This window comes from Cyclobacterium qasimii M12-11B (genome assembly GCF_000427295.1).
GTDB lineage: Bacteria > Bacteroidota > Bacteroidia > Cytophagales > Cyclobacteriaceae > Cyclobacterium > Cyclobacterium qasimii.
Genome location: NZ_ATNM01000052.1, coordinates 1 through 54,186, shown reverse-complemented (window position 1 = coordinate 54,186; position 54,186 = coordinate 1). Strand labels below are relative to the sequence as shown.

At 38.4% G+C, this 54,186-nt stretch carries 48 protein-coding genes and 2 tRNA genes; 45 read left to right on the top strand and 5 right to left on the bottom strand.

The annotated features are described in order from the left end of the window. The first annotated feature begins 29 nt into the window (after positions 1 to 29). From ADICYQ_RS29275 to ADICYQ_RS04845, 21 genes are all read left to right on the top strand, one after another. Positions 30 to 554 (top strand): CatB-related O-acetyltransferase, encoded by a 525-nt coding sequence (locus ADICYQ_RS29275; protein ID WP_020893058.1) that lies wholly within the window; start codon positions 30 to 32, stop codon positions 552 to 554. Positions 555 to 587: 33 nt separating this feature from the next. After that, positions 588 to 1,775 carry a glycosyltransferase gene (locus tag ADICYQ_RS04935; protein WP_020893057.1) on the top strand — a complete coding sequence of 396 codons (1,188 nt, stop codon included), beginning with the start codon at positions 588 to 590 and terminating at the stop codon, positions 1,773 to 1,775. Between the two features lie 80 nt (positions 1,776 to 1,855). Next, positions 1,856 to 2,605 carry a glycosyltransferase family 2 protein gene (locus ADICYQ_RS04930; protein WP_020893056.1) on the top strand — a complete coding sequence of 250 codons (750 nt, stop codon included), beginning with the start codon at positions 1,856 to 1,858 and terminating at the stop codon, positions 2,603 to 2,605. Positions 2,606 to 2,713: 108 nt separating this feature from the next. Continuing rightward, a complete protein-coding gene (locus tag ADICYQ_RS04925; RefSeq protein WP_040414630.1) occupies positions 2,714 to 3,652 on the top strand; it encodes an NAD-dependent epimerase/dehydratase family protein in 939 nt (312 codons plus the stop codon). 134 nt (positions 3,653 to 3,786) lie between these two features. Further along, a complete protein-coding gene (locus tag ADICYQ_RS04920) occupies positions 3,787 to 4,743 on the top strand; it encodes an MraY family glycosyltransferase (protein WP_020893054.1) in 957 nt (318 codons plus the stop codon). A gap of 204 nt (positions 4,744 to 4,947) precedes the next feature. Continuing rightward, complete coding sequence (locus ADICYQ_RS04915; protein WP_020893053.1) at positions 4,948 to 6,114, top strand: aminotransferase class I/II-fold pyridoxal phosphate-dependent enzyme; 1,167 nt, start codon at positions 4,948 to 4,950, stop codon at positions 6,112 to 6,114. Between the two features lie 10 nt (positions 6,115 to 6,124). Then, complete coding sequence (locus tag ADICYQ_RS04910; RefSeq protein WP_020893052.1) at positions 6,125 to 6,715, top strand: sugar transferase; 591 nt, start codon at positions 6,125 to 6,127, stop codon at positions 6,713 to 6,715. Then, positions 6,712 to 7,320, top strand: coding sequence for an acetyltransferase (locus tag ADICYQ_RS04905; protein ID WP_316929263.1), 609 nt, complete (start codon positions 6,712 to 6,714; stop codon positions 7,318 to 7,320). The genes ADICYQ_RS04910 and ADICYQ_RS04905 overlap by 4 nt, the downstream gene beginning before the upstream one ends. An 821-nt stretch (positions 7,321 to 8,141) precedes the next feature. Continuing rightward, positions 8,142 to 9,341: an SDR family NAD(P)-dependent oxidoreductase gene (locus tag ADICYQ_RS29270; RefSeq protein ID WP_262485361.1), complete on the top strand. Its 1,200-nt coding sequence runs from the start codon at positions 8,142 to 8,144 to the stop codon at positions 9,339 to 9,341. Beyond that, entirely contained in the window at positions 9,341 to 10,000 is a 660-nt protein-coding gene (locus ADICYQ_RS29265) for a polysaccharide biosynthesis protein (RefSeq protein WP_020893047.1), read from the top strand. Before ADICYQ_RS29270 ends, ADICYQ_RS29265 begins: the two co-directional genes overlap by 1 nt. Positions 10,001 to 11,011: 1,011 nt before the next feature. Further along, positions 11,012 to 11,260 (top strand): hypothetical protein, encoded by a 249-nt coding sequence (locus ADICYQ_RS28210; RefSeq protein ID WP_020893046.1) that lies wholly within the window; start codon positions 11,012 to 11,014, stop codon positions 11,258 to 11,260. A gap of 29 nt (positions 11,261 to 11,289) precedes the next feature. Then, positions 11,290 to 12,879 carry a polysaccharide biosynthesis protein gene (locus ADICYQ_RS04890; protein WP_020893045.1) on the top strand — a complete coding sequence of 530 codons (1,590 nt, stop codon included), beginning with the start codon at positions 11,290 to 11,292 and terminating at the stop codon, positions 12,877 to 12,879. A 418-nt stretch (positions 12,880 to 13,297) separates the two neighbouring features. After that, positions 13,298 to 13,588 carry a hypothetical protein gene (locus ADICYQ_RS04885; RefSeq protein ID WP_146947380.1) on the top strand — a complete coding sequence of 97 codons (291 nt, stop codon included), beginning with the start codon at positions 13,298 to 13,300 and terminating at the stop codon, positions 13,586 to 13,588. 239 nt (positions 13,589 to 13,827) lie between these two features. Further along, positions 13,828 to 15,237 (top strand): anthranilate synthase component I family protein, encoded by a 1,410-nt coding sequence (locus ADICYQ_RS04880; protein ID WP_020893044.1) that lies wholly within the window; start codon positions 13,828 to 13,830, stop codon positions 15,235 to 15,237. A 24-nt stretch (positions 15,238 to 15,261) separates the two neighbouring features. Further along, positions 15,262 to 15,846, top strand: coding sequence for an anthranilate synthase component II (locus tag ADICYQ_RS04875; RefSeq protein WP_020893043.1), 585 nt, complete (start codon positions 15,262 to 15,264; stop codon positions 15,844 to 15,846). After that, positions 15,843 to 16,853, top strand: a complete 1,011-nt coding sequence (gene trpD, locus ADICYQ_RS04870) for an anthranilate phosphoribosyltransferase (RefSeq protein ID WP_020893042.1) — start codon at positions 15,843 to 15,845, stop codon at positions 16,851 to 16,853. Before ADICYQ_RS04875 ends, trpD begins: the two co-directional genes overlap by 4 nt. Positions 16,854 to 16,855: 2 nt before the next feature. Further along, a complete protein-coding gene (gene trpC, locus ADICYQ_RS04865; RefSeq protein ID WP_020893041.1) occupies positions 16,856 to 17,677 on the top strand; it encodes an indole-3-glycerol phosphate synthase TrpC in 822 nt (273 codons plus the stop codon). Beyond that, positions 17,674 to 18,348, top strand: a complete 675-nt coding sequence (locus ADICYQ_RS04860) for a phosphoribosylanthranilate isomerase (RefSeq protein WP_235114386.1) — start codon at positions 17,674 to 17,676, stop codon at positions 18,346 to 18,348. The genes trpC and ADICYQ_RS04860 overlap by 4 nt, the downstream gene beginning before the upstream one ends. Continuing rightward, positions 18,335 to 19,513 carry a tryptophan synthase subunit beta gene (gene trpB / locus ADICYQ_RS04855; RefSeq protein ID WP_020893039.1) on the top strand — a complete coding sequence of 393 codons (1,179 nt, stop codon included), beginning with the start codon at positions 18,335 to 18,337 and terminating at the stop codon, positions 19,511 to 19,513. Before ADICYQ_RS04860 ends, trpB begins: the two co-directional genes overlap by 14 nt. 5 nt (positions 19,514 to 19,518) lie before the next feature. Beyond that, complete coding sequence (gene trpA, locus ADICYQ_RS04850; protein WP_020893038.1) at positions 19,519 to 20,292, top strand: tryptophan synthase subunit alpha; 774 nt, start codon at positions 19,519 to 19,521, stop codon at positions 20,290 to 20,292. Beyond that, on the top strand, positions 20,289 to 21,308 hold the full coding sequence (locus tag ADICYQ_RS04845; RefSeq protein ID WP_020893037.1) for a bifunctional 3-deoxy-7-phosphoheptulonate synthase/chorismate mutase: 1,020 nt from the start codon (positions 20,289 to 20,291) through the stop codon (positions 21,306 to 21,308). Before trpA ends, ADICYQ_RS04845 begins: the two co-directional genes overlap by 4 nt. A gap of 193 nt (positions 21,309 to 21,501) precedes the next feature. Here ADICYQ_RS04845 and ADICYQ_RS04840 read toward each other — a convergent pair whose 3' ends face one another. Continuing rightward, positions 21,502 to 21,954 carry a DoxX family protein gene (locus tag ADICYQ_RS04840; protein WP_040414615.1) on the bottom strand — a complete coding sequence of 151 codons (453 nt, stop codon included), beginning with the start codon at positions 21,952 to 21,954 and terminating at the stop codon, positions 21,502 to 21,504. 51 nt (positions 21,955 to 22,005) lie between these two features. After that, on the bottom strand, positions 22,006 to 22,572 hold the full coding sequence (locus ADICYQ_RS04835; protein ID WP_020893034.1) for a Crp/Fnr family transcriptional regulator: 567 nt from the start codon (positions 22,570 to 22,572) through the stop codon (positions 22,006 to 22,008). Between the two features lie 234 nt (positions 22,573 to 22,806). On the opposite strand from ADICYQ_RS04835, the gene ADICYQ_RS04830 reads away from it, so the two are divergent. The 6 genes from ADICYQ_RS04830 to ADICYQ_RS04805 all read left to right on the top strand — a co-directional run bounded on the left by ADICYQ_RS04830 (position 22,807) and on the right by ADICYQ_RS04805 (position 31,402). Continuing rightward, positions 22,807 to 23,610, top strand: a complete 804-nt coding sequence (locus ADICYQ_RS04830; protein WP_020893032.1) for a phenylalanine 4-monooxygenase — start codon at positions 22,807 to 22,809, stop codon at positions 23,608 to 23,610. A gap of 70 nt (positions 23,611 to 23,680) precedes the next feature. Beyond that, positions 23,681 to 25,273 carry a sialate O-acetylesterase gene (locus ADICYQ_RS04825; RefSeq protein ID WP_020893031.1) on the top strand — a complete coding sequence of 531 codons (1,593 nt, stop codon included), beginning with the start codon at positions 23,681 to 23,683 and terminating at the stop codon, positions 25,271 to 25,273. A gap of 96 nt (positions 25,274 to 25,369) precedes the next feature. Next, positions 25,370 to 25,867: a hypothetical protein gene (locus ADICYQ_RS04820; RefSeq protein WP_040414612.1), complete on the top strand. Its 498-nt coding sequence runs from the start codon at positions 25,370 to 25,372 to the stop codon at positions 25,865 to 25,867. Positions 25,868 to 25,886: 19 nt separating this feature from the next. Beyond that, positions 25,887 to 27,791 (top strand): DNA topoisomerase IV subunit B, encoded by a 1,905-nt coding sequence (locus ADICYQ_RS04815; RefSeq protein WP_020893029.1) that lies wholly within the window; start codon positions 25,887 to 25,889, stop codon positions 27,789 to 27,791. Positions 27,792 to 28,108: 317 nt separating this feature from the next. Continuing rightward, positions 28,109 to 30,703: a DNA gyrase/topoisomerase IV subunit A gene (locus ADICYQ_RS04810; RefSeq protein ID WP_020893028.1), complete on the top strand. Its 2,595-nt coding sequence runs from the start codon at positions 28,109 to 28,111 to the stop codon at positions 30,701 to 30,703. Between the two features lie 12 nt (positions 30,704 to 30,715). Beyond that, positions 30,716 to 31,402 carry a TrmH family RNA methyltransferase gene (locus ADICYQ_RS04805; protein ID WP_020893027.1) on the top strand — a complete coding sequence of 229 codons (687 nt, stop codon included), beginning with the start codon at positions 30,716 to 30,718 and terminating at the stop codon, positions 31,400 to 31,402. 43 nt (positions 31,403 to 31,445) lie between these two features. Here the strand turns inward: ADICYQ_RS04805 and ADICYQ_RS04800 are convergent, their stop codons facing one another. Continuing rightward, positions 31,446 to 31,862, bottom strand: a complete 417-nt coding sequence (locus ADICYQ_RS04800; protein WP_020893026.1) for a DUF6157 family protein — start codon at positions 31,860 to 31,862, stop codon at positions 31,446 to 31,448. A gap of 624 nt (positions 31,863 to 32,486) precedes the next feature. Here ADICYQ_RS04800 and thrS point away from each other — a divergent pair. The 4 genes from thrS (at position 32,487) to rplT (ending at position 35,738) form a co-directional block, all read left to right on the top strand. After that, entirely contained in the window at positions 32,487 to 34,442 is a 1,956-nt protein-coding gene (thrS, locus tag ADICYQ_RS04795) for a threonine--tRNA ligase (RefSeq protein WP_020893024.1), read from the top strand. A gap of 85 nt (positions 34,443 to 34,527) precedes the next feature. Then, positions 34,528 to 35,079, top strand: coding sequence for a translation initiation factor IF-3 (gene infC, locus ADICYQ_RS04790; protein WP_020893023.1), 552 nt, complete (start codon positions 34,528 to 34,530; stop codon positions 35,077 to 35,079). A gap of 22 nt (positions 35,080 to 35,101) precedes the next feature. Continuing rightward, entirely contained in the window at positions 35,102 to 35,296 is a 195-nt protein-coding gene (gene rpmI, locus ADICYQ_RS04785; RefSeq protein WP_020893022.1) for a 50S ribosomal protein L35, read from the top strand. Between the two features lie 97 nt (positions 35,297 to 35,393). After that, the gene (gene rplT / locus ADICYQ_RS04780) at positions 35,394 to 35,738 is read left to right on the top strand and encodes a 50S ribosomal protein L20 (RefSeq protein WP_020893021.1); all 345 of its coding nucleotides are present in this window, start codon (positions 35,394 to 35,396) and stop codon (positions 35,736 to 35,738) included. A 277-nt stretch (positions 35,739 to 36,015) separates the two neighbouring features. Here the strand turns inward: rplT and ADICYQ_RS04775 are convergent. Continuing rightward, positions 36,016 to 36,092, bottom strand: a tRNA-Met gene (locus ADICYQ_RS04775). A 91-nt stretch (positions 36,093 to 36,183) separates the two neighbouring features. Here ADICYQ_RS04775 and ADICYQ_RS04770 point away from each other — a divergent pair. From ADICYQ_RS04770 to bshB1, 8 genes are all read left to right on the top strand, one after another. Beyond that, on the top strand, positions 36,184 to 36,585 hold the full coding sequence (locus ADICYQ_RS04770; RefSeq protein ID WP_020893020.1) for an START-like domain-containing protein: 402 nt from the start codon (positions 36,184 to 36,186) through the stop codon (positions 36,583 to 36,585). 248 nt (positions 36,586 to 36,833) lie between these two features. Further along, complete coding sequence (locus tag ADICYQ_RS04765; RefSeq protein WP_020893018.1) at positions 36,834 to 38,657, top strand: LptF/LptG family permease; 1,824 nt, start codon at positions 36,834 to 36,836, stop codon at positions 38,655 to 38,657. A gap of 63 nt (positions 38,658 to 38,720) precedes the next feature. Continuing rightward, positions 38,721 to 38,996, top strand: coding sequence for a 30S ribosomal protein S15 (gene rpsO / locus ADICYQ_RS04760; protein ID WP_020893017.1), 276 nt, complete (start codon positions 38,721 to 38,723; stop codon positions 38,994 to 38,996). Positions 38,997 to 39,097: 101 nt separating this feature from the next. Next, positions 39,098 to 41,230 (top strand): polyribonucleotide nucleotidyltransferase, encoded by a 2,133-nt coding sequence (gene pnp / locus ADICYQ_RS04755; RefSeq protein WP_020893016.1) that lies wholly within the window; start codon positions 39,098 to 39,100, stop codon positions 41,228 to 41,230. Between the two features lie 102 nt (positions 41,231 to 41,332). Further along, a complete protein-coding gene (locus tag ADICYQ_RS04750; protein WP_010853621.1) occupies positions 41,333 to 42,196 on the top strand; it encodes a sigma-70 family RNA polymerase sigma factor in 864 nt (287 codons plus the stop codon). A 153-nt stretch (positions 42,197 to 42,349) separates the two neighbouring features. Then, positions 42,350 to 43,288: a thioredoxin-disulfide reductase gene (trxB, locus tag ADICYQ_RS04745; protein ID WP_020893015.1), complete on the top strand. Its 939-nt coding sequence runs from the start codon at positions 42,350 to 42,352 to the stop codon at positions 43,286 to 43,288. Between the two features lie 12 nt (positions 43,289 to 43,300). Then, positions 43,301 to 44,332, top strand: coding sequence for a M23 family metallopeptidase (locus tag ADICYQ_RS04740; RefSeq protein ID WP_040414608.1), 1,032 nt, complete (start codon positions 43,301 to 43,303; stop codon positions 44,330 to 44,332). 32 nt (positions 44,333 to 44,364) lie between these two features. Further along, on the top strand, positions 44,365 to 45,081 hold the full coding sequence (gene bshB1, locus ADICYQ_RS04735) for a bacillithiol biosynthesis deacetylase BshB1 (RefSeq protein WP_020893013.1): 717 nt from the start codon (positions 44,365 to 44,367) through the stop codon (positions 45,079 to 45,081). Between the two features lie 169 nt (positions 45,082 to 45,250). Here bshB1 and pdxH read toward each other — a convergent pair whose 3' ends face one another. Continuing rightward, complete coding sequence (pdxH, locus tag ADICYQ_RS04730) at positions 45,251 to 45,889, bottom strand: pyridoxamine 5'-phosphate oxidase (RefSeq protein ID WP_020893012.1); 639 nt, start codon at positions 45,887 to 45,889, stop codon at positions 45,251 to 45,253. Positions 45,890 to 45,987: 98 nt separating this feature from the next. Here pdxH and ADICYQ_RS04725 point away from each other — a divergent pair, with 98 nt between their 5' ends. The 6 genes from ADICYQ_RS04725 to ADICYQ_RS04700 all read left to right on the top strand — a co-directional run. Beyond that, a complete protein-coding gene (locus tag ADICYQ_RS04725) occupies positions 45,988 to 46,554 on the top strand; it encodes a YqgE/AlgH family protein (RefSeq protein WP_020893011.1) in 567 nt (188 codons plus the stop codon). 59 nt (positions 46,555 to 46,613) lie between these two features. Then, positions 46,614 to 48,674, top strand: a complete 2,061-nt coding sequence (locus ADICYQ_RS04720) for a DUF349 domain-containing protein (protein WP_020893010.1) — start codon at positions 46,614 to 46,616, stop codon at positions 48,672 to 48,674. A gap of 147 nt (positions 48,675 to 48,821) precedes the next feature. Next, a tRNA-Thr gene (locus ADICYQ_RS04715) sits at positions 48,822 to 48,894 on the top strand. 652 nt (positions 48,895 to 49,546) lie between these two features. After that, positions 49,547 to 50,140: an RNA polymerase sigma-70 factor gene (locus ADICYQ_RS04710; protein WP_020893008.1), complete on the top strand. Its 594-nt coding sequence runs from the start codon at positions 49,547 to 49,549 to the stop codon at positions 50,138 to 50,140. Positions 50,141 to 50,277: 137 nt separating this feature from the next. After that, positions 50,278 to 51,300: a FecR family protein gene (locus ADICYQ_RS04705; protein ID WP_020893007.1), complete on the top strand. Its 1,023-nt coding sequence runs from the start codon at positions 50,278 to 50,280 to the stop codon at positions 51,298 to 51,300. A gap of 126 nt (positions 51,301 to 51,426) precedes the next feature. Further along, a partial coding sequence (locus ADICYQ_RS04700; RefSeq protein WP_040414605.1) for a SusC/RagA family TonB-linked outer membrane protein occupies positions 51,427 to 54,186 on the top strand: 2,760 nt, incomplete at its 3' end.

Here is a 54,186-nt window from a genome sequence, read left to right as displayed (position 1 = left end):
GTATTATTCTCAAATGCGAGAATTGAAGGATGGTTATCCTTAGAGATACTAAGGTTCAGGATTATTCCTATATAGGACATAGTTCTAATTTTTTACGAACTAACATAGGAAAATTTTGTTCCATTTCTAGAAATGTTAACTGTGGTTTGCCATCTCATCCTACTCATTTTATTTCTACTTCACCTATTTTTTTTAGTCCAAATAATTCTACTGGAACTAATTGGGTTAAAGGGGATAAACTATATGATGATTTACCATCTCCAATTAATATAGGAAATGATGTTTGGATAGGTATGAATGTCAGTATCACTAGTGGTATAAACATAGGTGATGGTGCTGTTATCGCTGCTCATTCTGTAGTAACCAAAGATGTCCCTCCTTATTCTATTGTGGGTGGAGTTCCTGCTAAAATTTTAAAATATAGATTTTCTTCTGATATAATAAACCAACTTCAAAAATCAGAATGGTGGAATAAACCTGATCAATATTTAAAAGATAATTTAAGTAATTTTCAACATAATATTGATCACTTAGACGATATGAAAATTTCGTAAATTTGATTTTTTTTCTTTTAATTAATCAGCCCTATGAATATTTTAGTTCTTACTTCTGTTTTCTATGTACCCGGAAAAAGTAAGGAGTATAACACGAAAATTGTTAATTATTTTATTAGTGAATGGGTTGACCAGGGTCACTCTGTAATAGTTGTTTATAATAAAACAATATTCCCTAAGCTTTACTATCTTTTTCCTGAAAAAGTTTATGATTTCATTGAAGGGCATTTAGGTTTAGTGATAGATAATAAAGATGCCATTGACGGGGATATTAATATTTATAAGGGTGCGACAGTTATAACATTACCTATGATTAAATATTTTCCACATGGTGTTTTTTCTAAGAGTACCTTAGATAATCAGATTTCTAAAATTAATTTTTTTTTAGAGGAAAATAATTTTATTCCGGATGTTATTTTGGGACATTGGGATAAACCCCAACTTAATCTTATTCCTGAATTGAAGAAAAAGTATAAATGTAAGTCTTCATTGGTTTTTCATAGTCCCTTAAAGGATTTTTCTACTTTAATGGAAAGGAAATTAAATAGTTTTAATTCTATTGGATTTAGAAATGCTTCCATTCTGGAACAAACAAAATCTAAATTTGACTCCCTCAATAATACATTTATTTGTTATTCTGGTATTCCAGATTCATTATTTATAGATAATGAATCTAATCCAAAGTCTTTTTCAAACAAGATTTCTAAACATATTTTTGTCGGAGGTTTAATTAAAAGAAAATTCCCACTTCAAACATTACAAGCACTTATAGATTTAAATAAAGATTTCACTTTTGATATAATTGGTCAGGGATCTGAATTTAAAAAAATTCAAGATTTAATTCAAATTAATGAGTTAGAGAAAACAGTGATTTTACATGGAAGGATTTCCAGAAAGGAAATTATTTCTAAATTTAATATCGCAGAATGTTTTACCATGATAAGTAAAGATGAAGCTTTTGGTCTTGTTTATTTAGAAGCAATGTCTTGTGGTTGTATTGTAATAGGCGCAAAAAATGAAGGAATAGATGGTATTATCATTCATGGAATTAATGGTTTTCTCTGCGAAGCTGGTAATGTCGAAGAACTTGTAGGTATATACCGTTATATTGATTCTTTAAGTATTAATGAGCTCCAAAAGATATCAGATGCAGCCTTTACAACTTCTAAAAATTTTACCGATTCAGAAGTAGCAAAACGTTATCTTCAGATTTTTAATTAATACTAGTATTAAAAGTTAAACTTCGATACTATTTTTATAAAATATTTAAGCTCAATATTAACTATTAAATTTATTTTAAATTGAAAATCAGCTTAATTACCGTCACCTATAATTCAGCGAAGACTTTACAGGATACGATTTCTTCTGTAGCCAAACAAGTTCATCCTGATGTCGAATACATAATTGTAGATGGCAATTCAAAAGATGGCACGGTGGCTATTATAAAAGAAAATGAATCTACCATTAGTAAATGGGTTTCTGAACCGGATAAGGGTATGTACGATGCCATGAACAAGGGTATAAAAATGGCTACTGGAGATGTGGTAGGTATTTTAAATTCGGATGATTTCTTTTTTGATGCCAATGTTCTTTCTAAAATTGCCGCGGCTTTTAATTCCCCTGCCACTGATGCCATAATTGGAGACATTGTTTTTGTAGATGACAAAGATGCGGATAAAATTATCAGGAGGTATTCGGCAAAAAAATGGAAACCCTCTAAATTTGCCTGGGGATATATGCCTCCTCACCCTTCTTTCTTTGTAAGGAAAGCGTTTTTTGAAAAGTTGGGACCGTATAAAACGGACTATAAAATTGCTGCCGATTATGAACTGCTCATTCGCTTTTTTCTTAAGGGAGGCTTGCGATGGAAATACTTGCCTATCGTTACTACCAAGATGCGTATGGGGGGGCTTAGTACTCAAGGTTTACAAAGCCTGATCACCCTGAACAAAGAGATTGCACGAGGATGCAGAGAAAACCAGGTGTATACCAACCTTGCCATGATCTATTCTAAATACCTTTTCAAACCTTTTGAATTTATTTTTAAGTAGGGGGTACCTTTAATAATCAAAGGGCCTAAATCTTTGCATTTTGTTGCCTTAATTACAATTTTAAAAAGTTTAGAATAATATCAGTTGGAGAACAAAGCTACAATTAAAATGGATAAAAATTCATCCTTCCTCATTACCGGTGCCAGTGGGTTTGTGGGACAAAATCTTTTGAGATTTCTACAATCTAACGGAATTGAAGACATTCTCTCCCTTTCCAGAGCTGAAAATTCGGAGAATGGTAAGAGCTTGTCTTATGTTGGTTTTTTTGAAGAGGCCAACACTTCAGCTACTCATTATGTTCACCTGGCAGGGAAAGCACATGATTTGCAAAAAACAAGTAATGATCAAGCCTATTTTGATGTCAATTATGGCCTGACGAAAAAACTGTACGATAAATTTTTGGCAGATCCAGGCGCTAAAAATTTTGTTTTTATTAGCTCTGTCAAAGCTTGCGCAGATGAAGTAGAGGGTTGGTTAACAGAAGAAAGTACATGTGATCCTGTTACGCCTTATGGTAAATCCAAGCTTCAGGCAGAAGATTATATTTTAAAGCATCTTCCTTCTGACAAACAAGTCTATATCCTTCGACCATGTATGATTCATGGCCCTGGAAATAAGGGTAATCTTAACTTACTCTTTGCATTTGCTAAAAAAGGCTTGCCATTTCCCTTAGCGGCATTTGACAACCAACGTTCTTTCTTGTCAGTGGACAACCTTTGTTGGGTAATATTAAAATTGCTTTCAAAAGATATCCCATCAGGAGTTTATCAGGTAGCAGACGATGGCACTTTTGCCACCAATGATTTGATTCGATTGATGGCCGTATCCCTTGGTAAGAAAGCAAGGTTATGGGCAATACCAGCCTCATTAATAACTGCCGCTGCAAAAGTAGGAGACAAGCTTCATTTACCCCTTACTTCTGAACGGCTTAAAAAGTTGACGGAAAGCTATAGGGTTAGTAATACTAAATTAATAACTACTATCGGTGAGGCTTTACCAGTTACAGCCGAGGATGGCTTAAAAAAGACTTTTAAGGCCTTCAAATAAATACAATGCCTTGAGATTTCATTATCGCCACAGATTTCGTTTGGACTGATCTGTGGCTTTTTTATTTGTCAGTATTTCTAATGCCGATTTTTTTTAAAGTTTCCTTATATTTGCCCTTCCAAAACCAAATTTTTATGTACTATTTCATTGTTTTTCTATTGCTTTTAGTTGCCCAGCTGCTTTATTTTTTTATCGCCAAAAAATTCAGCATTATTGACAAACCCAATGAACGCTCATCACATACCAAACCTACCATACGTGGGGGAGGAGTCGTTTTTGTGTTGGCAGTTATTTTGGCCTGGATACTGGGCGTAGCCACCTGGCCGTTGGCCTTGGGTATTTTGCTGGTAGGTATTGTTAGTATGGTGGATGACATTCGGCCACTGCATCAATTGCCAAGAATTTCGGTGCATCTATTGGCTACGGGATTGTTGATTTATGACATCAGTCAGGGTACATCACTGGGCCTTTGGATTCCGGTATTGTTTTTCCTATTGATAGGCTGGACCAATTTGTTCAATTTCATGGATGGGATCAATGGCATTACCGTCTTATATGCCCTGGTTACTTTGCTTACCTTTTACCAACTTCCTGCTTTGGCATCGGACCAAGAACTGATCGTTCTTGTTGGTATATCTTGCTTGATTTTTGCCTGGTTTAATGTTCGGAAAAAAGCCAAGTCCTTTGCTGGTGATGTAGGCAGTATAAGCATGGCTATGATCCTTGGATACTTGATGATCAAGCTGGTTTTCATTACCCAAAATCCTTTTTATTTGTTCTTCTTTAGTCTTTATGGGATTGATGCTTGCATGACCATTTTTATCAGGCTTTCTAAGAAAGAAAATATTTTTAAGCCTCACCGAACACACCTTTACCAGTACCTGGTAAACGAAAAGGGTTATTCGCATTTGTCGGTCTCAATTTCCTATGCGGTTCTTCAACTGATGATTAATATTATTTGGTTATACGGCATAGGGATGGAAGAGATTCAATGGCTAGCAGGATTGATTTTTGTAGGCATTTTAATCCCAGTTTATTTCTTTTTACGTAGATATGCTCATCCTGCGAAAATAAATTTGGATCCCTCTTAATTTTTCCAATTAATAAAATATTTCGAAAAATTATTTTAAATTAGGAAAAATGTAGGTTCAATAATCAAAAGTGTAATTAAATTTTGACGGTTTAAAATAGGATATTTAAGTCCTTTAAGTTGGAAAAAAACCTTTTGGTATTGTTTATGATTCGCTTAGATTTGTCTTCTACTCTATTGTGAAGGCTGCAGCAAACATTTAAAAATGACTAAAGAAAAAGGGAACATTTATTTATCTTCTCCTCAATTTACTGGGGAAGAAATTGAGTTTGTACAGCGTGCTTTAGATCAAGAAAATATTGCTACAAATGGGGTTTTTATCAGGCAGTTTGAAAAAGCCATACAAGAACGATTTGATTCCCCCCATACGGTAGCCCTCAATTCAGGAACATCTTCCATTCATCTGTCCCTTCACCTATTAGGGGTGGGCGCAGGAGACGAAGTGATTTGCCAAACTTTCACCTATATAGCTTCTACCAATCCGATTTTGTATTTAGGGGCTAAGCCTGTTTTTGTTGACAGCGAAGAAAGTACTTGGAATATGTGTCCTGAGAAATTGGAACAAACCATAAAAGACCGATTGGCTAAAGGGATAAAGCCCAAAGCCATTGTCGTTGTCAACCTATTTGGAATGCCAGCGAATTGGCCTGAACTCATAAAAGTTGCCCAGTTGTATGACATACCTTTGGTCGAGGATGCCGCAGAATCTGTTGGCTCTAAAATAGGGGATAAGTTTACTGGCACTTTTGGTGACCTTGGCATTTACTCCTTTAATGGAAATAAAATCATTACCACAGGAGGTGGTGGCGCCCTATTGACCAACAATAGGTTTTGGGACAAAAAGTCACGCTACCTTTCCACCCAAGCAAAATTAGATTTCCCTTATTTTGAGCACATAGAGATGGGCTTTAACTACAAAATGAACAATATTTCTGCGGGTATTGGTCTGGCCCAATTGGGGGTGCTGGAGGATAGAATCCAGAAAAGAAGAGATATTTTTGCTTATTATAAAAAGAATTTAGAGTTGCTTCCTGGAATTTCGTTTTTGAAAGAACCGGAAGGTTATTTCTCCAACAGGTGGTTGACTACTATGATAATTGAGCCTGATACAACAGGTTTTAAAGCTAGTGAATTGAGGGAATTCCTTCTAAAGGATGGAGTAGAATCCAGGTTTCTATGGAAACCCATGCATTTGCAACCTATGTATAAAAACGCCCCTTACTCGGGAGGCAACATAGCCGAAGATTTATTTTTAAATGGCATATGCTTGCCAAGTGGCTCGGCATTGACCGAGCAAGAACTTGATAGAATTATCAACGCGGTTTTTATTTTGCACAAAGAGGTGGTTCTGAAATCAGAGAAAACAGTTTAACTGTGAAATCATGGGCAAGCGCTTTTTTGATATCGTTGTTTCCTTCGCTTTGCTTCTCGTTTTCATCCCGGTAATGTTGGTCATTGCTGTATTACTTTTTTGGAAGTATAAAGGCCAGGTATTTTTTATTCAACCTAGAACAGGCAAAAATGGAGTGATTTTTAACCTGCTTAAATTCAAAACCATGTCTGATGGTCGTATGGCCGATGGTACCCTGTTGGCAGATGAACACCGATTGACCCCTATGGGTGCTAGCCTAAGAAAAACATCTTTAGATGAGCTGCCTCAATTAATTAATGTGTTGAAAGGGGAGATGAGTCTTGTAGGACCCAGACCCTTGCTTCCTGAATACTTGCCCTTGTATTCACTTGAACAGAAAAACAGGCACAATGTATTGCCTGGAATCACTGGCCTTGCTCAGGTAAAAGGTAGAAACAATATCGATTGGAAAACAAAATTTAAATATGATGTTTGGTATGTCAGAAACAGGAATTTTTTCCTGGACCTGAAAATAATGGTTTTGACAATCAAGCCTATCCTTAAAAGAGAGAACGTAGACTTTCAAAATGCTGTTAGCACAGCGAAGTTTACAGGACAATAACTGCAACCATAAATTTTAATTTTACATGTATATTTTTTGGCGCTTCAGGGCAAGCTAGAGCAATAATAGATATTTTAGATCCAGCTGTGAAAATAGCTGGTGTTTTTGATGATGATGCTACCATCAAGGAAATTCTTGGTTTCGAAGTAAGTGGACCTGTTCCTGATTCCTTTGTATTTGATCAACCCCTGTTTATAGCCATTGGTAATAACAAGCGCAGAGAACAGTTGTTTCTTAAATTTCAGGAGAGAACAAGCTTTGGAACAATTGTCCATGAATCCGCAATCGTTAGTAAGCGCTCTTTTATAGATGAGGGCACTGTAGTGATGGAAGGGGCTATCGTGAAAGTGAATGCTACCATAGGTAAGCAGGTAATAGTGAATACCAGTTCTTCCATTGACCATGATTGTGTAGTTGGAGATTTTGTGCACATTGCCCCACAGGCCACTTTATGTGGCGGTGCTCAAATTGGTGAAGGCACTTTGGTAGGCGCAAATAGTACAGTGCTACCAGGTGTTAAGATCGGGAAATGGTGCACTGTAGCCGCTGGTGCTGTAGTAAGTAAAAACTTAGCAGATGGAGCTACTCAAATTGGTTACAGTTAATTTCATTTTTTCCCTCTTATAAATGGCCTATTCTATCCAAGAATTGGTAATTAGGTGAGAAACTATTCGCCTGTTTTAACTTGCAAAGATTTCAAGGCCTACCAAGAACATTTGTTTTAATCCAATTCAGTGAATTGAAAAACGCTTCAATTAAATACCTTATATTTGCAAGGAATCATTATAGGATAAATAAATTAAAAGTTTGGTTTGTCCTATCTATTTAGTGAATAGTTTTAATTAACAGCTTAATATATTTCTTGAAATTTTATTGTTCTGTTCAGCGCCAAACCCCGTTGAATAGACGGTATTCTTTCTTTAATAATAGTAACTATTGACTGGTGGTCTTTATGCAAACTCATAACACTTCCGTCAATAATAGGTAAAGCCTTTTCATTATCAGGTGGTTTGTTTGAAAAAGGTTTGATCCTTCCCTCTGGATCCAAGCCTAAACCAGCACCCTTGTTAATATAGCTGAAAATGCCTGGTCCTGGCCAGGGAAAATGTAAGCAGTTCATTTGCAATTATAAAGGCAAAGAATAAAAGGTGGCTTCAGTATGTTTTTCTTGAAAATAGTGGAATTGGTTGTGGCGTAGCCATGCCTTTTTTGCTAAATTACTTTGTTGATTTATAGATTATCGCTATTAAGTGTTGGTTATAAAAGGATTTATAGGCTGCATGTAATTAATTTTTACTTATAGCTTAATTTCGGTATATTTATTGCTAATTGTTTTGTTAAAATTTTAATTGTTTTGGAAAAAGTGCTGAATTCAAAATTAAACCCACTCAAAAATTTCCTAAAGAATGATAAACATATCCACCCTTTGTTAATTCTATCGGTGGATATTTTTATTGTTTTTATTTCTTTCACCTTCGCTTTCCTCATCATTGGGGGATTTGGATTCGACCAAATGGAGTTTGTTCAATACATTCTAGCGACGGGTTGCTTTTGTGCCATTGCCCTGCCTGTGATTTATTTCTCCAAATTGCATACAGGACTCCTAAGGTATTCCAATTCAACAGATCTATTCCATATTTTTATTGCGGCATTGGGTTTCTCATTGCTATTTGTAGGTTTTTACTATGGCATTGGGCATCGATGGATTTCCTTAAATTCCAGTTTCCTGATGCTGGTCTTGTTGGTTAATTTCTTCATTGTTTCTACTTTACTGATTGCTTTCAGGCTTTTGGCCAAAGCCACTTTTTTGGTACTCATTAGTAAAATGTCCAATAGGTCTGTTCATAGAGTGCTGATTTTTGGATCCGACCAAAATGCCGTTTTGGTAAAACAGGCGCTGAGCAATGACCCTAACATCAATTACATAGTTGAAGGCTTTATAAGTACCGATAGGAGCATGCTTAATAATTACCTGGTACAAAAGAAGGTATATCATATAAAGGAGCTTTCCAGACTGAAAAAACAAAAAGACATACAGGAGTTATTAATTACCAATGAAAATCTTAATGGGAGAGACAAACGAGTAGTAATCGAACGTTGTATCCGTCTTGGTATTAAAGTATTTACCATACCACCTGCTAAAAATTGGCTTTCAGGTGAATTACCAAGTAAGCAAATTAAAAAGTTACGTATAGAAGATCTTTTGCAGCGGAAACCAATTGTCATTGACCAAAGCAAAGTTAAAAGTGATCTTGAAGGCAAAAAGGTTTTGGTGACCGGTGCTGCGGGGTCCATTGGTTCGGAAATTGTTCGGCAGGTGCTTTCTTATAAACCTTCTTTGTTAATCATGTGCGATCATGCTGAATCACCATTGCATGAGATTCAATTGTCCATGGAGGATGAATTCCCAGGTGCCAAAATGGAGGTGGTATTGGCAGATGTCAGTAATTATGAAAGGATGCACAAACTTTTCAATATTTGCCGCCCCCAAATTGTCTATCATGCTGCCGCTTACAAGCATGTACCAATGATAGAAAATAACCCATTTGAAGCCATATCTGTGAATGTAGGAGGTACCAGAAACATTGCTGACCTATCGGTGTTTTTAAGGTTGATAAGTTTGTGATGGTTTCTACGGATAAAGCGGTAAACCCTACGAATGTAATGGGTGCTTCTAAGCGATTGGCAGAAATTTATACCCAATCCTTAAATGGTCAGGAATCATGTGAAACCCGGTTCATAACGACACGTTTTGGGAATGTGTTGGGATCCAATGGTTCAGTGATACCTCGATTTCGGTCCCAGATTAAGAATGGTGGACCAATTACGGTTACCCATCCAGAAATCACAAGGTATTTTATGACCATACCTGAAGCGGTACAATTGGTTTTGGAAGCAGGGACCATGGGAAAAGGGGGCGAGATTTTCGTATTTGACATGGGTAAGCCTATCAAAATTGTAGACCTTGCCAAGAAAATGATTCAACTTGCAGGTTTGGAGGAAGGCAAAGACATTGATATTGTTTTCTCGGGGCTGCGACCTGGAGAAAAACTATATGAAGAGTTACTTTCGTCTGCTGAACTAACGCAACCTACCCATCATCATAAGATAAGCATTGCTAAAGTACTCGAATATCCTTATTCAGAAGCAAACGTCGCTATTAGTGAGTTGTTGGTGATAAACAAACATCATGACAATTTGGCGGTGGTACAAAAAATGAAACAAATAATTCCAGAGTTTCTTAGCAAAAACTCCATTTATGAGGACTTAGATAAGACCATCTAAGGGGAATCAATAAGACCGGTTTTTTTCCAGTTAAAATCTAATTAAGGATTTAAATATTGATAGTGGTTATATTGACATAAGGGTCATTCTTCCTACTTCACTAGTCCAAAAGAAAAACAGTATCCTACTCATGTTCGACCATTACTCAATGGTTAGACTTCAATTGATTTGTTGATTATAGTTGCTGATTTTCCTAGAACCATGCTGACCAAATCTTAAAGTAGACTTGAATTTGTTTTTTCAATTCGTTAAATTATTGATTAATTTTTTAACGAATTGAAAAGTTTTCAAGGGATCAATTTTGTTTATGTAAAGTCAAATTAAGGTTAACTGTTTTTTTAAGGGGATAATTCTGAACTTAAAAAGAGATTTTTTTACCCCAAATCATATTTTTTTGCTTAAAACGTATTTTTTATTTTGTCATTTTCCCATTGAGAAGTGCAATAATTGATGTTTGAAAAGGAGAAATTGGTATAAAAGTGAAAATTCGGTTCAAATTGAACGATAAAAACTAAGAATTGTCTGGATTCAATTTAAACTGGTAATAGTGCTTTTTAAGGAATTTTACTATATTTGAGGACTTTATAAGAGGGCTTAAAATTTCTTAAATTTTTCTAAGTGGACATTTTATAAGGTATGAATTAAGCAGATTGTTTTTCAACTCATTTTAATGAATATATCCCAAAATTACCTTTTTAATTAATAGATAGCTTTTATATACCAATGGATAAAATTCATCAATATTAATATAAATCTGTACCTCAAACCATTTTACTAAATGATAATTGTATTGAAATCAGTGCTTTATAACTAAAATTTTGAAAAGTCAAGTTTTTTGTCGTTTCAAAATTTCGTTGAAATTGAAGTAATCTTTAACACAATCGATTTTCAAGAATATCAGTAAGGACCGTTGAATCGAGTCATTTTAACCAACCTTTTTTATGATCAACTTTAGCAAAAAAAATCAACATTCTTCCCAGATGGATTATAGCTTTCCTGGATGGTTTTATCATGTTCCAATGTGTTGTTTTGGCATTTTGGCTAAGAGCAAATTTTGACTGGGTAGCTTTGGCTGATTACCCGGTGGGTAGAGCCGCTGCCGCCTATTTATTGATAGGATCTTTGGTTATGTTTTTTACTAAAAGTTATGTCGGAATAGTTAGACATACATCGTTAAGTGATGGATTGTTACTAATGCGTACTACAGCAGCCACTGGTGTTATTGCATTCTTATGTGATATGGGATACAGTGTTTTTTAGTACCAGGAAAACACTTCCTTCCTTTATCAGTGCTTGTCATTGCTTCAGTCCTTACCTTGTCCCTATTGATGGTTTACCGTCTCTTCGTCAAAGAAGTATTTAGATTTATCAAGAACAACGGTGAGCCTAACCTGCCTGAAAAGGATGTTTTAATCTTTGGTGCTGGAGAAGCAGGGATTCTTATCCATAACGCCATTTTAAAGAACAGTCATTATAAATTCAATGTCCACGGCTTCCTGGATGATGATGCTTCAAAAAGAAAGAAGAAAATTGAAGGCATGAGGGTTCACGGAGGACTGGAAATGTTGGATACTTTGGTGAAGGAAAAAGGTGTTAAAGAGTTGATAATATCAGTACTGGAACTTTCTCCAGCCAGAAAAAGAGAAATAATTGATAGGTGTATTACACTTAATATTCATGCCCTTACCATTACACCTGTAAATGAGTGGGTAGATGGTGGTGCTAAGCAAGGGAGTATTCGGGAAGTAAATATTGAAGATTTACTTAGCCGGGATGCTATCATGTTAAAAAATAAAAATGTAGCAAGTTATTTCAGTGGTAAGACCATATTGGTAACAGGAGCTGCAGGATCTATAGGAAGTGAGATATGTAAGCAAGTGGCCCGTGCCAATCCTGGCTTTCTGATCATGCTTGATAAAGCGGAGTCTCCTTTACACGATCAAGAGATTCGCTTAGAAAGTGAGTTTGAAGATTTGGCCATGCAAACGGTTTTGGCTGATGTGACTGACGAGGATACCCTTGATCATTTGATGAAAACGTATCGTCCGGAAGTGATATTCCACGCAGCTGCCTACAAGCATGTTCCAATGATGGAAAGGTATCCTGCACAGGCAGTAAGATGTAATGTACTTGGAACCAAGACAGTTGCGGATTTAGCTGTTAAATATGGCGTAGAGAAATTTGTTTTGGTAAGTACCGATAAAGCAGTAAACCCTACTAATGTGATGGGGGCTAGTAAGCGAATTGCTGAAATGTACATTCAGAGCCTTGATAAAAAACTCAGGGAATCCAACCAAGGTGGAACCCGTTTTATCACTACTCGATTTGGAAACGTTTTGGGTTCCAATGGCTCTGTAATCCCTTTGTTTAAAGAACAAATTAAAAAAGGTGGCCCACTTACAGTTACGGATGCAGCAGTTACCCGTTACTTTATGACCATTCCTGAAGCCTGTGACCTTGTTTTGGAAGCTGGTGTGATGGGAAATGGTGGAGAGATTTTTGTCTTCGATATGGGTGAACCGGTTAAAATTATTGACTTGGCAAGAAAAATGATTCACCTGAGTGGTAAGAAGCCTGATGTGGACATTATGATTAGGATTACAGGATTGAGACCAGGTGAGAAATTGTATGAGGAAGTTCTAAACGACCAGGAAAAAACAATAGAAACCCATCATGCAAAAATTCAAATTGCGCAGGTAAGGCCTGGGGTTTATAAGGATGTCAACCTTGAAGTAGCTTTATTGTTGGACATGGAAGGCAATGAAGGAGAAATGACATTGGTAGGGCAAATGAAGAAACTGGTACCAGAATTCTTAAGTCACAAATCACGATTTGAAGCAATTGATCAAAAAGCGATTGCAGAAGAGATAAAACCTTAAACAGAGAATCTTCCTTAGTGGAAACTGACCCACTTTGATTAGCAACTCCTCCTTCTTTGAAGGGGGAGTTTGTCATTTCCAAGAAGGACGAGGGCTGTTTTAGACCTTAAAATTATTCAACCCGTTTCAATTCAACAATTTCAGCATTAAATTCCCATTTCCGCAACTCCCCCTTCAAGGGGGAAAAAGGGGATTTCTACGGGATTGTAAACCTATACTAGTATTTAAATAATAAACTGTAAACTTTTTTTGGACGAGTCAGAAACGTCATGCTATTTCAAAGCTTATATTTTAGAATGTTTACGAAAAAATCCCCCTTGGTCCCCCTTTAAGAGAAAGGGGGATTTTGTGCTTTCAGGATTAGTGATTTCATTACTGATTTTACATTTTCTCAGGCTTTTTTAATGCCACAAGATGAGTGCTGTCATTCAAGTTACTGGATACTGAGCGGATTCTATGGGGTAGGTATTTCGGACACGTTACCCTATGGCTTCGACTCCGCTCAGCCACCGGAAATCGACTCCGCTCAGCCGCCGGGGATTGCCTCCACTCAGGCACCGGGGATTGCCTCCACTCAGGCACCGGGGATAGACTCCACTCAGCAACTGGGAATCGACTCCGCTCAGCCGCAGGGCTTGCAGTATTTGGTTTAAAAACTACATTGCTTTTACAGTTTATGATAAAAAACCCTCCTTATTCCCTTCCTTAATTAGTTGGCTAGGGAGATTTCTAAGAGCCAATTGAAAATTAAATTAAAATACCTTTTTAAAATGGACACCCTTTTCTATATTTGGTGATCGTTATGAAAAAACAAAATCAAAATTGGTGGTGGCTTACTTACTTCTTCTAAAGGGGAAACAGCTAACTATTGCCAAATTTTGATCAATCAGATATACTTAGGCTTGCTGGACTCCCGGCAAGCCTTTTTTTTATTTAAATACCCAAAAAATGAATAAAATAAGAATCAAAACCCGGTATAAAAAACTATTGGCAGATACCATCACTCCAGTGAGTGTGTATCTTCAGATTCGTGACAGGTACAACAATACGATATTGTTAGAAAGTTCTGATTATCACGGGAATGAAAACAGTTATTCTTATATCTGCTGTGAGCCCATGGCAACATTTTCATTAATCAATGATGAAGTTCACCAGTCTTTCCCCGGGCAGCCCACTTCTGTGAAGAAGTTCGACAAGAAGGACAATATAATGGATGAGATCAGGCAGTTTGGCAATACCTTTCAGGAAGAGAAACTTGATTTCAAATTTATCACCAATGGCTTATTTGGGTATATCCAATACGATGGGGTCAGTTATTTTGAAGACATCACTATCAACAACCCACAGCCTTCTTCAACCCCTTTGATTCACTATGCGGTTTATAAAAACATGATCGTAGTGGATCACTTTAAAAATGAACTGTATATTTTTGAACACTACCTGGAAGGAGAAGAGGAGGAGAGTTCAGGAATCCCAAAAATTGAAGTGATCCTCAACAACAAAAATATCCCGAGCTATTCTTTTAGTCTGGATGGGGAAGAAAGTTCCAATTATACCGATGGTGAGTTTCTTGACATCTTAGCAAAAGGAAGGGAACACTGTTTTAGAGGAGATGTTTTTCAAATTGTATTGTCCCGTTCTTTTTCTACCGGATTCAAAGGGGATGAATTCAATGTTTACAGGGCATTGCGCTCCATAAATCCTTCTCCCTATTTGTTTTATTTCGATTATGGTTCCTATAAAATATTTGGAAGCAGTCCCGAAGCCCAAATTGTGGTTAAAGGAAGAAAAGCCACCATTTATCCTATTGCAGGCACTTTCAAACGAACAGGAAATGACAAATCAGATGCTGAATTGGCAGTAAAACTGTTTGATGATCCCAAAGAAAATTCTGAGCATGTTATGCTGGTTGATCTGGCTAGGAATGACCTTAGCAGGTCTTCTGAGAAGGTAAATGTAGAAGTGTTTAAAGAAATTCAATACTATTCACACGTTATCCATTTGGTTTCAAAAGTTACTGGAGAGCTTGCAAAGGGAGCAAATCCTCTTCAATTGGTAGCGGACACTTTTCCGGCAGGAACCTTGTCTGGAGCACCCAAATACAGGGCGATGGAACTTATAGATGGATTGGAAAATAGCGCTAGAAAATTTTATGGGGGAGCCATAGGTTTCCTGGGGTTTAATGGAGATTTTAATCATGCCATTCTGATTCGGTCATTTGTATCAGAAAACAACCAACTGCGATTTCAAGCAGGCGCAGGTGTAGTGGCGAAGTCCTCTATAGAAAGTGAGCTTCAGGAAGTAAGCAATAAGCTTGAGGCCTTGCGGGTAGCACTAAAATCCGCAGAGACAATTTAAATTTTACTAGAAAAGGATTTACAGATGAAAATACTGGTACTAGACAATTACGATTCTTTCACCTATAATTTGGTGTACATTATCCGTGAGTTGGGATATGGAGAATCGATGGATATCATAAGAAATGATAAAATAAGCCTTGAAGAGGTGGATGCTTACGACAAAATCTTGCTTTCACCTGGTCCAGGAGTTCCTTCAGAAGCAGGAATAATGCCTGAATTGATCAAGAAATATGCCCCTACTAAAGACATACTTGGGATTTGCCTTGGAAACCAAGCCATAGGTGAGGCATTTGGCGGAGGGCTTATTAACCTTACTGAAGTGGTTCATGGGGTAGCTAGCAAGATAAAAATTAAACCTGATCCATTGTTTGCAGGACTTCCTGAATATTTTACCGTAGGAAGGTACCACAGTTGGGTGATTGATGCCACGATGCTTCCAGCCGAACTTGAGGTAATCTCCAAAACCCCAGATGGGCAAATTATGGCCATAAAACACAAAGAATTCGCAGTAAAAGGCTTACAATTTCACCCTGAAAGTATCCTTACAGAACATGGCGTAAAAATAATTAAAAACTGGATTGAAGGCATAAAAACTACAAATCAATGAAAGAAATACTTAACCACCTGATAGAACATAAAACCCTAAGCAAAGAACAGGCTAAGGGGGTACTTAAAGAAATGACATCAGGAGAAGTAAATACCAGCCAGATGGCAGCTTTCTTGACCATATTTATGATGCGTAGTGTCAGGGTTGAAGAGTTGATGGGCTTTAGAGAAGCCATGTTGGAAAGGTGCATTGCTGTAGATATCCCTGAATATGACGCCATTGATTTGTGCGGTACGGGTGGGGATGGTAAAGATACCTTCAACGTATCTACCCTTGCCTCATTTATTGTAGCCGGAGCAGGTCAGCCCGTTGCCAAGCATGGTAATGTGGGTGTTTCGTCTGTCTGTGGTTCCTCCAACCTGCTTGAATATTTCGGATATGAGTTTACCAGTGATATTGACAAACTAAAAAGTAGCCTGGACAGGGCTGGAATCTGTTTTCTTCACGCGCCACTGTTTCATCCAGCGATGAAACACATAGGTCCGGTAAGAAAGGAATTGGGCGTAAAAACATTCTTCAATATGCTTGGGCCAATGGTAAATCCAAGTTTCCCCAAAAAACAATTGGTAGGGGTGTTTAGTCTTGAACTTGCCAGGTTGTACGGGTATTTGTATCAAAACAATGATGTCAGATTTAGCATTCTACATTCCTTGGATGGTTATGATGAAGTATCCCTAACAGGAGATTTGAAATGGATATCCAACGATGGGGAGAAGGTTGTCAGCCCCGAAGAATTAGGCTTTAAAACCATTCTGCCTGAATCAATCAAAGGAGGAAGTTCAATCAAGGAATCAGCAGCTATTTTCATGAATATTTTAGAGGGCAAAGGTAGTCCTGAACAAGAAGCAGTAGTAATTGCAAATGCAACCATCGCATTAACTACTTCCAAACCAACATGGAGCCTTGAAAAAGCCAGGGAAACAGCCCGTGATACACTTAAAAATGGTACAGCGCTTAATGTTTTCAAAGAATTGATAAGCCCAAAAACTTCCCTAAACATCAGTTGAATATGAATATACTTGAAAAAATAATTTCCCGAAAAAAAGAGGAGATAGCTGAGCGAAAAGCACTATATCCACAGAAATTACTGGAAAAGAGCTTGTTTTTCGATGGTAAGGTGGTTTCGATGAAGAAGTATGTTACTGATCCGGAAAAGACAGGTATAATTACTGAATTTAAGAGAAAATCCCCCTCAAAAGGTTTGATAAATGGCACGGCTTCTGTAGAGCAAACGACAATTGGCTACATGCAGGCAGGTGCTTCGGCATTGTCCATATTGACAGACAAGGACTTCTTCGGAGGCAGTGAAGCGGATCTTGGTCTGGCTAGAAAATTCAATTTTTGCCCCATTCTACGCAAAGATTTCATCGTAGATGAGTACCAGATAATCGAATCAAGGTCTATAGGAGCAGATTGTATCTTGTTAATAGCTGCGGCCTTGCCTCCAAAGCGTTTAAAAGAGTTGGCGGTCTTTGCTAAAAGCCTGGGCTTGGAAGTATTACTTGAAGTGCATGATGGCGAAGAACTGGCTCAAAGTCTTAATGAGCATGTAGACCTGGTGGGTATAAATAACCGCAACCTAAAAACATTTGAGGTGGATATTCAAACCTCTTTGGATTTGGTAAAGGCCATACCGGATACCTTCACTAAAATATCAGAAAGTGGTCTCTCTGATCCTGCCAAATTGGTGCAATTGAAGCAAGCAGGTTTTGATGGCTTTTTGATAGGTGAAAACTTTATGAAAACCATTCGTCCACATCAGGCCGCCTATAATTTTATGCAACAATACAGGAAATTACTGGCAGCCTCAAAAGAACAAGCATCCCTATGATCATCAAAGTTTGTGGAATGGCCGACCCTGAAAATATTTCAGGATTGAAAGGTATAGAACAGGTAGATTGGATGGGGATGATCTTTTATCCTCCTTCAGGTCGGTATGTGCCCAAATTCGGACAGGAAGCAGCATTTTATAAACAATTAAGCCTTCCAAAAGTTGGTGTGTTTGTCAATGAAAGTACAGCAGAGATACTAAAGAAGGTTAATGATTACGGGTTATCGTTGGTGCAACTTCATGGGGATGAACTTCCGGTACAACTTCAAGCCATTCGAGAAAAATCCAGTGTGAAACTTATCAAGGTTTTCAGAGTGGGAGCAGATTGGAATTGGGAGACATTGGAACCTTATGTAACCTTGGTTGATTATTTTCTATTTGATACTGATGGCCCCTCCTTTGGTGGTACCGGACATCAATTCAATTGGGAGCTTTTGAAAACATATCCTTATGAAATTCCTTTCTTATTGAGCGGAGGAATAACACCACAGGATACAGAAACCCTTTTGGATTGTTACCAGGAATTCCCTGCCATGGCAGGGATAGATATCAATTCAAAATTTGAAATTTCTAAAGGTTTTAAAGACCTGGAAAAGATAAAGACATTCGCAGCAACACTAAGAAATGAAGCCGCAACAAAGACAAAAATGAAAAGCAATGATAAAAATTGATGAAAACGGATTTTACGGAGATTTTGGGGGAGCCTATATCCCGGAAATGCTGTATCCCAATATTGAAGAGCTTAAAGAGAACTATGAGCAAATAATGGCTTCCGAGTCGTTTAAAACAGAATTTGATAGTCTCTTAAAAGATTATGTAGGTAGGCCAACACCCCTGTTTCATGCCCAAAGGTTGTCTGAGAAATATGGTGTTAAAATTTACCTTAAAAGAGAGGATCTCTGTCATACAGGTGCCCATAAAATCAACAATACCGTCGGTCAGATTATTCTAGCGAAGAGACTCAACAAAAAGCGCATTATAGCTGAGACTGGCGCAGGTCAGCATGGCGTGGCAACTGCCACTGTGTGTGCTTTGATGGGCATGGAATGTACGGTTTATATGGGGGCAGTCGATATGGAGCGACAAAAACCGAATGTGGAACGCATGCGGATTCTTGGCGCAACCGTCGTGCCGGCCAACTCGGGCAGTAAAACGCTCAAAGACGCAACCAATGAAGCCATGCGGCAATGGATTAACAATCCAGTTGATACGCATTATATCATTGGATCGGTGGTAGGTCCTCATCCTTACCCTGAAATGGTGGCCAGGTTTCAGTCTGTGATTTCTGCAGAGATCAAAGCACAATTGTTGGAGAAGGAAGGTCGGGACAGCCCTGATATAGTTATAGCTTGTGTGGGTGGCGGAAGCAATGCTGCTGGCGCATTTTACCATTACTATAACGATGAAAAGGTTCGTCTGGTAGCTGTGGAAGCAGCCGGCCTTGGCGTTACTTCAGGCAAATCTGCTGCTACTACCCAATTGGGTAAACCAGGGATTCTCCACGGTAGTAAAACACTACTAATGCAAACAGAAGATGGGCAAGTGGTGGAGCCGCATAGTATTTCAGCAGGCCTGGATTACCCAGGAATTGGTCCTGTTCATGCCCATTTATTTGCCTCAGGTAGGGGGGAATTTTTGGCTGTAGAGGATGAAGATGCCATGATAGCAGGTATAGAGTTAAGCCGATTGGAAGGCATTATACCCGCCATCGAGTCTGCTCATGCACTTTCTGCATTGAACCAGCTAAAATACAAGGCGTCAGACATCATTGTGATCAATCTGTCGGGTAGAGGAGACAAGGATTTGGAAACATATATTAAATGGGGAAATTACTGATGGCTATGAATCGAATTGAAGAATTATTTAAAAATAAGGAAGGAAATATCCTTTCCATATATTTTACTGCAGGCTTTCCTAGCCTTAACGATACCATGGGTATTATGGAAGCCATCGAAGAAGCAGGAGCCGACATTATAGAAATTGGAATTCCTTATTCTGATCCTGTAGCAGATGGCCCCACGATTCAGGAAAGCAATACCGTCGCGTTAAACAATGGAATGACACTGAAAATCTTGTTTAGCCAGTTGGCCGAATTGAGAGGGAAGTTAAAAATACCAGTTATATTAATGGGCTACCTAAATCCTATCGTCCAATATGGTATGGAGGAATTTTGCAAGAAGTGCGAAGAGGTAGGCGTAGATGGATTGATTGTCCCAGACCTTCCAATGAAGCAATACCTTGAGTCCTATAAAGGATTGTTTGAAACCTACAACCTAAGAAATACCTTTCTGATATCTCCTCAGACCTCACCTGATAGGATTCGTGAGATTGATAGAGAGACAGATGGCTTTATTTATATGGTTTCTTCTGCGAGTATAACTGGTGCGAAAAAAGACGTGACACCTGAACAAATTGCTTATTTTGAAAGGGTAGGAGATATGGGGCTCAAAAACCCTAGACTCATAGGATTTGGAATTTCTGACAAGGCCTCTTTTTCCACTGCCGCTAAGCATGCACAAGGAGCAATCATTGGTAGTGCTTTCATCAATGTTTTGCGGGAAGCAAAAGAGCTAAAGAAAGAAATCAACACGTTTATTAAAAGCATTAAAGCATGATCATACAGCTCAACTCTGACATAAGTACCCAACAAAAAGAAAATTTGGTCCAAAAGATCAATGGCATCGGCTATAAAGTAACCGAGGTTAAAACCCAGGCGGGAAACTACCTGATTGGGATTGGGAAAGGTGCCTATGACATTCGAAAAATAGGATCCATGGATGGTATTTTGGATATCCATGTTGTTTCTGATGAGTACAAGCTGGTGTCCAAAAAGTGGAAAGCAAAGCCAACTACAGTTGACCTTGGAGATGGTATAGCAATAAAGGATGGTGACATGGCCATTATTTCCGGCCCATGTTCCATAGAATCAGAAGAGCAGATAGAACGTGTGATTGCTCACCTTAAGGAAAACAATGTGACAATGATGCGGGGTGGAGTTTTCAAACCAAGGAGTAGTCCCTATGCATTTAGAGGCTTGGGGATGGAAGGCCTAAAACTATGGCACCAACATGCCAAAGCGGCTGGGATAAAAATTGTAACGGAGGTTATGCAGGTGTCTCAAATTGAAGAAATGCACGATTATGTCGATGTATTTCAGGTAGGTGCTCGTAACACTCAGAACTTTAACCTGCTGGATGAATTAGGCAAAATAGATAAAGCTGTTCTGCTCAAGAGAGGTATTTCAGGTACGATAGAAGAATTGCTTCAATCGGCGGAATATGTTTTCTCCGGGGGGAATGAAAAGCTTATCCTATGTGAAAGAGGCATCCGTACTTATGAAAGGGCAAGTAGGAATACATTGGACCTGAATGCCGTTCCAATTCTTAAGTCAAAATCGCATTTGCCAGTGGTGGTAGACCCATCACATGGGATTGGCATCAGGGATTTTGTACCACAAATGGCCTTGGCAGGTGTGATGGCAGGAGCAGATGGGATCATTTATGAATCCCATGAGCATCCAGATCAAGCTTATTCTGATGGTCAGCAAACCTTGAACTTTACCCAGAGCAGTGAATTGATAGGTTATATCAGGAAGATTTTTGAAGTGAGAAAGACTTTTGATTTACATTAAGAGGGCTGGACCAAATGCAAATTCAGGTACGCACTTGTAAGTCTTGAAAAAACGAAATCCCCCTTGAACCTTCTTCAAGGGGGATTTGCTGCAAAATGGAATTAAAAGTTGATTTGGTGTTCTTGAAACGGGCTGACAAAATCACCCAAATTCACTGCCTCCCTTATATTTTTTCATTTTATCGCATCAGAGTCTAAATTCTGATCGATGAAAAATAAACCCAGCCTATGAATAAGAATTGCAGGGGAATTCGAAACCACAAATACCCTAACCCATTTCCTTTAAAGGTGGCATTTTGATAATCGATTTGTTCCATGGAAGCCTTTATATTTGCCGGTATAATCGATATAAAAAACAGAATCAATAGCCAGGCAGTTACCAATTGAAATTGGGGATAATGAAGACCAATAGCACCTAAAATTTCGATAACTCCAGTAAAGTAAACAAGCTCCTTTTTAAAGGGTATGAAATCTGGAACCATCATTGCCATTCCATCTGTAAACATGAAATGGCCCAAAGCCGTAAAAAGTAACATGGCGGAAAGACCTATTCTTGCTGATAAGGTGACATTATAAGTACCATATACTAGCTTCATGAAGCTAGTAGCAAATATCGTAACGGCAATTAGGAGAAGGAATGGTTTCATCTTTTTTTTACAAAGTTGGGCAAAGTTCAACCTTCAGACAATGAACCCAGGTTAAGAAATTCGCTTTCTGATTCTGCTAAGTGCTTGAGGGGTTACACCTACATAAGAGGCAATGTATTTGAGTGGGATTTCCAGGATTAGCTTAGGACGGTTTTTGAAAAGAGACCTATACCGCTCTTCAGCGCTTTCATTCAAAAAGGAAAGTTCTCTTTCAGATTTTAACAAGAATTGACTTTCAGCAGCGAGTCTGCCAATGGTATTTCCAATACTGGTATTGGCATAAATATACTGTAGGTCCTGATGGGATATCCTCCAAAGCGTAGTTTTGGTCATGGTTTCAATTTGGTAATCACAGGGTTTTTGGGTTAAAAATGAATCGTAGGCACTTACAAATTGACCTTCAAAACAAAAGCCGAAAGTCAAATCGTTTTCTTCCTTTGGGAAATACAGTCGGACAGAACCTTTTTCAATAAAGGATAGATAGTTCTCTGTTTGCCCTACTTTTAAAAGATTCGTTTTTTTGGGGTATTCACTTTTCCTTAGTTTGGAAGAAAACTGCTGCCAATCGCTATCATTGATGCCAACAAGTTGTTCAAAGTAATCCCTAATTTGATCCATTTGTTAAGTTTAATCTCCCCTTTGGTTTACCTGAATAATTAATGCTCTATAGTGATTGGCCCAAAAGGCTAAATTATCATGTCTTGATACTTCTTTCTTAATAATGAGCAAAGAGACCTGCAAGGGTTCAATTTCATAATTAAGGTTAAAACCAAACCATTTTTTGATCCCTTGCTCACATTTTCCGTTTATGAATTTAATAAAGATTTAAAGTAACCAGTGAATAATAATACAATGGCAAATCCAATTGAGCAATCTAAAATGAGAAATAAATTCCCCAGAGGAATTTTCCCCGATCCCAGTTTGGTGTTTTTACAGCAGGATTTCAGGACTTATACATCGGAAGATTATAAGGTTTGGGAAATCCTTTATGAAAAGCAGTCAAAGAATTTGCCTGGGACAGCAGCAAAAGCAGTAAAAGATGGCATAGAAAGCATAGGCTTTACCTCAGATTCCATTGCCAATCTAAAGGATGCATCTTACCGATTAAAAATTTCCACTGGCTGGTCCATACAGGTAGTTCCAGGGTTGGTTAGTGAGGCTTTATTTTTTAGTCTATTGCAACATAAGCGATTCCCCGTCACTTCCTGGCTTAGAAAGTTGGACGAATTGGATTACATGCATGAACCCGATTTGTTTCATGATGCATTTGCCCATGTGCCAATGTTAATGAATCCAATTTTTACGCGCTTTTTGGAAGATTTGGCTGGAACAGCCCTGCGGTTTATAGACAATCCATTGGCTTTAGAATTAATCTCCAGGGTGTATTGGTACACAGTTGAGTTTGGCTTGATTAGGGAGAATAATGAACTTAAAGTTTATGGCGCAAGCATTCTTAGTTCTTCTGGTGAGTTGCACTATTGCCTTTCAGAAGAGTCCAGACACCATGATTTCGAAGTGGATGCCGTTTTAAATACGCCTTATTGGAAAAATAAATTTCAAGATCGATATTTTATCATCAATGATTTTGAAGAGCTGTGCAGCTCCATACCTTTGATCGAAGAGAAACTGGAAGAACTTTTGCAAAAAGCAGAGTAAAAACGGGCAATTGTAAGGGAATTTTTATAATCTTAGCACATCGATTCTTATTTAATATTTGATCACTGCTATGTCTGCTCTTTTAAAGAAACTTGTATTTTTAGTATTTCTATTGCCAATTGCATCATTTCTTCAAGCACAGGAAATGCATAATTTGGATATTTACCTGGCCATTGGGCAGTCTAATATGGCCGGGAGGGCAGAAATCCTTCCTGACCTGATGACACCTATTGAAGATGTTTACCTTTTCACGGGGCAGGAATGGGTGCCCGCTACCAATCCATTAAACTTGTATTCAAGCGTTAGGAAAGTGGTAAGTATGCAGCGTCTGGGACCAGTGTATGGTTTTGCCAGAAAAATGCAAAGGGATATTCCAGATAGAAAAATAGGACTTGTAGTCAATGCAAAAGGGGGTAGCGTGATCGCTGAGTGGATGCCAGGTACATTGTTTTTCAATGAGATCATCTCCCGAGCAAGGATTGCAGCTGAAAGTGGTGAGATAAAAGGAATCATCTGGCACCAGGGTGAAGGAGATGTGAAGGAGGCAGACCAATACCTGGGAAAAATAGGTCATCTAATTACCGCAATACGTGACAGTTTAAATTTACCAGACTTGCCTTTTGTGGTTGGACAATTGTCTGAAGATAAAGAAATCAGGAAGCCTCTTAATGCTTATCTCGTTGATCTTCCTAAAGAGATGTCCAATACTGGAGTAGCTTTGGCTTATGGGACGACAACCTTTGACAGTACCCATTTTGACAGCCCAAGTCAAATTTTAATTGGAGAAAGATACGCTACCGAAATGAAAAACTTATTGACAGCAAAGACTCAAACGGATGATTTTTCTTTTGGTGTATTGACAGATATTCAATATGCGGATGTGGAAACAGTAGGAAAGCGAAACTATCGCGGAACTTTAGAAACACTAAAACGCACAATACCCTTCCTTAATGCCTATGACTTAGAATTCTCTTTTCACCTGGGGGATTTGATTGATAGAGATTTTGAGAGTTTTGATGCCCCTTTATCGATTTTGGAAAGCAGTAAAGCACCATTTCACTATATCTGGGGTAATCACGACTTTTCTGTTTTGGACAGCCTTAAACAAAAGGTTGGAGAAAAAATAGACAATGAAAAAGGTTACTATTCCATAGAGAAAGGAAACATGGTATTTATGGTGGTCAACGGGATGGACATTAGTGTAGGCGGTCATCCTGAAGGCACTAAGAATTATGACCAGGCCTTAGAAATGATGGAGGTAATGGAAACCGAAGGAGCCAATAATGTGAAACCATGGAATGGTGCCGTTGGCGAAGAACAATTGGCATGGATGGAATCAGTGGTCCAAAAGGCTGAAGAAGAGGGAAAGCATGTGATCGCATTTTGTCATTACCCTCTTTTACCAGAAAACGGTTTACATTTACTCAATCACAAGGAAGTAATGAACCGTATAGGAGAATCGCCAGCGATGGTGGCTTGGTTTTCGGGCCATCACCATGCCGGTAACTATTTTAAGGATGCCAATGGAATGCATCACCTTACATTTTTGGGTATGGTGGAGGCCGAATCTCCTGCCCTTGGCGCAATTGTTACAGTAAAAAAAGATTATTTAATTATTCAAGGAATAGGGAAAGAGGAAGATCGGATCCTGAATTTCAGGTAAATACCGATTTCGAAAATTTTCTTTTCTCAAACGCTGGTAGACTTTCCGTTTTTGGTACTGGATTAATTTTTATATTTGCTGGCTAAATAAAAAATCATGTACACCCGCTTTGCTAAATTCTTTTACTTCCTGTCGATAGGAATGTTTTTATTCGTTTTCTTGTACGCATATGCCTCAATGCCTGATTTTGCCACCTATGAGCAAAACAGCAAAGGGTTGCCTGTGAAACAATTAGGGAAGGAAAGCTTCTTCTACATCACGGTAGTTATATTTTTCGTATACAATGTGCTATTGATTATTCCGGGAAAATTGATAGAAATGAAAAATAATACCTCCCTACAACGAATTTTCCCAGTAGGTGATATTTACAGAGACCGTATTCTTGCATGGATTTATTCCTTTATAGGAATACTTAATGTATGTACATGCATCATGGTTTTTTATATTCACAGCCTTACCAATCAGAATGAGATAAGGAGTTCTGAATACAATGTCTTCTTTTACATTGTTCCCATATTATTAGTGGTTTGGGTAATGGCCCTACTCTTTTTGTTGGTAGGAAAAATGAAACAGGTAAAAACAGGTACAGTTTAAGGCAGAAAACACATAAGATATGGCAGGAAACGTACAATACACCGAAGACAGTATAAAATCCCTGGATTGGAAGGAACATATCCGCCTAAGACCGGGTATGTATATAGGTAAACTGGGAGATGGTAGTGCTCAGGATGATGGTATTTATGTTTTGGTAAAGGAGATCCTTGACAATAGCATTGATGAACACATGATGGGTAATGGTAGGACCATTGAAGTGAAGATCAGTGAACACAAAGTGGAGATCCGTGATTACGGGAGAGGGATTCCTTTAGGGAAAGTGATAGATTGTGTCTCTAAGATCAATACTGGTGGAAAATATGACTCAGGTGCTTTCCAAAAATCTGTAGGCCTAAATGGTGTAGGTACCAAGGCTGTTAATGCATTGTCAGAGTATTTTTTGGTTCAATCTTTTAGAGAAGGTCAAACCAAAGCAGCTCAGTTCGACAAAGGCGAATTAATTGAAGACCATCCTATAGGAAAAACATCGGAGCGAAATGGTACCAAGATCATTTTCTCCCCTGATTCGTCGGTCTTCAAAAACTACCATTTTATTCCAGAATACCTGGAAAATCAAATTTGGAATTATGCCTTTCTGAATAGTGGGCTTACTATAAATTTTAATGGCGTCAAGTACTATTCCCAAAATGGATTACTTGATTTATTGGATCGAAAGGTAGATGAGGACAGTAGGAGGTACCCTACTATTCACCTCAAGGGCAATGATATAGAAATGGCCCTTACGCATACCAATCAATATGGAGAAGAGTATTACTCTTTCGTAAACGGTCAGTTTACTACCCAGGGTGGAACGCACCTGGCGGCTTTCAGAGAATCTATCGTTAAGTCGATTAGAGAATTCTTTAAAAAGGATTTTGATGCGGCCGATATACGTCAGGGAGTAGTGGCAGCCATAGCTGTAAGGGTTATGGAGCCAGTGTTTGAATCGCAAACCAAAACCAAGCTGGGCTCACATAGTGTAGGGCCGGATGGACCTACCTTGCGTACTTTCGTAAATGATTTTGTAAAGGTAGAACTCGATAATTACCTGCACAAACATCCAGATACGGCCAATGCCATACTCAAAAGGATCCTTCAGTCTGAAAGAGAAAGAAAAGAAATTTCCGGTATAAAGAAGCTGGCCAATGAAAGGGCCAAAAAAGCCAATTTACACAATAAAAAATTGCGTGATTGTCGGGTGCATTATGACGACCCCAAAGCGAAAGAAGAACAGAAAAATGAAACCATGCTGTTTATAACGGAAGGGGATTCAGCATCCGGTTCTATAACTAAATCTCGTAATGTACAAACTCAGGCGGTATTTTCACTGAGAGGTAAGCCCCTCAATTGCTTCGGAATGACCAAAAAGGTGGTTTACGAAAACGAGGAATTCAACCTGCTTCAGCATGCACTCAATATAGAGGATGGAATTGAAGGCCTACGCTTTAGAAAAATTGTCATCGCTACTGATGCCGATGTTGATGGAATGCACATTAGGCTTTTAATAATGACCTATTTCCTGCAGTTTTTTCCCGACTTGGTTAAGAATGGACACCTTTTTATCCTGGATACACCACTATTTAGGGTGAGGAACAAAAAGGAAACCATTTACTGCTATACAGATGAAGAACGGCAGCGCGCCATTCATAAATTAGGCAAAACATCAGAGATCACTCGATTTAAAGGACTTGGTGAAATCTCGCCAAATGAATTTGGCGCATTTATAGGGGAGGATATCCGACTGGAGCCTATTATTCTTAACAAAGAAACAAAAATAGCGGACCTATTGGGCTTTTACATGGGTAAGAATACTCCTACCAGACAGGAATTTATCATAAGCCGATTGAAGGTGGAGAAAGACCTGGACCTTGGAGCTACAGTGCAGGACAACGATGAATCAGAAGATGAAAAAGAAGTTGCTTAAACTTAAGTTAATACCCTAGGTTTGTTGCTACTTGGTTGTTAAATCCTTGGCTAATCTACGGGGAATAGAATGGCATTTGAAGAAATTCTGGTCCCGCGTTTTAACTCTGGTGATGCAAAAAGATTTCCTGAGCCCTCTTAGCCTGTCCTGATCTTTCTTCAGGGGAAGTGATGCTATCAGGGAATAGCCAGGCCTTTGCATGTACCTGGTTTAAGCTTAAAAATAAAAAATATCAACTTATTATTTTCGGTTTGGAAATAGGATTTAAGTGTTTCTGGATTTTTATCTGTCTACTTAAACAAAAATGAAGTCAATTCATGAGTGAAGAAAAAGATTTACCAATAGATGGAAATGAGGGCTTGTACAATGCAGTTCCTGTTTCTGGAATGTACCAGGATTGGTTTTTGGATTATGCTTCCTATGTTATTTTGGAGCGTGCGGTACCTGCAATAGAGGATGGGTTCAAACCTGTTCAACGTAGAATAATGCATGCTATGAAAGAAATGGATGATGGCCGTTTCAATAAAGTAGCCAACATCATTGGGCAATCCATGCAGTACCATCCCCACGGAGATGCTTCCATTGGAGATGCAATCGTGAATATGGGGCAAAAAGAACTGCTGATAGAAACTCAGGGTAACTGGGGTGACGTAAGAACCGGTGATGGAGCTGCTGCAGCCAGGTACATTGAGGCTCGTTTGTCCAAATTTGCCCTTGAAGTAGTTTTTAATCCGCAAACTACAGAATGGCAACTATCCTACGATGGAAGAAAGAAAGAACCAGTAACCCTCCCGGTTAAATTCCCATTGTTATTGGCGCAAGGGGTGGAAGGTATCGCTGTGGGATTAAGTACAAAAATCTTACCCCACAATTTTTGCGAATTAATTGAAGGCTCTATTCAAATCCTTAAAGGAAAGAAAACCAATATATTGCCTGATTTCCATACAGGTGGTTATGCAGACTTTACTGAGTACAATGAAGGTTTGCGTGGTGGTAAAATAAAGGTCCGAGCAAAGATTGAAGAAGACGACAACAGAACGCTGTTGATCAAGGAGATTCCATTTGGAACCACCACCAACTCCCTGATAGATTCCATTATTAAGGCCAATGATAAAGGAAAGATAAAGATCAAAAAAGTTGTAGACAACACCGCGAAAGATGTGGAGGTGATGATACAGCTCGCTCCTGGTCAGTCACCTAACATGACCATAGATGCACTTTATGCTTTTACAGATTGTGAAGTCAGCATATCACCTAATGCCTGTGTGATCATTGATGATAAACCTGTCTTTCTGAAGGTCAATCAAATTTTGGAAACCAATACCTTTCAGACCAAGGATCTGTTGAACAAGGAATTGGAGATTAGGAGAAATGAATTACTAGAGAAATTGCTTTTTTCCTCTCTTGAAAAAATATTCATAGAAAATAGAATTTACCGGGACATAGAGGAGTGCGAAACCTGGGAAGCAGTAATTGACACAATAGACGTAGGTTTGGAACCTTTCAAACCTCAGTTTTACAGAGAAATTACGAGGGATGATATAATTCGTCTGACGGAAATAAAAATCAAACGTATTTCAAAGTTTGATACATTTAAGGCTGATGAGTTGATGCGAAAGCTCAACGAAGAATTAGAAGAAGTCAACCATCATTTGGAAAATCTGACAGATTATGCCATTGAGTATTATAAAAACCTACTGGCCAAATATGGCAAAGGACGGGAAAGGAAAACTGAAGCCAGGACTTTTGATACCATTGCCGCCAATGTAGTAGCGGCAGCCAATGCCAAATTGTATGTTAACAGAGTAGATGGATTTGTAGGGCATGGCTTGAAAAAAGATGAATTTGTCTGTGATTGTTCAGATCTGGATGATATCATAATATTCAGACGAGATGGAGTCTGTGTGGTGACCAAAATTCAAGACAAAGGTTTCGTAGGAAAAGACATTATCCACGTGGCCGTCTTTAGGAAAGGTGACGAAAGAATGGTCTATAACCTGATTTACCTGGATGGCGTTTCAGGCAGAACCATGATCAAACGTTTTCAGGTGCTCAGTGTCACCAGAGACAGGGAATATGTACTCACCAAAGGTACGAAGGGATCTAAAGTGCTTTATTTTACAGCCAATGCAAATGGCGAAGCAGAGATCATCACGGTATTTTTAACTGCAGGTGCCAAAGCAAGAGTTAAGGTATTTGATTTTGATTTCAAGGATTTGGAGATCAAAGGCAGAGGGGCCAATGGAAATATTCTTACCAAATACCCTGTTAGAAAAATTCAGCTTAAGATGGAAGGTGTCTCCACTTTGGGTGGGTTGAATATATATTTTGATCCTTCTGTGGGAAGATTAAACACTGATGATAGAGGTGATCTGGTTGGTAATTTCCTGGGGGAAGACAAAGTATTGGTCTTCTACAAAGACGGAAGTTATGAATTGACAAGTTTTGAATTGACCAATAGGTTTGATGCAGAAAATCTTCTCCTCATAGAAAAATATGACCCAGAAAGTGTGGTTTCATCCATTTATTATGATGGGGTTCATAAGATGTACTATGTAAAAAGGTTTGTGATCGAAACTTCTACTTTGAATAAAAAATTCAATTTTATCACCGACCACAAGCAATCAAAATTAGCGGTAGTATCTACGGAAAAACAACCTCAGGTCAAAGTCAAGCTTAAGCTGGACGATGAAATTGAAGAGAAAGTTTATGACATGGATATGCTAATCGATGTGAAGGGATGGAAATCTGTAGGGAATCGATTAAGCAACCATAAGGTAACCGGTATCGAATTAGTGGAGTCTGTAAAACCAGAAAAGAAAGCCGAAGACCCTAACCAGGCGAAGGAAGCCGAGGGATCGAAAGATGCTGGCGAAGAGGATGATGACAAGGAACAACTAGGTTTGTTTTAACCCTGACCCATTATGGAGAGACTGGACGAAGATGAACTGGCCTTTTTAAACTATCTGTCTGACTATGTGACCCCACATAAAAAAGAACTGATAGATAAGGTGTTGGGAAAAAGAACCCGCTACATCACCTTGGTGTTGGAAAATATTTATAAGCCTCACAATGCTTCAGCCGTTCTCAGGACGGCTGATTGCTTTGGTATTCAGGATGTTCACCTCATTGATGGTAACGACAGTTATGCTGTAAATCCTTATGTGACCAGGGGTGCGGCTCAATGGGTAGACTTGCACAAATACGACAATGATTCCGGTAATGCTACTGCAGAGTGTTATCGACAGCTTAGACAAAAGGGGTATAAAATATTTGCTACAAGCCCCAGGGAAGAAAGTTTACCACTCAGGGAATTGCCCACTGATCAGCCCATAGCGCTGGTTTTTGGGAATGAGCATGAAGGAGTAAGCAGTGAAGCCATAGCCGCCGCAGATGGGCTGGTTCATATCCCTATGAAAGGCTTCACCGAAAGTTTTAATATCTCTGTAAGTGCTGCTATTTGTCTTTATGCGCTCCAGGAGAAAATTGAAAGCAGTTCAATCGAAAATTATTTCCTCACTGAGGAAGAAAAAATCGAGCTAAAATACCAATGGTATCAGGGCATTGTCAAGCATTCCGCCGCCCATAAACGTGAATTCTTTAAAAAATAACCGATTAATATTGAGCTGATATTGCCTGCTTTGAGCTGAAAATTTATTTTCGTTTAGACCGCATTGCTTTCACTTTTTCGATGGATTCATCCGCTATGAATTTGGCGTATTCTTCGGTTTCTATACCAAATAGGGCGATTTTCCCCTCTTCATTGTTGTGAATACCGAAACCATAACGTTTGGTTAAAGGGGAAGCCCGAAAACAAGGCTGGCCTTTGGAGAAAAATTGCTCCCGCGCTTCTTGGTATTCGGCTTGAATCAAGTCATTTTTATTGGCATATACTTGAAACAATACCTCATCAGAAGTAAATTTATAGGGCGCTTCATTCAATAACGCAAATTGCATATTGGCAACAGATAATTTATTTCCTTTTATCGGAGGAGTTTCTGCTATACCCACCGGACAGTCATCGGCTACTTCTATGAAAGTGTTTTTGTAATTCGTCGTATGTATTTTCATTTCAGAGTTGGTTATTCAGGTAAGCCTCTTCTTGGCCAATTTCAAAGCCACTGAAAGATATGCCTTACGGTAAAATAGTCTACCTCTAAAATAAATACTTTTTTCCTATTATTTAGGTGCAATGATTTTATTTTCAAACCTTACCGAAAAAGAAGTGAAATTTGTGCCAACAGGTATTTTTATTCATAAATGAGGTAAAGAATTGACGAGTACGGGGCACAATCACCGGTTTTAATTCCCAAATAGGCTATTTTGTAAATAAATGGCAATAAATTACAGTTTGGCTTACATTTTGGGTAATGCATTATGATTTTAGGGAAGCTTTAAAATAGGGTTTATGAGCGAATGAGTATAGGTTTTACTTTGCCTTAGGTCCAACGCAAAAGATTAGGTAGGGCAGCCCTTTTATTTACCCTATCGAATTTGCATATTTGCAGTCCATAAATCAAGAAAATCCCTTACTTTTGGTGGATTGAGCTAAAATGGCAAGATATCAAGCGATTTTAAACAAGATGCTTGGGTTATAAGTGGTTTGAAAATAGCCATTAATTTCTTGGTTTTGGCGAGAAGTGAGTTAAAAAGCACCTGTTTGTAAAGGTGATTTATCATAAATAAAATGAATGCATGTCAAGTATTGGTAATGAGATTAAAGTAACGTTTCCTGATAAATCTGTAAGGGAATTTGATAAAGGAGTAACTAGTTTAGAGATTGCCATGAGCATCAGTGATGGGTTGGCAAGAAATGTATTGGCTGCCAAGATTGATGGTGAGATATGGGATGCCACAAGGCCTATCCATCAGGATGTTAATATTCAACTGCTAACATGGAATGATGCTGGAGGAAAATCAACTTTTTGGCATTCTTCTGCCCACTTATTAGCAGAAGCTTTGGAGGCGCTTTATCCTGGTGTGAAATTAGGAATAGGTCCCCCTATAGAAAATGGATTTTATTACGATGTTGATTTTGGAGACAAAACTTTAGAGGGCGCTGAGCTTGAAAAGATAGAGGCCAAAATGATAGAGCTGGCTCGTCAAAAAAATGAGTATGTCAGAAAAGACATTTCAAAGGAAGATGCAGTAGCTTATTTTGAAGAAAAAGGAGATGAGTACAAATTAGACCTTTTAGAGGGGCTTGAAGATGGTACCATTACTTTTTATGAGCAAGGTGGATTTACGGATCTGTGTAGAGGACCACATATACCCCATACTGGGTTTGTAAAAGCGGTGAAATTGCTTAACATAGCAGGGGCATATTGGAGAGGGGATGAAAAGAATAAAATGCTAACCCGTATTTATGGCATTACTTTTCCAAAGGCTAAAGAGTTAAAAGAATATCTTTTTTTACTTGAAGAAGCTAAAAAAAGAGACCATAGAAAATTGGGTAGGGAACTAGAGTTGTTTACCTTTTCGGAGAAAGTTGGAATGGGCTTGCCATTGTGGCTTCCTAAGGGTACCCTATTGAGGGAAAGACTTGTTGCATTTCTTAAGAAAGAACAAGATCACTCTGGTTACCAGCAGGTAATAACGCCTCATATTGGGCACAAGGCATTGTATGAGACTTCGGGTCATTATGAGAAATATGGCAAGGATTCCTTTCAGCCAATAACCACCCCACATGAAGGGGAGGAGTTTTTATTGAAGCCGATGAACTGCCCTCACCATTGTGAGATTTATAAATACAAGCCCCGGTCTTACAAAGACCTTCCTGTTAGGTATGCCGAGTTTGGTACCGTTTATAGGTATGAGCAAAGTGGTGAACTACATGGCTTGACCAGGGTGCGTGGCTTTACCCAGGATGATGCTCACATATTTTGTAGGCAAGATCAGGTTAAAGAAGAATTTATTAAAGTTATCGACTTGGTTTTGTATGTTTTCAAAGCCCTTGGTTTTGACAACTACACAGCGCAGATATCCCTTAGAGATCCAGATAATATGGATAAATACATAGGCGAAGAAGCGGTGTGGAACATGGCAGAGCAAGCGATTATTGAGGCTGCTGAAGAGAAAGGTCTCGATACAGTGACAGAAAAAGGGGAAGCTGCTTTTTATGGCCCAAAGCTGGATTTCATGGTCAAGGATGCTCTTGGCAGAAGTTGGCAATTGGGAACCATTCAGGTAGATTATCAGTTACCGGAACGATTTGAGTTGGAATACACTGGCTCAGACAATCAAAAACACAGGCCTGTGATGATTCATAGGGCACCATTTGGTTCTTTGGAGAGATTTGTTGCAGTTTTGATTGAGCACTGTGCAGGTAATTTCCCGCTTTGGTTGGCTCCAGAGCAATTGATCATATTGCCAATATCCGAAAAGTATGCCGATTATGCAGTCAAAGTAAAAGCACTATTGGATGATAATGGAATTACTGGAGATATTGACAATAGGGATGAGAAAATTGGCAGGAAGATTAGAGATGCAGAAGTGAAAAAGATTCCATTTATGGTAATTGTTGGGGAGAAAGAACAAGAAGAAAATAAATTATCCCTTCGAAAACATGGTGAAGGAGATATTGGAACTTTCGAATTGAGCGCATTTGTAGACTTCTTTCAAGGAATTATTAAGGATTCATTGAATAAATAACAAGAATATAATTTGTTGATTTTTAATATTTGAAAAATTATTAGATATTTGCAAATTGAAACTTTAAAAAACAACCATAACTATTTTGAGAGGAAAAAGAACGTATACTCCGAGACAAGAGGAACCATATAAAGTAAATTCAAAAATTAGGGCCAGAGAGGTCAGGGTTGTAGGAGATTTTGTAGAGGGAGGTAACGCGGTAATGGCTACTGATAAAGCAGTAACTTTGGCCGAAGAAAATGGGCTTGATCTCGTTGAAATTTCTCCTTCCGCTTCACCACCAGTTTGTAAGGTGATCGATTATGCTAAGTTCAAATACGAACAAAAGAAAAAGCAAAAAGAGATCAAATCCAACGCAGCTAAAACTGTGGTGAAAGAAATTAGATTTGGTCCCAATACAGATGATCATGATTTTGATTTTAAATTAAAGCATGCCATCAACTTTCTTAAAGACGGTGCAAAAGTTAAAGCTTATGTCCATTTTGTTGGTCGTACCATTGTTTTCAAAGAAAGAGGAGAGATGCTTTTATTGAAATTTGCTCAAGCACTTGAAGATTACGGTCAAGTAGAGCAACTACCTAAGATGGAGGGAAAAAGAATGAACATCTTTGTTTCTCCAAAAGCAGGCAAAAAATAATTCAACTAATATATATACGGTAATGCCAAAAGTTAAAACTAAATCCAGCGCAAAGAAAAGGTTCAAGCTTTCTGCGTCTGGAAAGATAAGAAGGAAGCATGCTTTTAAAAGCCACATTTTGACTAAAAAGTCTACCAAAAGGAAGAGAAATCTTACTAAAATGGGAGCTGTACATGAGTCAGATGAGGGCAGAGTAAAAGCAATGCTAAGAATCTAATCTAAAAATTAATCAGGTTATTTAATTCACCAGGCCTTTGGTTTACAAGCCTTTTCAGAAAAACTGAAAGCACCAAAAGTCAAAAACTAAAACAAAAATGCCAAGATCGGTCAATTCAGTAGCTTCAAGAGCTAGGAGAAAAAAAGTATTAAAAGCAACCAAAGGTTACTTCGGAAGAGGGAAAAACGTTTGGACTGTAGCAAAGAACAAGTACGAAAAAGGACTTCAATATGCTTACAGGGATAGAAAAGTAAAGAAAAGAGAATTCAGAGCACTTTGGATTCAAAGAATCAATGCAGGAGCCAGACAATATGGCGTTAGCTACTCTCAGTTTATGGGAATGTTGAAAAAAGCAGAGATTGATCTTAATAGAAAAGTACTTGCAGATCTTGCAATGAATCATCCGGTAGCTTTTAAAGCTATCCTTGAAAAAGTTAAATAAGATTAGTACAAGCGATATTGAAAAACCCTCTTCGGAGGGTTTTTTTTATGCCTTCATTTTTTAAAAGAGGTTTATTTTTTGAATTTTTCCTTATATTACTTATGGTTTACTTACCTTTTGGAAGGTGAATGTGTGTATCCAAATATTAACCATGAAAGAGAAGAAAAAAGCAATTTGTTCGTATTCCTTCAATTTATTGGGTAAAGTTTTAATTTTCAGCTGTGTAGGAGGGAAGGCACATAAAAAAAGGCCTCTTAAAAATAAGAGACCTTTTTGTTGGTAGCGAGGAGGGGAGTTGAACCCCTGACCTCAGGGTTATGAATCCTGCGCTCTAACCATCTGAGCTACCTCGCCAATTGGGAATGCAAATATGTAAGTATAATCCTTGAATTGCAAATCAAGTACCTAAAAAAAATCACTTTTTACAACAAGAAATACAAAGGCCATGGAGAAAATTAAATTTGTTTCAGATTATCAGATAAATAGCTCCAAAAAGATTATTTATCCATATCTAAGTTCTGCCAGTGGTTTGTCTCAATGGTTTGCTGATGATGTGGTCATAAATGAGGATAAAGTCTTTAATTTCATTTACGACGGAGAGAACCATTATGCACGTGCCGTAATCATGCGACTAAACCACCATGTTAAATTTGAGTTCTTTGAACCCGGTGAAGAGGAAGATGAGGAGATAGACCATCCATTCATTGAGTTTAGACTTGATGAAAATGAATTAACCCAGACTTTTTACCTGAGAGTGATCGAATATGGTGATGCCTATGATGAGCAGGAGCAGCACTCAATTTGGGAGGGATTGATTGGTTCACTTAAAGAGATAATTGGAGGATAAAGTGCGTTATAATTATCATTTTTAACATAATATGTTCAATTTTGCTTCGTCTTTAAACCAGGTGTAAGCCAGAAGAATTGTTGGTTGCATTGGGTTTACTTGAGAATCAGGTCAAGTGTAGGATTGGGTAAAGTACTGTTGGGCTTGATACCCAAACAGCAACATAAACTGATTTTGAGATAATTTCTTCACTCCTATGAAATGGCAATTGTCTAGGCGTGTTAATAAATGAAAAGTAAAGGCATTTGATGAAAAAATTAGATAAGCTAGTATTGGGGTCATTCCTCAGTCCTTTCCTGCTTACTTTTATCGTGGTAGATTTTATTTTGCTCACGGTAAATATGCTTAAATATTTTGACGAAATTTTCGGTAAAGACCTACCCTTTATGGTGTACATGGAACTTATCGGTTATTTTGTCATAAGCATATCTCCAATGGCCCTCCCTTTAGCAGTATTGCTTTCCTCCCTAATGACTTTTGGCAACCTTGGAGAGCACTTCGAATTGACAGCCATAAAAAGTAGTGGTATCTCATTAAACAGGACCATGCTCCCAATTGGGGTGTTTGTGGCCATGGTCACAGTAATGGCATTCTTGTCCAATAATTTCATCGTTCCCCGCGTAAATCTCAAAACTTTCAGTCTGCTGTATGATATCCGAATGAAATCTCCTGCCTTTGATATCAAAGAAGGGGTGTTTTACAATGGAATTCCTGGCTACAGTATCAAAGTTAATTCTAAGCTTGATGAGGTACGACTTAAAGAAGTGCTCATCTATGATCATACCTCAGGCCAGGGAAACCTACATGTCATTACGGCCGATTCAGGAAGGATGGAACCCTTCTTTAACGACCGGTACATAATGTTGACTTTGTATCAAGGCAATAGTTACCAGGAAGGAACTGGTAAAAGAGGAGGGCGAAATGTTCCACAGGCCTTTAGCCGGAATAAATTTGAGACCAATGAAATGATTTTTAGTCTGGACGCTTTTGATCTCAAAAGAACGCCGGAAAATTTATGGTCCAACAGTAAATCCATAAAAAACATTGGTGAGATACGGGTAGACCTTGATTCTATGAATAGAGAGCTTAACCATTGGTATTATTTTAATTATGCCAACACCGAAGCCTCCTATAATTATTTTGGAAGATCAAGAAAGTTGGTTCCTCCAAAAGATATTGTGGATAAAAAAATGGAAACCGATTCCCTTAAAAACCTTAAGTACCTTGCAGAACAGCAAAATGATGAAAATGGCCAACCTAAAGATCCGGAAGGTCAGATTGATACTACCTCATCAAGTGAGTCAAGTGCTGCCAATCGTGCCACAATTGATACATCTACAACCAAATCAGATACTTTATTAGCCTCAGCAGGTCAGCGAAATGATGCTCAAAAACCTGTAACGGACATCAAACCCCCTGGTCAATCAAATGATAGCTCGGGTAATTTGACTGTAAATCAGGAACGGAATGAACCTGATTTGCGGGAGATTAACAAAAGCAGTGGCCTGAAAACCGAAGTGCCCGTATTACAAGAGCTATCGCCCGCGCAGGAACAAAGGTTGGATTCATTGCTCTTGACGCCGCGCTACAGCACTTCCATGGCCTCAGTAGGATTGACTACAGCCAGGAACATAAAAAATAATTTCACCACCAATAAAGCCCGGATCAATGAAGTGATGCGGAATTACCGAAATTTTAAAGTAGCCTGGTACCAGAAATATACCCAGTCTTTGGCTTGTTTTGTGATGTTTATGATAGGAGCTCCCTTGGGGGCCATTATAAAAAAAGGGGGCTTAGGAATGCCTGTATTGTTGTCGATTATTTTCTTCATCATGTATTATATGTTGACCATTACAGGCGAAAAGTGGGCGAAGGAAGGGATATCAGACCCCTTGTTCGGGACTTTCTTCTCCAACCTTGCCTTGATTCCTTTTGGACTGTTTTTCTTAAAGCAGGCACGGAAAGATGCCAGGTTATTCGAGCCAGATTTTTATTTGGGTTTTTGGGAAAAGCTGGTTAAATTTTACCAGCAAAAGGTTCGAAGAAAAAAGTTAAAAGAAGATGTTTTATAATTTGGAATAAAACAGCTACCTTTGGCTCTGTTTTAAAAAATTTAACAACATATTTGACTAAGCATGTATTTAGCGAAAGAAGAAAAAGTAGAACTATTCCAAAATCATGGTCGGTTGAAGTCAGAAACTGATACAGGGTCTCCTGAATCACAAATTGCCCTGTTTACTTACAGGATCAAGCACCTGACTGAACACTTGAAGACCAACAAAAAAGACCATTCAAGTAGAAAAGGTTTGTTGAAACTAGTAGGTAAAAGAAGAAGTTTGCTCAATTACCTGATCAAGATTGATATTGAGAGATACAGAAATGTAATCGCTGACCTCGGTATCCGTAAATAATAACTTGTAGGGTTCCTTGTTTTAAGGAACCTTACTTTTTTACTTCCTTCTGTTATTAAGCCTTATTTTTAAAACTATACACTTTACATACTCAAAAGTATATGTTACCAAATACAATTTCAAAAACTATCACTCTTGAAGATGGTAGGGAAATAATCATAGAGACAGGTGCATTGGCCAAGCAGGCTGATGGTGCTGTCGTAATTAAGATGGGCAAAGCTATTCTATTAGCTACCGTAGTAACTAAAAAAGAAGCAGGTGACGGGGTAGATTTCCTACCTATGTCTGTTGATTACCAGGAGAAATTCGCTTCTTCAGGTAAAATCCCTGGAGGATTTTTAAAAAGAGAAGGAAGATTATCTGATTACGAAATCTTGATCAGTAGAATGGTTGACAGAGCCATCAGGCCTATTTTTCCTGACGACTACCATGCTGACACTAATATTAGTATCACGTTGATGTCTTATGATGAAGACGTGTTACCAGATTGTCTAGCAGGATTAGCTGCATCAGCAGCACTAGCTGTATCAGACATTCCTTTCAATGGACCAATTTCAGAAGTAAGGGTAGCTAAAATTGATGGTGAACTTTTCATCAATCCTAAGCCATCTGATTTAGAGAAGGCTTCTTTGGAGTTGATCGTTGCAGGTTCTGAGGAATTTATCCTCATGGTAGAAGGTGAAGGTGATGAAGTTTCAGAAGATGAAATGGTTGAAGCTTTACAATTTGGCCATGAAGAAATCAAAAAGCACTGTAAAGTTCAGAAAGAGCTTACCAAGCTAGTTGGGAAAGAAGAAAAAAGAGCTTACAGTCATGAAGTAAATGACGAAGCTTTATTTGATAAAATTAAGGCAGATGTTTATGACAGCTTATATGAAGTGGTCAGCAGACAGATTGCCATTAAACAACAACGTTCAGACCTTACCAAAGGCATTAAAGATGCTTTTATCGAAAGCCTTGGTGAAGATCATGAATATGACGAACGTCTTATCGGAAAGTATTTCGGTAAAGTTTATAAAGAAGCTGCCAGAAATTTCACGCTAATCGAGAAAAAGAGACTTGATGGTAGAAACCCTGACGAAATCAGACCTATCTGGTCTGTAGTTGATTACTTGCCTTCTGCGCATGGATCTGCTGTTTTCACCAGAGGTGAGACCCAATCTATCACTACTTGTACTTTAGGTACCAAGCTTGATGAGCAAATGGTAGATGGAGCAGTTTTGTCTGGTTACAATAAATTCTTCTTGCATTATAACTTCCCAGGTTTCAGTACAGGTGAGGTAAAAATGAACAGGGGACCAGGAAGAAGAGAAGTAGGTCATGGTAATTTAGCCATGAGAGCGCTTAAAAAAGTATTGCCAGCTCCAGCTGACAACCCATATACTATCCGTATCGTTTCTGATATATTAGAATCAAATGGTTCTTCCTCTATGGCTACGGTCTGTGCAGGATCATTGGCCCTAATGGACGCTGGTATTGCTATCAAAAGCCCGGTAACAGGAATTGCGATGGGAATGATTTCTGATACGAAGACTGGTAACTATACCATCTTATCTGATATCTTGGGTGATGAAGATCATTTGGGAGACATGGACTTTAAAGTAACAGGTACTGCCAAAGGTATTACAGCTTGTCAGATGGACCTTAAAGTTGAGGGCCTAGACTATGAAGTGCTTAAGGAAGCGCTTTATCAAGCTAGAAAAGGCAGATTGCATATACTTGATGAAATAAACAAAACACTTTCTACCGCCAGGCCTGAATTCAAACCTCATACGCCTAGATCTTATAACATGATGATTCCTAAGGAATTAATCGGAGCTGTTATTGGACCCGGAGGTAAAGTAATTCAAGAAATTCAAAAAGATTCAGGTGCCACTATCATCATAGAGGAAGTGGACAATCAGGGAAAAATCAATATTTTCTCTAATAACCAGGATTCAATGGATGCCGCTATTGCAAGACTTAAAGCAATCGTAGCACAACCAGAAATAGGCGAGACTTATACTGGTAAAGTTAAAAACATTATGCCGTTTGGCGCCTTTGTAGAATTTATGCCTGGCAAGGATGGCTTGTTGCATATTTCTGAAATCAAGTGGGAAAGACTTGAGTCTATGGATGGAGTTTTAGAATCTGGCGAGGAAATTGCTGTGAAACTGATTGATGTAGATAGAAAAACAGGGAAATATAAATTGTCCAGAAAAGCATTGTTGCCTAAACCGGAAAGAAAGGACTAATAAGCTGGAAGTATTCTGAATAATAGCTCATATTTTAAAAAATGAACTATTATTCAGGAAACATCTGTTATCAATGCGTTAAAAAAAAATCAATAAAATTGAATGAGGCAGCTTAAAATCAGTAAACAGATTACCAACAGAGAAAGTCAATCTCTGGATAAATACCTTCAAGAGATAGGTAAGGTAGATTTATTGACAGCGGATGAAGAAGTGGTTTTGGCCAAAAGGATCCGTGAAGGAGACCAATTGGCCTTGGAGAAATTAACCAAAGCCAATCTTAGATTTGTTGTCTCCGTTGCCAAGCAATATCAAAATCAAGGTTTATCACTGGGAGACTTGATCAACGAGGGTAACCTTGGTTTGATTAAAGCCGCCCAAAGATTTGATGAAACCAGGGGTTTTAAATTTATTTCTTATGCTGTATGGTGGATTCGTCAATCCATTCTTCAAGCATTGGCTGAGCAATCCAGAATTGTAAGACTTCCACTTAACAGAGTGGGTTCTCTTAACAAAATCAGTAAAACATTCTCTGAACTTGAACAAAAGTTTGAAAGGGAACCGTCACCTGAAGAGCTCGCTGAAGTACTTGAAGTGACTGCAGGAGAAGTGGTGGATACCATGAAAATTTCTGGAAGACATGTGTCTATGGATGCTCCTTTCGTACAAGGAGAGGAAAATAGCCTACTTGATGTTTTGGAGAATGATGGAGAAACTAAGCCAGATGATGGTTTGATGAATGATTCCCTGAGAAAAGAAGTACAAAGGGCATTGTCTACGCTTACCCAAAGGGAAGCGGATGTCATCACCCTATATTTCGGATTGAATGGAGAACATGCAATGACTTTAGAGGAGATCGGCGAGAAGTTTAATCTTACCCGTGAAAGGGTTAGGCAGATTAAAGAAAAAGCGATCAGACGATTAAGACATACTAGTAGAAGTAAAACTTTGAAGCCTTATCTGGGGTAACTTATTAGACAAAGTAGAAAATTTAAAAAGGGCTCTTTGCCCTTTTTTTATATCCAACAAAAAAAACTCGAGAAGTAAACCTTTTTGTTTTTCTATAGCGTTAGTATTCGGAAGGATTTCATTTTCGAGTTATAGTGAATAATTAATAAAGCAATGAATAAGGAAACAGAAAATATAAAAGTACTCATTATCGGGTCAGGTCCAGCAGGCTATACTGCTGCTATTTATGCTTCACGAGCAGGACTTTCTCCAATAATGTATACAGGTGTTCAACCCGGAGGACAACTTACCATTACCAATGATGTGGAAAATTACCCTGGTTATCCTGACGGGGTAATGGGGCCGCAAATGATGGAAGACTTCAGAAAACAAGCGGAGCGTTTTGGTACAGATGTAAGGTATGGCGTGGTGACCGCAATGGATGCTAGTGAAAGACCTTTTAAAGTTACTGTTGATGGAACTCAAACAATTGTAGCTGAAACTGTTATTATTTCCACTGGTGCATCTGCCAAGTGGTTAGGTATTGAAAGTGAAACCAGACTCAATGGAAAAGGGGTTTCTGCTTGTGCAGTTTGTGATGGCTTTTTCTTCAGAGGAAAAGATGTTGCAATCGTTGGCGGTGGAGACACTGCTTGTGAAGAAGCCAGTTACCTATCCAATATCTGTAAGAAAGTTTACATGATTGTAAGAAGAGATGAACTTCGTGCTTCTCAAATCATGCAAAATAGGGTTATGAAAAACCCAAAAATTGAAATTCTTTGGAACCATGAAACGGAAGAAATTCTTGGTGAAGAGGAAGTAATTGGTGCAAAAGTTAAAAACAGGATTTCAGGTGAAGAGCGTGTTTTGGATGTAGAGGGTTTCTTTGTAGCAATAGGTCATCAACCAAATACATCGGTTTTTGTAAACCAAATTGATACAGATGAAAACGGTTATATTTTAACAAAACCTGGAACTACAAGAACCAATGTCTCCGGCGTTTTTGCTTGTGGAGATGCTCAAGACCACGAATACCGGCAGGCAGTAACGGCAGCAGGTACAGGTTGTATGGCAGCCTTGGATGCAGAAAGGTTTTTGGCTTCCCAAGAGTAGTTCTGAGTCCATATGATTCTAAAAGAACGATGGTTCCTCGTGTTTCTAATTTGGGCCGCTCTTAACTTTGATATTACAGCACAACAAAGAAAAATTGATAAACAGAACATTGGTCCTGTAGAACAATCTATCTCGGTTCCCTTAGGTACAGATCTTTTTGATGCAGATCAATATAGAAGTGAGCTTGAAAAAGCAACTGATGCCCTAATATTCAAAGGTGAAATTGATCTAAAAAAGCGCTTATCATTGGTAAGTGAAAGCAATGATTCTTTTATCTGGGCACCAACCAATGTGATGGTGGAAGTGGAAGAAAAAGTGTTGATAGATAGTATTTGGATTACAGCATATGAATATTACGGTCTTTGGGACAGTCATAAAATCAATGGTTATGACTTTGATCCAAGGGAATTAAAGGATACGATACCTTTAAATTTATACAATTCCTTATATGGTTCCGGATGGAGTGCTCCATTAGATCAAACCAAAATCAATTCAGATTTTGGTAGAAGGCATTACCGCTGGCATCATGGTACTGACCTCAAATTGAACACGGGTGATCCTGTGAGATCAGCATTTGATGGAATTGTACGCATTACTTCTTATGAAAGGTATGGTTATGGTCACTATGTAGTTGTAAGGCATCGTAATGGGCTTGAAACCCTGTATGGACACCTTTCCAAAAAGGAAGTAAAGGTAGGTCAAGAAGTTAGAGCTGGTGAGGTTTTAGGATTAGGAGGTAGTACTGGTAGAAGTACAGGTCCCCACCTTCACTTTGAAGTGCGATATAAAGGCCTTTCAATAAACCCTATTGAAATTTTTGATTTTGATATTGGGAGAATTAAAGCGCCAGTCTATAATATAACTGCCCAAAGCTTTGATCATGAAATAAAGATGCGTGAAGCTGTTTATCATAGGATAAGGAGTGGAGACAACCTTTCATTGATAGCGCAGCGATATGGTGTTAGGGTGAGCCAGATCACCAGGTTGAATGGGATCAGCACCAGGACCATATTGCGAATAGGTAATCGATTACAGATACAATAAGAGTTTTATAATTCATTTTAAATTTATAAAAAATGAAGTTGGATATTTTGGCTATAGCTGCTCACCCTGATGATATAGAGCTTGCTTGTAGTGGCACCTTGGCATCTCATAGGGACAAAGGATATAGTGTTGGAATACTAGATCTCACTCAAGGAGAAATGGGGACCCGCGGAACACCTGAAATACGTTTGCAGGAATCTGATGCCTCAGCAAAAATCCTCGGACTTAGCGCCAGAGAAAATCTAGGTTTTAAGGACATCTATTTCCAAGATGATTTGGATCATCAGGTGGCCATTGCCAGGGTAATACGTAAATACCAACCAGAAATAGTGCTGGCCAATGCAGTAGAAGACAGGCACCCTGACCATGGTAAAGGTGGTAGTTTGGCTTCACATGCTTGTTTTATCAGTGGCTTGAGAAAATTAGAAACCGAATTAGATGGCGTTTCCCAAGAACCTTGGCGGCCAAAGTTTGTTTACCATTATATTCAAAATCAATACCTTGAACCAGATTTGGTTGTGGATGTTTCTGATTATTGGGAGATCAAAAAAGAGAGCATACTGGCTTTTAAATCTCAATTCCATGATCCGAACTCCAATGAACCGGAGAGTTTTATTTCCAGTCCCGAATTTCTTGATTTTATTGAAGCTAGATCTCGTGAATTAGGACATAAGATCAATGTGAAGTTTGGAGAAGGTTTTACAGTAGAAAGAGTAGCAGGAGTTAAGGATCTTTTTGATCTTATCTAACCCAAAATAGCAACGATAGGCCATTTAATGAAGTGATTAAATCATTTTAAATCAGCCAGTCGTTGCTATTTTTGTGTCAAATACCTGGGCCATATGCTAGTCCAGTAATTGCTATATTTCTTCTACCTATTTAGTAGTTGGGGTATATTAGGCTCCGCCCAAAAAAGGATCAAGGTGCCAGACGCTCCATTGTCCATTCTGAATTGCCGTCCTTGATACTGTAAAACACCCTGTCATGCAATCTCGCAGGACGTCCTTGCCAAAACTCCATGGAAGTAGGTGATAGGCGATAGCCTCCCCAATTCTCTGGTCGGATTATTGGCTCCGAATTAAATCTTTTTTCAATTTCTAACTGTCTTTCTTCCAGATAAGCACGATCTGGGATAACCTCACTTTGCGGACTTGTCCATGCACCTATTTGGCTTTGCTCAGGTCTGCTCTTGAAATATTCGTCAGACTCATCCGTTGAAGTTTTAGCTACAGTTCCTTCTATTCTTACTTGTCTTTCTAATTCAGGCCAGAAAAATGTTAAAGAGGCCACAGGGTGTTTGGCAAGCTGTTTACCTTTATGACTTGAGTAATTGGTGAAAAAGACAAATCCTTCATCAGCGCCTTTTAGTAATACAATTCTTCCGGACGGATGTCCCTCGTCATTTATAGTGCAAAGGTGCATGGCAGTAGGCTCATTGACCTGAGCCGTAATGGCTTCCGAAAGCCATACTTTGAATTGTTCCAAAGGATTTGAATTTATCTCATTTAAATTCAATTTCTTAGAAGAATATTCTATTCTTATGTCTGATAATTTCATTTTCCTGTGATTTTTTGCCGAAATTTAAGTTTGGAATGCAAATATATTGGTTTTAAATATTTTTACTTTATATTAATGCCTCATATAAACCGTTTTTGATGGATGATATGCCCAATATAGCTCCAGAATCTGGGAGTTTGTTAATTTCTGAACCCTTCCTGCAAGATGAAAATTTTGTCAGGTCAGTTGTTCTATTGTGTGAAAATAATGAAATGGGTTCCTTTGGGCTGGTGCTAAATAAGTTGTCTATTTTTAAATTAAACGAACTTCTTGAAGATTGTGATCTAGACAATGAAGTTTACGTAGGAGGTCCTGTCGAACAAAATACACTTCATTTTATTTACTTTGGAGAACAGGTCTTGGAGGACAGTGTTTCGCTTGGAGCCAAACTTTGGTGGGGGGGAGATTTTGCCGAATTAATAGGGAAAAACAAATTAGGCTTGGTTAATATTTCCGATTTCCGATTTTTCTTAGGTTATTCAGGCTGGGAAAATGGACAATTAAAAGAAGAATTAATAGATAATACATGGATTGTTTGTGATAATAGCCATACTGAAAAAATCTTTACAGTTGCCCCCGATGATTTATGGAGGGTAATTTTGAAAAATATGGGAGGTGATTTCCAAGTATTGGCAAATTATCCGATTGACCCAAGACTTAATTAGCTCAAAATTGCTACTTTTGTTTAGTATGGTTTGAATTACGCAGGAATATTTTAAATATTATGGATAAGGATAAAGAAATGTCTGAAAATGCAGACAAGGTTACTGACGAATTGGCGAATAGCCAAAAATCAGGAGAAGAAGCATCTGCCGAAAAACAGGAAGTACCAACCAGTGATGCGATGGACGAAAATTCAACAACTGAACAAGATAGCGAGGAGGTAGTTTCAGAAACGCCAACCCCGTCTAATGAAGTTCCAGATGCCAAGGAGGATATAAAACCTTCTGAAGCTGAGGAAAAGACAGTTGAAACGGAAGTGGAGTCTTCGAAGAGCACAGCAGAGCCTGATGCCGCAACTGAGGTGGTTGCTGCCAGTAAGGAAGAGTCAGATGAAACTGAGGAAGAGGAAGAGGAATTTGATTTCCATAATTTTACCAAAGCACAACTTATCAAAACCCTTAAAGATTTTGTTAACGAACAACATTTTGTTCGAAGGGATGCGTTGGTTCAAGAGATAAAAAACCAATACGACGAATACTTTTCAAAGGAACAAGAACAAGCCCTGGAGCTTTACCTGAAAGATGGTGGAGAGAAAGACGGTTTTGTCTACAGGGGCACAGACGAAGACAAAGAATTCTTTGCTTCTTATCAACTTTTCAGAGAAAAAAAACAGCAGCAATTTAAAGACCTTGAACGTTCCAAGGAAAAAAATGCTAGTGATAAAAATCAGATCCTTGATCAATTGAGGGCTATTGTGGACGGCGAAGAGACTACCAATAGCATAGAGACGATCAAAAAAATCCAGGATGAATGGAAAAATATAGGGCCGGTTCCCCACAGTCAGAATAAAAACCTCTGGGCTTCTTATAATGCCTTGATGGATAGGTTTTATGATAACCGAAGTATTTATTTCGAATTAAAAGAACTGGACAGGAAAAAGAATCTTGACAGTAAATTGGAACTTTGCCTGAAGGCAGAAGCTTTGTCTGAAGTTGAAGATGTGAAGGATGCGATAAAAAGCCTGAATGACCTTCATGAAGAATTCAAACATATCGGACCAGTACCTAGAGAGGAACAAGAAGCTTTATGGCAACGATTTAAAGGCGCTTCCGATGCGGTTTATAACAAGCGTAAAGCTTATTATGACAGTCAAAGAGAAGTTTTCAAAGCCAATCAGGATTTGAAGGAAAAGCTTATTGAAAAACTGGATACATTCAAAACCTTCAAGGCAGAAAAAATAAGGGATTGGAATACCAAAACCAAGGAGATTCTTGCCCTACAGAAAGAGTGGGAAGCAATAGGTCCCGTGCCTAGAGAGGCTGGTAAGGAGATTAACAAGTCTTTTTGGGGGCTGTTTAAGCAGTTTTTTCACCACAAGAACCTTTTCTTTAAGGAGCTTGATGAAATAAGGCAACAAAACAAAGAGAAGGCAGAGAAGCTGATTGAAAGTGCTGAAGGCTATTTGGAAAGTACCGATTGGAAAAACGCTTCCAACGAACTGATCCAATTGCAGAAAGAATGGAAAGAACTTGGGCCAATGCCTGAGAAATTCAGGGATGACTTGTACAGCCGTTTCAAAAAGGCCTGTGATACTTTCTTTGAAAGTAGAAGGAGTGCCAATAAAGAAACGAATAAAGCATTTGAAGACAACCTGGAAGAGAAAGAGAAGGTTTGTCAGGCAATTTCAGATGCGGCTAAGGATGAAAATCAGACAAGTTCAGAAAATCTAGAGAAACTTATTCAACAATTCAATGAAATTGGTTTCGTTCCTAGAAAGAGTATGAAGGATGTTTCTGCTAAATTCAATGATGCGGTAAATGAATACGTTGCCAAATTAGAGTTGGAAGGCGAGAGCAAAGATGATTTCTTGTTTAGGCTGAACCTAAATAAACTCCAGGCGGATCCAAATAGCAATAAAGTGCTTAACAAGAAAGAGCATGGCATTCGTCGACAAATCACAGATTTGGAAAACAACATTACCTTGTGGAGAAACAACCTTGAGTTTTTTGCAGCTTCCAAGACAGCTGATAAGCTAAAAGATCAATTTGATGAAAAGATTGACAAGGCGGAACAAGAAGTAGAGAAATTAAAAAAGAAGCTTTCAATTATTCGTGAATTTTAATTCCTTCACTATGAGTAAAATAGCTATTTTGGTTGAAATTTGTCACCAAAAACTTTGATTTCCTAAGTCTATAAAACTATATTTGCACTCGCAATCAGGGAAAAAGTCTTCCTGATATCACTTTTAAAAGAGTGTATTTATATAGAAGCCTCCTTAGCTCAGCTGGTAGAGCAACTGACTTGTAATCAGTAGGTCGTTGGTTCGATCCCGACAGGAGGCTCTTAATTATCAAACCCTTACAAGAATTTCTTGTAAGGGTTTTTTTATGGGTGTGTATTTTTTAGCCCAATGCCAGGCTGTAATCGATTGCCTGCAGTTGATCCAAAATGATTTGCCTTATCACAAGTGGCTTATACGCATGAATGCTCAAATTCTTTTATTTTAAACGCAATAAGAACGATTCCCTGTCAATCTTCCTCAAGCAACATGCAATAACCGGTTCAGGGCTTTAAAATTTTGATTCATTTAGTAGGCTTTCAAAACAAGGTTTAAGGATTATTCCAAAGAGGCGATCACTTGCTTAAGCTTCAAATCTGTAGCTTATATTAAATATTCTCCCCAAAAGAAGTAAATAAAATCTCTTCCTCGGCTTTACCATGGCTATGGGTTAATCTTTTAATCACTTAATTATAACATTCCCCTAAAACCACATCAGAGGTCAAGTTAAAAAAAACGATTAATTTTGTGCGCAATTAGTGAATTTTAGGAATATAACATAAAAAAGACTTTATTTTCTTGATTTTCAATGATATATTCGGTAATCAGGACAATTAAGGAATAATTATTACACAATTGACTTTAAAACTTATACTTTTGATTCAATTAAATGGGAGCTTTAAATAATTGCTCTTCGAACTAATGCGACAGGTCTAATGACTATTGATGAAAAGGTAAGGGAATTGATCCAAAGGATTTCGCTTGAGAGTGATTCTAAAGCCTTTCGTGACTTTTTCAACCTGTATTATGCTAGGCTATTAAGGCTTGCCAATTATTATCTAACATCCATGTACGCCTCAGAAGAGGTTGTTTCTTCCGTATTCATAGGAGTTTGGAACAATCGAAAGAAACTTATTGACATCACCAAAATAGAAGCCTACCTGTTCACTTCTGTGAAGTACAAATGCATCAATTATATTCGCGACAACAAATCCTGCGAGATGGTCCCGCTTAATGATCTTTATGAAATGCCCCATCATGAAATTTCCTCCCCCATCAATGAACTATTGGATCAGGAGTTGAGGGGAAAAGTGCTGGAAATTATCGACAACTTACCCCCACGCTGCAAATTGGTATTTGAACTTGTGAAAGATGAAGGTCTCAAATACAAAGAAGTAGCAGAAATGCTGGATATCAGTGTGAAAGCGGTAGAGGCACATGTTTCCAAAGCCATGATTACCATAAGGAAGGGAATCTATCCCTACATCAATGATGAAGAGTTTGAGTGTTACCTTAAGCGTACTGAATAGCTACCGCCAGATTTATTGGTATTGTTTTATTTTTCGATCCTTGAATGAAGATGCTTCTGAAATATAAAATAGAAATTTTCAATTCCGACGTAGGGTAAAATCAAAATTCTGGGTTGTACCATTTAAAGTAGGATTACATGGATAAAATTGACCCAGAAGAATTGATCATTAAACAACTTTCAGGCGAGACCTCGAAAAGTGAAAATGATTTTTTGAAAAAATGGCTGGCAATGTCTGAAGAAAACAGAAAGCTATATCATTTTCATAAGGCAATGTGGATTGGCACTTCCCATAATATTCAAAATGTCAATAGAGACAGAATATTCAATAAAGTACATAGCAGGATCCACTCATCCCCCAACCAAAATAAAACCCTCCCGTCTAAGCGTATTTTAAGTATTCCAGTATATGCACGTGTGGCTTCCGTTGTGCTGATTGCTATGTTTGGCGCTTTGGCTTGGTATTTTTTGAACCAGGAAAGCGAATTAGTACAGCCTGTGGCAGCCGCTAAAATAATACAGAAAGAAGCTACCAGTGGACAAAAGCTCAAGACTTTCTTGCCTGATGGTAGTGTTGCCTGGCTCAATGCTGAATCAAAGATTACCTACTCAGAATTTTTTTCCGATACACTGAGGTTGGTACATCTTGAAGGAATGGCATATTTTGATGTTGCCAAAGATTCATTGCGGCCATTTGTTGTAAGCTCAGACAATGTCAATGTTACTGCATTGGGTACGGCATTCACAGTACGTTCATACAGTTCAGAAGATATTTTGTCTGTGGCACTAGAAAGAGGGCGCGTAGCTGTTGAATTGATTGCTGAAAACAATGTGATCGATGAGATATTTCTCGAACCAGGAAGAGAAATCAATTGCAATGTAGAAGACCATACCTATACAGAATCGGCAGCTATCCCTGACAATTCCTACAACTGGCGTGATGGCGTGCTTCATTTTGAAAATGCCTCCTTTAGCAAAGTCATGAAAGAGCTTAACCGTTGGTATGGAGTTGAAATTCTCGCCCTTAATCAGCCTACCGAAACATGGAGTTACACAGCAACCTTTAGAAATTTCAGTCTGAAGGAAGTGCTGCAAAGTATCTCTTATACCAAAGATTTTAAGTTCGAGATACATCCTGAAAAAGTTATTATTAAAAATTAAACAATTATGCCATACCAAGACACTTCTTAGCTTGTGATAGCTGAGAGAAAGAAAAAAGCAGGGCAACGTACCGTGGTAAGTTCAATTGCCCCACCCTTATTTTTATAAATAAAAACATATAAATGTATGAAAAATAACCTACTTAATCTATTTGTTATGACGCTAAAGGCATCACTTAATGGATTTGTACTAATGACTATCTTTTTCTCGGCCATTCATGCCGAGGAGATCAATGCCCAAAAGATAAAGAGTGTACAGAACGTTTTGCTAAATGTGAAACTAGACAATGCTAACCTGTCTGAAACCTTTCAGGCTATCGAACAAAATACCTATTTTAAATTCGCCTACGACAAGGATGATCTGAATGAAAATGTTCGGATCAATTTTAACAAGAAAGACGCTACCGTCGAGGACCTATTGATGGAGGTTTCCAGAACGGCCAACCTTAAATTCAAGCAGGTCAACGACCTGATCAATGTAAATGTTCGGGACTATGGGCAGAATAATGATGTAGTCGATGCTACTATTCAGAGAGTGAACATAACTGGTCGCGTTACTTCAGATGAAGACAACGAGGGTTTGCCGGGTGTGACTGTGCTCATCAAAGGTACAACTCAAGGCACTGTTACAGATGTAGACGGTAACTTCAGACTCAATGTGCAGGATGAAAATGCAGTTTTGGTGTTTAGCTCAATGGGTTTTATTTCAGAAGAAGTAATTGTTGGAAATCAAGCAGTCATTAATGTGGTTCTTACTCCCGATCTGTCGGCCCTAGAAGAGGTGGTTGTCATTGGTTATGGATCTGTGAAAAAAAGTGATTTGACCGGTGCTGTATCTTCTGTACCAACACAATTTTTAAAGAATCAACCTATCAGAAGTATTACAGATTTGTTAGTAGGTAGGGTGTCAGGTGTGACGCTAAGTAGAAGTTCTGGCGATGTTGGCTCTCCTTCAAAAATACGCATCAGGGGTGCAAATTCTATATCAGGTGACAACTCCCCATTGATGGTAGTTGATGGCGTCATTGGCGGTACTTATGGGTCTATACATGATATTGAATCGATGGAGGTGCTAAAAGATGCTTCAGCAACTGCTATATACGGTGAAAGAGCTTCAAATGGTGTAATACTTATAACCACCAAGAAGGCTTCAGAAGGTGGACCAAAACTAAGGCTATTATTAAATACCGGTTTGTCTTACCGGGATGCGGAATATCCTGATTTAATGAACGCAGGAGAATATGCTGGATTTATCAACGATTTTTATCAAACCGACATCTTTTCGTCTCAGCAGATCGAGGAATTCAACCAAAATGGAGGTACTAATTGGCCAAGTGCAATATCACAAACAGGTTTAAAGACTGACTATAATTTATCCTACTCTGATAATTATGATAAGGCGAGCATCTATTTATCAGGTCGTTATGCATATGAGAGAGGGAATATGCTTAATTCTACCAGAGGTGGGGATTATTATTTGAGATCAAATATTGGCTTGGAACCAAGTGAACGTCTGAAAATTAACCTTGATATTAGAGCTCAAAAAACCAAGACACAAAACGGAGGATTATCGACTCGGACTGCAAAAGGAGATCCCCTGATGCAAGCAATTTTATGGTCGCCCACTGAACCTATTTGGTTAGATGAAGAGGCGGGAATATATAATCTAAGTGACCATTATGGGGCATTATCTCTTAATCCATACATGAATACGTATGAGCAAAACAAGTTTTCAACGAGCAGTGGGCTTTATGCAACTCTTAATGCAAAATATGAGATTGCTGACGGTTTGACTTATGATGTGACTGGGTACACTTCAAGAAGATCCAGCCAAATTGGGAATTATCAAAACATATGGTTGGAGCCGAATGATCCATATGCAGATCGTAGTTCAAGTGATATTTTCAATTGGAGACTCATCAACAATATTACTTATAATAAAACATTTAACGATGCTCACAACCTGATTTTAACTGGTGTTTTTGAGACTGAAGGAGCTGAATCCTGGAGCATGGATGCAAGAGGTAGAAAAATGCCACTACCAGATCTTTCGCAGTACTATGTGATAGGATTGAGCAATGAACAATCTGCCTCCTCTGGTTATGGTGAATCAAGTCGAGTTGGGTATTTAGCGCGGGGGAATTATAACTATAAGTCACGCTATTATTTTACTGGATCCTACCGTATAGACGGCAAAAGTGGTCCAAACGATAGAATTAAAGACAATAAATTTGGTGGGTTTCCCTCAATGGCTGCAAGTTGGCGAATATCAGAAGAACCTTTTATGCAACAAAGTGGGGTTTTTGATAATTTGAAATTGAGGTCTAGTTGGGGTATGACGGGTAATCCATCTGGATTCTATGCCACAGTGATGAAAAGTAATGATTATGATTACGGTATAGGGGCAAATTTATTAGGCTATGTCCCGGGTGTTCCGGCAAACCCTAACATTAGATGGGAAGAAACTACTCAATTAAACTTTGGATTAGATGTTTCCATTTTAGAAGGAAAGCTTTCCTTTTCAGCTGATTTCTTTGATAAGGTGACATCCGGTCTGTTGACCAAGCTAGAACTTCCTGCCTATTATGGCTATGGCTACAGTGCAAGTTATTTACAGAACTTAGGAAAAATAAATAATACTGGTTTTGAGTTTACCATGGATTATAATGCCATTCAAACGCAATCCTTTTTATGGGATTTGAACTTTAATATTTCAACCTATACCAATGAAGTGCGGGATCTTGGAGATCAGGGTGCATTCATGACTGGAGGAAATGCAAATGGACTATTGGCTGATAATGCCTATAGGGTCCAAGAAGGCTCTCCTCTTGGTACCATGTGGGGGTATAAATGGTTGGGGATATGGAGTGCAGCTGAAGCAGATGAA

Coding starts and splice junctions, on each gene's coding strand:
- ADICYQ_RS29275 (WP_020893058.1), top strand. CDS start 30: ATGGTTATCCTTAGAGATACTAAGGTTCAGGATTATTCCTATATAGGA.
- ADICYQ_RS04935 (WP_020893057.1), top strand. CDS start 588: ATGAATATTTTAGTTCTTACTTCTGTTTTCTATGTACCCGGAAAAAGT.
- ADICYQ_RS04925 (WP_040414630.1), top strand. CDS start 2,714: ATGGATAAAAATTCATCCTTCCTCATTACCGGTGCCAGTGGGTTTGTG.
- ADICYQ_RS04920 (WP_020893054.1), top strand. CDS start 3,787: ATGTACTATTTCATTGTTTTTCTATTGCTTTTAGTTGCCCAGCTGCTT.
- ADICYQ_RS04915 (WP_020893053.1), top strand. CDS start 4,948: ATGACTAAAGAAAAAGGGAACATTTATTTATCTTCTCCTCAATTTACT.
- ADICYQ_RS04910 (WP_020893052.1), top strand. CDS start 6,125: ATGGGCAAGCGCTTTTTTGATATCGTTGTTTCCTTCGCTTTGCTTCTC.
- ADICYQ_RS29265 (WP_020893047.1), top strand. CDS start 9,341: ATGGTTTCTACGGATAAAGCGGTAAACCCTACGAATGTAATGGGTGCT.
- ADICYQ_RS28210 (WP_020893046.1), top strand. CDS start 11,012: ATGTTCCAATGTGTTGTTTTGGCATTTTGGCTAAGAGCAAATTTTGAC.
- ADICYQ_RS04880 (WP_020893044.1), top strand. CDS start 13,828: ATGAATAAAATAAGAATCAAAACCCGGTATAAAAAACTATTGGCAGAT.
- ADICYQ_RS04875 (WP_020893043.1), top strand. CDS start 15,262: ATGAAAATACTGGTACTAGACAATTACGATTCTTTCACCTATAATTTG.
- trpD (WP_020893042.1), top strand. CDS start 15,843: ATGAAAGAAATACTTAACCACCTGATAGAACATAAAACCCTAAGCAAA.
- trpC (WP_020893041.1), top strand. CDS start 16,856: ATGAATATACTTGAAAAAATAATTTCCCGAAAAAAAGAGGAGATAGCT.
- ADICYQ_RS04860 (WP_235114386.1), top strand. CDS start 17,674: ATGATCATCAAAGTTTGTGGAATGGCCGACCCTGAAAATATTTCAGGA.
- trpB (WP_020893039.1), top strand. CDS start 18,335: ATGATAAAAATTGATGAAAACGGATTTTACGGAGATTTTGGGGGAGCC.
- trpA (WP_020893038.1), top strand. CDS start 19,519: ATGAATCGAATTGAAGAATTATTTAAAAATAAGGAAGGAAATATCCTT.
- ADICYQ_RS04845 (WP_020893037.1), top strand. CDS start 20,289: ATGATCATACAGCTCAACTCTGACATAAGTACCCAACAAAAAGAAAAT.
- ADICYQ_RS04840 (WP_040414615.1), bottom strand. CDS start 21,954: ATGAAACCATTCCTTCTCCTAATTGCCGTTACGATATTTGCTACTAGC.
- ADICYQ_RS04835 (WP_020893034.1), bottom strand. CDS start 22,572: ATGGATCAAATTAGGGATTACTTTGAACAACTTGTTGGCATCAATGAT.
- ADICYQ_RS04830 (WP_020893032.1), top strand. CDS start 22,807: ATGGCAAATCCAATTGAGCAATCTAAAATGAGAAATAAATTCCCCAGA.
- ADICYQ_RS04825 (WP_020893031.1), top strand. CDS start 23,681: ATGTCTGCTCTTTTAAAGAAACTTGTATTTTTAGTATTTCTATTGCCA.
- ADICYQ_RS04820 (WP_040414612.1), top strand. CDS start 25,370: ATGTACACCCGCTTTGCTAAATTCTTTTACTTCCTGTCGATAGGAATG.
- ADICYQ_RS04815 (WP_020893029.1), top strand. CDS start 25,887: ATGGCAGGAAACGTACAATACACCGAAGACAGTATAAAATCCCTGGAT.
- ADICYQ_RS04810 (WP_020893028.1), top strand. CDS start 28,109: ATGAGTGAAGAAAAAGATTTACCAATAGATGGAAATGAGGGCTTGTAC.
- ADICYQ_RS04805 (WP_020893027.1), top strand. CDS start 30,716: ATGGAGAGACTGGACGAAGATGAACTGGCCTTTTTAAACTATCTGTCT.
- ADICYQ_RS04800 (WP_020893026.1), bottom strand. CDS start 31,862: ATGAAAATACATACGACGAATTACAAAAACACTTTCATAGAAGTAGCC.
- thrS (WP_020893024.1), top strand. CDS start 32,487: ATGTCAAGTATTGGTAATGAGATTAAAGTAACGTTTCCTGATAAATCT.
- rpmI (WP_020893022.1), top strand. CDS start 35,102: ATGCCAAAAGTTAAAACTAAATCCAGCGCAAAGAAAAGGTTCAAGCTT.
- rplT (WP_020893021.1), top strand. CDS start 35,394: ATGCCAAGATCGGTCAATTCAGTAGCTTCAAGAGCTAGGAGAAAAAAA.
- ADICYQ_RS04770 (WP_020893020.1), top strand. CDS start 36,184: ATGGAGAAAATTAAATTTGTTTCAGATTATCAGATAAATAGCTCCAAA.
- ADICYQ_RS04765 (WP_020893018.1), top strand. CDS start 36,834: ATGAAAAAATTAGATAAGCTAGTATTGGGGTCATTCCTCAGTCCTTTC.
- rpsO (WP_020893017.1), top strand. CDS start 38,721: ATGTATTTAGCGAAAGAAGAAAAAGTAGAACTATTCCAAAATCATGGT.
- pnp (WP_020893016.1), top strand. CDS start 39,098: ATGTTACCAAATACAATTTCAAAAACTATCACTCTTGAAGATGGTAGG.
- ADICYQ_RS04750 (WP_010853621.1), top strand. CDS start 41,333: ATGAGGCAGCTTAAAATCAGTAAACAGATTACCAACAGAGAAAGTCAA.
- trxB (WP_020893015.1), top strand. CDS start 42,350: ATGAATAAGGAAACAGAAAATATAAAAGTACTCATTATCGGGTCAGGT.
- ADICYQ_RS04740 (WP_040414608.1), top strand. CDS start 43,301: ATGATTCTAAAAGAACGATGGTTCCTCGTGTTTCTAATTTGGGCCGCT.
- bshB1 (WP_020893013.1), top strand. CDS start 44,365: ATGAAGTTGGATATTTTGGCTATAGCTGCTCACCCTGATGATATAGAG.
- pdxH (WP_020893012.1), bottom strand. CDS start 45,889: ATGAAATTATCAGACATAAGAATAGAATATTCTTCTAAGAAATTGAAT.
- ADICYQ_RS04725 (WP_020893011.1), top strand. CDS start 45,988: ATGGATGATATGCCCAATATAGCTCCAGAATCTGGGAGTTTGTTAATT.
- ADICYQ_RS04720 (WP_020893010.1), top strand. CDS start 46,614: ATGGATAAGGATAAAGAAATGTCTGAAAATGCAGACAAGGTTACTGAC.
- ADICYQ_RS04710 (WP_020893008.1), top strand. CDS start 49,547: ATGACTATTGATGAAAAGGTAAGGGAATTGATCCAAAGGATTTCGCTT.
- ADICYQ_RS04705 (WP_020893007.1), top strand. CDS start 50,278: ATGGATAAAATTGACCCAGAAGAATTGATCATTAAACAACTTTCAGGC.